Below are 55,522 nucleotides of genomic sequence, written 5' to 3' on the forward strand. Positions count from 1 at the left end.
CCGCAGGCGAGCGCGAGCCGCTGCAGCCGCGGCAACGTATCCCGGCAGCCAACGAACCCGAAGTTCAAGGTATCGCCGTAGCTCTCGCAGGTGATGTTCAGCGGCCCGCCGTGCATGAGGAAGGACACCGGATACACCGAGGCGAGCCGGTTGCCCCGGAAGTACAGGGGCTGCTTGGGGCCGGGAACATTGGAGATGACGACATTGAAGCTCGGCGGGACGCCCTTGCTGAGGCCGAACTGGGCGAGGCCGGTCTGGATCAGCAGGGGCGAGCCGACGTAGGTCGTGTACGCGATGATCGCGGCACGGGTCATGTTCTCCATCTGCTGCTTCGCCGCGCTGGTCGAGGCGACCACGGCCTTGAGGCGATCCTCGGCGCTGGCCTCGTCGGTGCCGAGCGAGGCCAGCATTCCGCCGACCATGTTGCCGCCGCCCGGATCATCCTTGGGGCGGATGTTGACGGGCACGAAGGCGATCAGGGGCTTCTCCGGCAGCGCGTCGATGCCCTGCAGGTAGGAGCGCAGTCCTCCGCCGCACACGGCGAGCACCACGTCATTGAGGGTGCAGCCGGCCGCGGAAGCGATCGTGCGGAGCCGGGCGATTTCGTACTGCTGGGTGGCGAAGCGCCGGTCGCGGCCGATCCGGCCGTTGAGGATGCCGCGGGGCGCCTGCAGCACGGTGACGATGTGATCGTCCTTGCGGAACCGTGACCGCGATAGCCTGCCCAGGCCCTTGCCGATATCGCGCACCGACATCATGTGGCCGGCGACGGCGCTGACGAACGAGCCCTGGTCGGCGGCGGAGTTGTCGGCCTCCCTCTTGCTCGAGGACTTGGGCCGCGGCCGCGGGGGCGGGATCTGGAAGAAGAATGGCTCCTCGGGCGCGTCGGGGGACTTGGAGAACGACCGCATGAGCATCTTCACCGCGGTGTAGCCATCCACGAGGGAGTGGTGGACCTTGGTGTAGAGGATCAGGTTGCCCGATTCGTGGCCCTCGATGATGTAGCACTCCCAGGGCGGGCGGCGGAAGTCCAGCGGCCGGCTGTGCAGCCGGGAGACGAGGACGCCCAGCTCGCGCTCGCCGCCGGGGCTGGGCAGCGCGGAGCGGCGCACGTGGTACATCGCATCGAACTCGGTGTCCACCACCCAGCGGTGCGCGGGGTTCTTGAGGAATCTCGGGGTGGCGAGCTTGCGGTTCCACGGTGGTTGCACCGTGGTCATCTCCTGCAGCTCGTCGCGGATCTGCCGGCTCATGTCGCCGGCCGTGCCGTTGGTGATCTCGATCTCGATAAGGCCACCGACATGCATCATCGAATCGGGGGATTCCATATAGAGGAACATCGAGTCGAGGGGAGAGAGCCACTTCGCCATTGCACCAACTTACCCTCTCGGGCGGGAGTTTTCGGCCCGAAGCCGCAGCACTCGCGTGGATTTCTCGCGCAACTGCAGCTGACGTCGCAGGCGCGCACCTTGACGAGCAGGTCATCGTGGATGAATGAGGGCCGCGAGGACGTCGTCTTCCGCAGCCCCATTGCCCACCGCCCCTACGAGGGCCGCGAGATGGTGGCGCTGATCCTGGGCGCCGTCACCCAGGTCTTCGAGGACTTCGAGTACGAGAAGGAGATCTCCGACGGCGATGATCACGCGCTGGTGTTCCGCGCCCGCGTCGGCGACCTCGAGCTGCAGGGATGCGACTTCCTCCACGCCAACGCCGACGGGCTCATCGACGAGTTCACCGTGATGCTGCGCCCGTTGAAGGCCACCACCGCGTTCGCCGAGAAGATGGGCGTCATGTTCGCTGCCGCCATGCAGGAGAAGGGGGCAGGGCAGTGAGCGACGTCGAGCTCGCATAGCGCACGTGGCGCGACTCCTCTGACCGCTGGCGTTCCACATCCTCCTGCCGCTGCTCGACCTCGTGTTCGGGGCCGACGGCTGTTCCTGCCCGTGCAGTACGTCGTCCTGGCGCCGACCCTGTACGGCCGCTTCTTCATCGAGCACAATCGCGGCCATCACGTGCGGGGGCCACGCCGGAGGAGCACGCGAGCTCACGGTTCATCGAAAGATGCTGGGGCTTCTGGCCGCACAGATAGCGGCACAGCACGAACCGCGCGCGAGCCAGGGGGACTGGCTCGCGCGCGGTGCGCGTCGAAGCGGACTAGGCGGCAACCTTCGCCGGGGTCCGGGTACCGAACTGGGCACTGATGACCTTCGCCGGGGCCGACTTGACCTTGCTACCGAAATCGTTCGGCAGGGACAGCCGGATGACCTTCTTCCACGCGGAGGCGACCTGCTTGGGCAGCGGCCCGCTGACGTAGTTGAGGTTGTAGCGGTCGAACACCTCGCGCACCTGCGGAGCGATCTCCTGGTAGCGGTTGCTCGGCAGGTCCGGGAACAGGTGGTGCTCGATCTGGAACGACAGGTTGCCGGTCATGAAGTGCGTGAGCTTGCCGCCGGAGATGTTCGCGGAGCCGAGCATCTGTCGCAGGTACCACTCTCCCTTGGTCTCGCCGTCGATGGAGGCCTTCTCGTAGGTCGCCACGCCCTCGGGGAAGTGCCCGCACATGATCACCGAGTGGGTCCACCAGTTGCGCATCAGGTTGGCGACGACGTTCGCGGCGAAGGTGGTGGGCGCCGAGGGGCCGGAGAGCAGCGGGTGCACCAGGTAGTCCTTGGTGGCCTGCTTGCGGATCTTGGCGAGCACGCCCTTCTTCTTGCGGTCGAACTCCTCCTTGGGGATCCGGCCCTTCATGTCCTTGCCGATCTCGAGGTCATAGGCAGCGATGCCGTACTCGAAGACGCATGCGTTGATGAAGTTCCACAGCGGCTGGGCGAGGTAGAACGGCATCCACTTCTGGCCCTCGTCGACGCGCATGGTGCCGTAGCCGAGGTCGTCGTCCTTGCCGATGACGTTGGTGTAGGTGTGGTGCAGCTCGTTGTGGGAGTGCTTCCACATCTCGGCCGGCGAGGCGTTGTCCCACTCCCAGGTGGTGGAGTGGATCTGGGGGTCGCGCATCCAGTCCCACTGGCCGTGCATGACGTTGTGGCCGATCTCCATGTTCTCGATGATCTTCGCGATGCCGAGGCCCGCGGTGCCGATCAGCCATGCCGGCGGGAACAGCGAGACCAGCAGCACCCCGCGGCTGCCGAGCTCGAGGTAGCGCTGGAACTTGATCACCGAGCGGATGTAGGCGGCGTCGCGCTCGCCGCGGGTATCGAGGACCTGCTGGCGGATCGCATCGAGCTCGCGGCCGATGTTCTCGATGTCGGCGGCGGTGAGGTGGGCGATCGCGTTGTTGGGCTTCTTCTGGATGACAGTCATGTCAGATAGTCCTTATACGTCGAGGGTGCAGGGGCCCGCGGCGGCGGACACGCAGGTCTGGATGAGGACGCCGTCGCCCTCGGAGGCCGAGGTGATCTCACCGTTGCGGAGGTCGCGGACCACACCGTTGCGCAGCGGGATGACGCAGCCGAAGCACACGCCCATCCGGCAGCCCGACGGCATGAGCACGCCCGCGGACTCCCCGGCATCGAGCAGGGACTCGGAGGCCTCCGCCTCGACGGTGGTGCCAGCCCGCTCGTAGGTGACGGTGCCGCCCTCGCCCACGACGATCGGGGTGATGCGGAACCGCTCGGTGTGCAGCTTGTCGGCGATGCCGAGCTCCGTCCAGTGCTGCTCGATGCCATCGAGGAGCCCGGCCGGGCCGCACGCCCATGCCTCGCGCTCAGCAAGGTCGGGAACGAGCGCGTTCAGCTCCTCGATGCCGAGGCGGCCTGCGGTGGTGGTGTGGCGCTCGATCAGCGTGATGCGACCCTGGCGGTGCAGGGAGCGAAGCTCCGGGCCGAAAATCGCGTCGTCGGCGGTGGGCGCGGAATGCACCACGACCACGTCCTCGAGGCGATCGACCGCATTGCGCAGCATGCCCATCACCGGGGTGATGCCGCTGCCCGCGGTGACGAACAGGGCCTTCGCGGGAAGCTCGGCGCCGAGGGTGAAGTCGCCGGCGGCGTGGTCGAGGTGGACGATCGTGCCCTCGGTCGCGCGGTGCACGAGGTGGTTGCTGACCGTGCCGCCCTCGATCGCCTTGACGGTGATGGAGATGCACCCATCAGCACGGTCGATCGAGGAGGTCAGCGAGTAGGTGCGCCACTGCCGGACGCCGTCGACGTCGATGCCGATGCGGGCGTACTGGCCAGGAGCGTGGGGCCGCCAGTCGCGGCCAGGCTTGATGACGACGGTCACTGCGTCGGCGGTCTCGCGGTGGATGGCGGTGATCCGTCCGCGCAGCGCCGAGCCGGACCGCAGCGGCGCGACCAGATCGAGGTAGTCCGAGGGCAGCAACGGCGTGGTTGCCAGCTCGGCCAGCCTGATCAGCCGGTCACGCAGGGTGCCGGGTGCGAGTGTTTTCGGAGCCCGTGTTGTCATGCCTCCCCTCTCGCGCATCTGGGGTATAAACTCTTGTCCATGAGACGTGCACTCGATCTAGCTTTTTATGCGCTGAGTACAAATAGTGCCTCGCAGCAGTGAGGGTCGCGACCCCGGACGCGTTACCGGGCTCGATCTCGACCCCCGCATCGTCGACGCGCTGCAAGCCAGCCTGCCCCGCTACGCCGAGCTGACCGTCAGCGCCGTCACCGTCGAGGTCCCGTCCTACACCCGCGCCTTCCGCGGGCGCATGGGCCGCAACATCGAGAACGCCGTCCGCATGGCCCTCGGCGCGCTCGTCCAGATCGCTGCCCGCCCCGCCGACTCCGACCAGAGCTCGCCCCTGCCCGCGGCCCTCGACGCCGCCTACGAGCTCGGCAGGGGAGAAGCCCGCAACGGACGCTCCATGGACGCCCTCCTCGCCGCCTACCGCGTCGGAGCCCGCGCCTCCTGGCGCGCCATCGCCAACACCGCCGTCGAGGGCGGACTGCCCGCCGCCACCGTCGCCCGCTTCGCCGAGCTCGCGTTCGCCTTCATCGACGAGCTCTCCGCCGCCAGCAGCGCCGGCCACGCCGACGAGCGCGCCACCACCGGCCGCGTCCGCGAGCACTACCTCGACCAGCTCGGCCGCCACCTGCTAGCCGGAAAGCCCGAGGAAGTGCTGCTCGCCAGCGCCGAGCGCGCGAACTGGCAACCCCCAGCCACCCTCACCGCCGTCCTGCTGCCCCTCGCGCAATCCCGCGGCCTCGCCTCCCGCTTCACCCAGTCCGCCCTCCAGCTGACCGACGACCTGCCGGGCATCGAGGCCCCCGGCTCGCACACCGTGCTGCTCGTGCCAGACATGGATGGTCGCAAGCGCGCCGACCTGCTCGCATTGCTCCACGACCGGCCCGCCATCATCGGCCCCGCCCGGCCCTGGGCCAGCGTCGCTGCCTCCTACCAGCGCGCCCTGCGCACCCTGGACCCCCTCCCCGCCACCCGCACCGGCCCCACCGACACCGAGGATCACCTCGTCGAGCTGATCCTCGCCGCCGACCCCGAGGCCACCGCCGACCTGCGCCGACGCGCCCTTGCCCCACTCGACGACCTGCGCGGCACCACCGCCGACCGGCTCGGCGAGACACTGCGCGCCTGGCTGCTGCGCCAGGGCCAGCGCGACACCGTCGCCGCCGACCTGTTCGTCCACCCCCAGACCGTGCGCTACCGCATGAACCAGATCCGCGAGATCTACGGCGACGCCCTCGCCGACCCCCGCGTTGTGCTTGAGCTCATCCTGGCGCTCTCGGCTCCTGGTGTTGGCGGTACTTCCGGCGTGCCGGGGGCGGAGTGACGGTTCACTCGCCCAGAGTGGAAACTTTCCCCGGCTGGAGCGGGAATAGTCTCCACTAGGGAGGGGCGCGGGGCCAGCTCGCCTCGTGGCCCGCGCCGACCGGCGCGCCGCAACCGGCCCCGCGATGAACCGGACCGTGCCGAACGGGCCACGAACTGATTGAATCGAGCCATGACCGATGACACGCAGGTAGTGCAGGCAAGCCGGATCATCAATGCGCCCGCGGCTCGGATCTTCGAGCTCATCGCGGATCCCGCGCAGCAGCCGAGCTGGGATGGCAACGACAATCTCGTCGAGGCGCCCGGCGGCCAGCGGGTGCGGGCGGTCGGGGACATGTTCACGATGACCACGACCAAGGGCAATGTGCGGGAGAACCACGTCGTCGAGTTCACCGAGGGCCGGCTGATCGCCTGGGCCCCGGCGGAGACGGGCAAGCCTCCCTTCGGCCACCTGTGGCGGTGGGAGGTGGAACCGCTGGGCGACAACGAGTCCCGCGTCACCCACACCTATGACTGGTCGCGGCTCACCGATGAGTCACGGTTCCCCCGCGCCCGAGCCACCACGAGCGCTAGCCTCGCAGCTTCACTGGATCGGCTCGCCGGGATAACCGAGACGCGATGACTGATCCCGAGTGGTTCCGCCGTGCTCTCGATGCTCCCGTGGATACGGGCACGGTGCGCGTCGAGGGCGTGGACATCGCCTATCGAGCGTGGGGGCGCGTGGGCGATCGCATGGTGGCGCTGGTGCATGGCGCAGCGGCGAACGCGCACTGGTGGGACCACATCGGGCCAGCGCTCGCGCAGGGCCACAGGGTCGTGGCACTGAGCTTGTCCGGTCATGGTGATAGCGGCCGTCGCTCGAGCTATAGCTACGCGCTGTGGGCACGCGAGGTCGCTGCTCTGCTGGAAGGCTGCGATCAGCCGATCGTCGTCGCCCACAGCATGGGGGGACGGGTGGCGTACCACCTCGCGGCGCAGCGGCCAGGCCTCGGCGGCATCGCGTTCATCGATACCGGCTTCGCGGGGATGCCCAATGCTGCTTCCCGGGCTGTCTTCGCTGACCTCGCCGCGCGGCCGAGCCGGTCCTACCGCACGAGGGAGGAGGCGGTCGCGGCGTTCCGCCCGTTCGGCTCGACCGCGCCGATCGCCGATCACTTGCAGCGCCACATCGGCGGGCATTCGGTGAGGCGCGTGCCGGAAGGGTGGTCGTGGAAGTTCGATCCGGCGGTCTTCCACGCCTTGACATTGCCGCACGCGGTGAGCGGCCCGGTGCTCGCGCCAGCGGCGTTGCTGCGGGCGGGGCACGGATCCGTCGTGATCAAGGAGGTCCTCGAGGCGACGCGGCTGGTGCTGCCGAGCGATTCCGTGTTCGAGACGATCCCCGGCTCGGGCCATCACGTGATGCTCGATGCGCCGCTGGAGCTCGTGGCGTGGTTGCGCGATCTGATCCGGGCCTGGTGACCCCTGCACCTGACCCCCTGCGAACCCGCGCGCCCGCCTGCTTGAATAGCACCCATGACCGCGCAGGACGTGATCACCAGCCTCGAGGCGCATCGGTCGGAGGCCGGGCTCGCCACCATCCGCAAGCGCCTCGCCCCCGCCGAGCCCGCGATCGGCCTGCGGATGGGTGACCTGTTCGCCATCGCGAAGGAGCACGCGGGCCTCCCGCTCGGGGAGGTGCAGCAATTGCTCAATCATCCCGCGTACGAGCCGCGCTTGGCCGGGTTCTGCATCCTCGACTTCAAGGCTCGCCGCAAGCTCGACGGCCCGCAGCGCGAGGAGCTCTACCGCTGCTACCTCGACAATCACCACCGCATCACCACCTGGGACATGGTGGACCGGGCAGCTCCCCGCGTGATCGGCGGCTTTCTCGCCGGAGGACCTCTTGAGCCATTGCGCCAGCTCGCGGTCTCGTCCGAGCCGCTGCGCCGCCGCACCGCGATCACCGCGCCCTTGTTCTTCGTGCGCTCCGGCTCCGACGAGGATCTCGCTGGATCGCTGCGCATTGCCGCGATGCTGGCCCAGGACCCGGAGCCCGTCGTGCACAACGCTGTCGGGCTCTTCCTCAAGCACGCCACGGGCCGGGTGCCCGCCGGCGTGCGCGCCCTGCTCGAGGAGCGTGCCGCATTGATGCCCCGTCCCGGACTGCGCCTTGCCGTCGAGAAGCTCGATCCGACTGAGCGCAAGTACTTTCTCGACGCCCACCGCCGTCTCCGCTAGCATGCGCGGCGCATAGGATCAGGCGGGCAGGTCCCGTTCGAACGAGGAGGTGCCGTGGCTGGCGCACCGAGCCAGCGTCCCCGCGCCGCTCATCTCGGCCCGGATCGGCGGCGCCCGCAGATCCTGGACGCGGCGCTGGGGATCGCGGTCTCCGACGGGGTGAGCGCAGTGACGATCAGGGCTGTGGCGGACCGCCTCGATGTGACCCGGCCCGTGGTGTACTCGTGCTTCGACGACCGGGTGGAGCTGATCGATGCGCTGCTTGATCGGGAGTCGCAGGTGCTGCTCGCCTCGACCCTCGACGCGCTCGCAGCTTCCGGACGGGCGGCGCAGGACCCGGAGGATGCGTTCGTGCGGGGCTACCAGGCGTTGTTGCGCGCGGGCGCCGCGCATGCTGATTCGTGGCGACTGACGTTCTCCCGCGCGCGGGAGCCGGAGGTTGCGGATCGCTTCGCTGCGGCGCGCGCCGAGGTGGCAGCGGCGGCCCGCGCCCAGCTCGCCCCGATGCTTCGGGCGCGGGCCACCCCGGACCTCGAGCGCAAGCTCCCCGTTCTCGTTGAGCTCTTCATCTCGTCCTGCGAGGCGGCGATGCGGTCCCTGCTTGATGAGCCCGCCACATGGTCTCCCGATGAGCTCGGGGAGCTGTATGGGCATGCGATGTGGCGGGCCTTCAGCAAGGTCTGATCCGCTAGGGGTTCATCTCGTAGGCCCCGGCGAGCGCACGCAAATCCGCGACAACACGGTCGAGCCGATCGCTGTCACCCACCGGCTGGCGCAGCAGGTCGAGCGCGCGCTTGCGCTGCGCGGGAGTGGCGGTGGCCTTGCAGTGCAGCGTAGTCGCGTGACGGGACATGTCGGTGACGAGGACCTCGAACAGCTGATCGAGCACGTCGGCACTGGTGCCCTCGATGCCGGCCTGCTCGAGGATCAGCTGCGCGTAGGGCAGCAGGGTGAACATCTCCCCGATGCAGAAGAGGAAATCGACATCCTTCTGCTGCTCATCGGTGGGGGCCGCGGCGGCGAGCAACGATTGCAGCGCGTCGGCCTGCTGGAGGAACACCGCCACGTTGGGGATCGTGGCATGCTCGCGGAGGATCGGCCGCCAGTCGGCGAACCGCACCTTGCCCAGGCCCCTGCTCGGGCCCTGGTTGAACAAGAACACATCGTCGGAGGAATCGCGACGGACGGGCACCTCCGGCAGCGGGGTGGCCTGCCCGGGCAGGGTTGCGGCCGCGATGCTGCTCACCCCGCGCGCGCCCTTGGAGAGGGCAGCCATCGCGGGGCGCGGCGCACGACCGATAGGCAGCTTGCTCAGCGCTGCCTGGCCGGCATCGGTGGGCCGGAACATGTAGTTCTGCAGGAACTTCAGCGACAGCGCCATGTTCACGTGGACGGTGCCCTCGAGCCGGGGCAGGCCCGTCACCCCGAGCAGTGCCATGTTGAAGTACATGTCGTTCTCGAACGCGCGCGCGGCAATGGTGTCCGACAGCAGGGTGACGATCTTCTCGCCCTCGCGGGTGACGTTCATCTTCTCGATCGCGTTGAACAGCAGGTAGCGCCGATCGCCGGGCGAGGCGGAGCGCATGTAGTCGATGGCGCGCTCGCTGTAGAGCTTCATGCCCACGAGGCGAACATAGGCCTCGGCGGTCATGCGCCGGATCTGGGGGAACTCGGTGACGCGCTGGCCGAACAGGATGCGGTTCTCCGCGTGGCCGATGGCCTCGTGCATGGCGTGCTCGCAGGCGCCCACCGCGCCGAACCCAAGGTTGAACTTGCCGATGTTGACGGTGTTGATCGCGGCGTGGAACGCGGACTTGCCCTCGTGGAGGACGTCCTCCTGCTGGACTGGATAGTCCTCGAGGTCGAGCGCTGCGACGTACATCTGCGCGTCGACGACGTTCTTGCGCAACTTGTAGGCCTTGTGCTGGCTGTCGGCGGCGAAGAACATGTAGCCCTCGAAATCCTCCTCGGGCCGGTATCGCTCGATGTCGGAGCTATCGATGATGGGCTTGTCGGACCGGCGGCCGAACACCGACACCATGCCCGCGAGGTTGCCGTTGCCGATGTAGTACTTGCTGCCGGTGGCGCGGTAGCCACCCTGGCCGTCGGGATCGAGCACCATGTCAGTGGAGTAGACGTCCGCGCCGTGCTCCTGCTCGGAAAGGCCGAAGGCAAAGATCTCGCCGGACTCGAGCAGTTGTGCTGCCTTGCGCCGCGCGGCGGTGTTGCTCGATTGCCAGATCGGTCCGAGGCCGAGAATAGTGACCTGCCACACGTACCAGTACTGCATGCCGTAGAAGCCGAGGATCTGGCTGTACATGGCGTTGCGCGCGGTGTCCCACCGCTTGTCCGGATCACCGTCGGCCTCGGTGGCGGGGGTGAGCAGGATCGCGAAGATCCGCTCGCGCTTGACGAGGTCGAGGAAGTCCGAGTACCAGACCCGATCACGGTCCTGCTGCTTGAGCCAGGCCTTGCCGCGGGACTCGAAGAAGTCGATCGTGACGTCGAACAGGCGGCGGGTAGTGGCGTCGAACGTGCTGAAGTCTGGCTCGCGCGGGTTCAGGGGCGCGGTGGAGTGGGTCATGGTTTCCTTTCGTGGCAGTTCAGGCGAGGTGGCCGAGGTAGGCCTGGGATTCGATGAGGCACTCATCGCTGGGTGGCTTGCCTTCTCCGAAGACGCGCTGCCATTGCTTGGCTCGCAGTTCGCGGTGCGCGTCAGCGGGACGGGCGTATCCGCATCGTTCGCGGGCCCGCGCCGGGGTCAGGACCGCGGGGGACAGCGGGGCGGACGGCGAGGTCGACGAGGTCGGGCTGGTCGAATCCGCTGAGCGCGCCCATCCAGCGCTGCAGGCCCAGGATGGGCGTGGCGGCGTGCCCCCAGGCCTTCCACGTGACCGATCGGGGGCCGAGGAAGCCGTAGTCGGCCACCGGCTGCACCACAGGCTGGGCTTCCCGCCGCTTACTGATCCGGGGGAACCTTGTTGACACGATGAACTGCTCCTTTGCAGGGGATGGTCGACGTGCGGCAGGCGCTGCGCCGCCAGCCCGGGTGGCACAGCGCCATATTTCTACACATGCGTAGGAATAATCTACATCGGCGAATATTCTGCTGTCCATTGACGACCATGGGCCCGCAGCGACACGTCCTGGCGGCCGGATCCGCCGCTGCACCGGGCCGCTCCGCGCCTCCTCGCGGCGGCGGTCCGCCCCACGCGACTACTGTGATGCAGAACGCACCGAGAAACCCGATCGGAGACAAGCCAGCCATGAAGACCCTGTCCATCGCGATCATCGGCGCCGGTCTCGGCGGTATCGCCGCCGCCATCGAGCTGAAGAAGGCCGGCCACGAGGACATCACCATCCTGGAGAAGGCCAGCGACGTCGGGGGAGTGTGGCGGGACAACACCTATCCCGGGGCCGCATGCGACGTGCCGTCGCCGTTCTACTCGTACTCCTTCGAGCCCAACCCGCGCTGGCCCCGGCGGTTCTCGCAGCAACCAGCGATCCTTGACTACATCAGCGACGTCGCCGACACCTATGACGTGCGCCGCCACATCCGCTTCGGCGTGGAAGTCACCGCCGCGACGTTCGACGAGGCACGCGGACACTGGACGCTCGACCTCAGCACCGGCGACACCCTCGTCGCTGACGTGCTCGTTCCCGCCGTCGGGCAGCTCTCCCGGCCCACGACGCCGCCCATCCCCGGGCGCGACACCTTCGCCGGGGAATCCTTCCACTCCGCGCGATGGGACCACGACGTCGAGCTCGACGGCAAGCGCATCGCCGTCATCGGCACCGGCGCCAGCGCCATCCAGTTCGTGCCCGAGATCCAGCCCCAGGCTGCGCACCTAGAGGTCTACCAGCGTTCCGCGCCCTACCTGCTGCCGCGCCCCGACCGCGAGTTCACCGAGCTGCATCACAAGATCTTCAAGCTGCTGCCCGCCACCCAGCTCGCCGAGCGCGGCACCTGGTATGGCCTCGTCGAGGCGCTCAGCGTCGCGTGGGTGTACTCCAAGCCGCTCGCCGCCCTGATCGGCCGACTGTCCCGCGCGCACATGAAGCGCCAGGCCAAGGCCAAGCCCGGCCTGTTCGAGAAGGTCTGGCCCGACTATCCCATCGGCTGCAAGCGCGTCCTGTTCTCCAGCGACTACATCCCCGCTCTCGCCCAGCCCAACACCGAACTGATCACCACCGGGATCCGCGAGATCACCCCCAACGGCATCATCACCACCGATCGCGTCGAGCATCCGACCGATGTCATCATCTGGGGCACCGGCTTCAAGGCCACCGAGTTCCTCGCCCCGATGAAGATCACCGGGCTCGGCGGCCGCGACCTGCACGAGCAGTGGGCCGACGGCGCGAGCGCCTACTACGGCATGACTGTCACCGGTTTTCCCAACATGCTCATCATGTATGGGCCCAACACCAATACCGGCGGCGGATCCATCATCTACTTCCTTGAGGTCCAGGCCGCCTACCTGCGTGAATTCGTTGACGCCGTCGCCGAGCGAGGAGCACCGCTGACCGTCAAGGCCATCGTCGAGCGCGCCTACGACCAGCGCATCCAGGACAAGCTCGCCAACAGCGTGTGGAGCCAATGCACGTCCTGGTACCGCACAGCGTCAGGCCGCGTCACCACCAACTGGCCGCTGCTGGGCATCGAGTACAAGCGCGAGGCGAAGTTCGACCCCGCGGATTACCAGCCCGTTCCGGCCAAGAAGCCCGTGTGAGGGAAAACCTGGTCGGCCGTGTCGATCCAGGACAGGCCCGCTCGACCTAGGGATGAAGCCCGGCGCACCAGCCCGGGCCCTCCAGCAAAGGAACACCCCCATGAAGTACATGCTGATCATGCGCACCACCGACGAGGCAGCCCAGTCGATGGCTGACTTCGACTTCACCGAGATGCTCGAGACCGTCGGGAAGTTCAACGACGAGCTGATCCGTGCCGGGGTCCTCGTCGCGGCGGAAGGCCTCGACGACGCCGGGGACAGCGTCATCGTGGACTACTCCAGCGAGCCCCCGGTCATCACCGACGGTCCCTACGGCGAGACCAAGGAGCTGTTCAACGGCTTCTACATCCTCAACGTCTCGTCCAAGCAGGAAGCGGTCGAGTGGGCCACGCGGATGCCCTCGTTTGGTGCTGGCTTCAAGACCGAGATCCGGCGCGTGCCCACCATCGACGAGTTCCCCCAGGACAACGAATGGATCCGGCGGGAGCTCGCCTGGCGCGAGGCCACCGGCCAGCTCTGAGGCGCTAGAGGTTCTCCCACCATTGGGCGAACTCGGCGAAATCGATCGCGCCATTGCTGTCGCTGTCGATCTCGCCGAACCCGATGGAGACCTGCTCCTCCGGCATCCCTGGATCCAGGATCGCGACGAGCTGCGCGAACTCGCCCCTGTCGATATGGCCGTTGTCGTCCTTGTCGAACTGGTCGAAGGCCTCGCGCAGCTCGCTCGTCGTTCCATCCTCGTTGCTCGCCATGCGAGCGACACTAGCAGCGCGCGACCCCGCTGCTGGCGCAATGCCGCGGTCAGTCCTCGCTGGGCTGCGCGCGGTGCGAGTAGGCCCAGGCGAGGAAGATCAGGAACGGCGCGATGAACGCGACGAGCGTGCCGATGAGCACCATGTCTGGGTGCTGCGCGAGCCAGATCGACCCTGCCGCGAACGCGAGCACCAGCACCACGGCGATGGCCTTCGCCCACAGCGGCCACCGTGGATCCTTGCCCCACCGGTCGGCGTGCGCGCGCGGGGAGCCAAACAGGTCCTGCGCGGGCTTTCCCGTGGCCGCGGCCTTGCCCTCCACCTCTGAGACGATCTCGTGGATCGTGGCGTGCGGTACCTTGCGCACCTGCAAAGCGATGACAAGCTCGTCGAGGTACTCATCGAGACCGGGCGCGGGCATGGGGCACGTCCTAGGCTTGGAACGGGAGCGGGAGACACGAGGATACTACCGGCGACCGGCGTGCCGTGGCACCTATTGCCTGCCCCCATCGGGAGACAATGGCCGAGAGGCTGCACGAGCGGCGGCCCACGGCGAGGAGGCACGCGGAATGGGCGAAGCGGTCGGGGACGCGGCGGTCGTGGGCAGGGCGAGCCGCGACGCGGTGGCGGCGGTGTGGCGGATCGAATCGGCACGGATCGTTGGCGCGCTCGCCCGCTACACCGGTGACTTCGCGCTCGCCGAGGACCTCGCGCAGGAAGCCCTCGCCGAGGCCCTGGTCACCTGGCCGCGCGACGGGGTACCGCGCAACCCCGCCGCGTGGCTGCTCACCGTGGGTCGCAGGCGCGCGATCGACGGCTTCCGCCGCCGCGCCGCCCGCGACGATCGCTACGCCCTCCTCGCCCACGAGATCTGGGAGGACGCGCGCAGCGGGCAGTCGGGGGAGATCCTGTGGGACCCCGACCAGATCGACGATGACATCCTCGCGCTGATGTTCATCTCCTGCCACCCGGCGCTCTCCCGCGAGGCCCGGATCGCGCTGACCCTGCGCGTAGTAGCGGGCCTGGCCAGCGACGAGATCGCCCGCGCCTGCCTCGTGCCCACCGCGACCGTGCAGGCCCGCATCACCCGCGCCAAGAAGGCCCTCGCCGAGGCCTCCGCGACCTTCGAAGTGCCCCCGGCCGGGGAGCGGGCGCAGCGCCTCGGCTCCGTGCTCAACGTCATCTACGTGATCTTCACCGAAGGCTCATCCGCGACCTCGGGCGCCTCGCTGATCCGCCTCGACATGGCAAGCGAGGCGCTGCGCCTCGCGCGCATGCTGGCCCGGCTGATGCCCGGCTCCGCGGAAGCACACGGATTGCTCGCCCTGCTCGAGCTCACCGCGGCACGCTTTCCCGCTCGCACCAGGCCCGACGGCCGTCCCGTGCTGCTCGACCAGCAGGACCGCAGGAGATGGGACCAGGGGGCGATCCGGCGGGGCAGGTCCGCCCTCGCGCACGCCCAGACGCTCGGCCGTGGCCTCGGCCCCTACGGGGTGCAGGCCGCCATCGCGCAATGCCATGCGGTCGCGAGCTCCATCGACGAGACCGACTGGCAGCGGATCGTGGAGCTCTACGAGACCCTCGCGCGGCTCGCCCCGTCACCGATCGTCGAGCTCAACCGCGCGGTCGCGGTGTCCATGGCCCGCGGGCCGGCAGCAGCATTGCCGATGGTCGAGGCGCTCGCCACCGATGCGGGGCTCGCGCGCTCGCACTTGCTGCCGAGCGTGCGCGGCGAGCTGCTCGCGCGCCTCGGCCGCGACGGGGAGGCCCGGGCGGAGCTGTCCCGGGCCATCGAGCTGTGCGGCAACGAGCAGGAGCGGGGCGGCCTCGAGGACAAGCTCGCCGCGCTGGGATAGTCGGCCTCGGGGGTTGTCGTCCTCGGGGGTTGTCGGCGAGTGTGCGAGAAACGACAGCTTTCCTGGCTGGGGCTGTCGCTTTTCGCACACTCGCGGGCTCCGTAGCACCCGGTCGGGCTCCGGAGCACCCGGGCGGGCCCGCCGACGCGACGATCCGAGCATAGCGAGCGCCCTTATTATCACTTAGCGTGCAAGTGAAGCTAGTGTTGAGCCATGGCATCAGAAGCCAGCTGGCCCAGCCTCGGATCGGAGACCCGCCCCTGGGTGCCCCGCATCCCGCCCGACCTTGTCGCTGCCGCGATCCGCCACCGCCACGCGGGCCCCTACCAAGCGGCTGTTGCCCCCTCCATCGCCCACCAGCAGCTCGTGCTCCCGGGCGACGTGCTCGCCCTCGCCGAGCAGGCCGCCACCGAGCTCGCCCGGTTTGACGCCGAGCTGGGAACCGACATCGCGCCCTTCGCCGCTGTGCTGCTGCGCTCGGAGTCCGCGTCCTCATCGATGATCGAGAACCTCACCTCCGGCGCCAAGGCGATCGTCCTCGCCGAGCTCGGCGAGACCGGAAAGCGCAACGCCACCTCGATCGTCGCCAACACACGCGCCATGCGCGCCGCCCTCGACCTCGCCGACCGGCTCTCCCCGGACGCGATCCTCGACATGCACAAGGCACTGATGGAGGGCGTCGACCCCAGGGCAGGCCAATGGCGGGAGGAACAAGTGTGGATCGGTGGCACCACCTACGGCCCGCACGACGCCGCCTTCATCCCGCCCCACCACGAGCACGTGCCCGCGCTGCTCGACGACCTCACGGCGTTCCTGCGACGGACTGACATGCCAGTCCTCATCCTCGCCGCGATCGCCCACGCGCAGTTCGAGACCATCCACCCCTTCACCGACGGCAACGGTCGCACGGGGCGCGCGCTCGTCCACTCCTTGCTGCGCGGCCGCGGCCTCGCCCGTAACGTCACCATTCCGATCTCCGCGGGCCTGCTCACCGACACCAGCCGCTACTTCGCCGCCCTCACCGCGTACCGCGACGGCGAGCCCGAGCGCATCGTCGCCACCTTCGCCGAAGCCGCGTTCGCCGCCACCTCCAATGGTCGCGCCCTGGTAGCGGACCTGCGGGGCATCCGCGCGAACTGGGACACCGCGATCGCCGCGCGCCGGGGCGCCTCGTCGTGGCGGCTCGCCGACCTCCTGCTCCGTCAGCCCATCGTCGACGCGGCAACGGTCGCGACCGAACTCGGCATCGCCCCGCAGAACGCGCTGCGCGCCATCGGCCCGCTCGTCGAAGCCGGCATCCTCACCGAGTTCACCGGTCAGCAGCGCAACCGCATGTGGCAGGCCCGCGCTGTGCTCGACGCTATCGACGCGTTCGCCGACCGGGCCCGTCGGCGCGCACCGTAATCGCCGCGACAACGCATAATGGATATATGGCAAGCACATCCACTCAATCCGCGCCGCGCGTCACCCACGGCATCATCCTGTTCGCAATCGCGGGCTGGATGTGCTGCGGGATGGTCGCGCTCGCCGTCGTGGTGAGCGTGCTATCCACCGGCCCGAGCGCGGGCCTGATCGCCATCGTGATGCCGACGGTGCTGTTCGGATGCATCGGCTACCTGTTCCTGCGGCACTTCTACCGAACCCGCCGGTTCCGCCTCGACGCGCTCGCCGCCGGCAGGACGGTCGAGGGCGAGGTTGCTGGGCATGGCCGGGCGTTCAACCTGTTCTCCAGCACCCGCCACCACACCCTGCGGGTGCGCTACCGCGATAGCACCGGCGCCGACCGGTTCGAGCAGGTCATCGTGCCAGGCGCTCGGCTCGCGGCGTGCCCGCCGGGGAGCCCGATCATTGGGTACATCCACCCCAGCGGGCGCAGCTACTTCCCGCAGGGCTGAGCCCGCTCTCAGCCCTCGCAGCCGAGCCGGACGAACTCGGGGAATCCCGCCGCCGCATCGGCAGCGCGCGACCGGCCCAGGTTCCAATCCAGCAGGCTGGCGCCCCCGACCGGGGCAGTGATGATGCATTCCGCGAGCTCTCGTGGCAGGCCCTCGATGATCGCCGGGGTGGCGTCGGGCCCGAGGGAGCGCAGGTACTCGAAGTCGATCTTGCCGATCTGCGCGTAGCGCTCGATGTTGTGCTCGGCAACCCACGCCTCGGGGTTGATCAGGCCGACGCCCAGGACCAGCAGAGCGCCGGAGGCGAGCGCCGCCCGCGGGATCCACCGTCCCGTGCGCATCGCGGTGGCGACGAGCACCAGGACGAGCAGGAGCCCCATCCACAACTCGAAGCCGACCACCAGGAGCCGCAGCACGGTGAAACCGTAGGCCTCCTGGTAGACGTGCACGCGATACAGCGCCGAGGCCACCACGGCTAGCGCCAGGATGCCCAGCACCCCCAGAGCGGTGGCGAGCAACCCCCGGTCGAGCGGCGTGGCGCGAGGCGCCTTGCGCGCCACGATGGCCACGGTGATCAGCGTCAGGAATGTCACGGCGACGAGCTGCCCGAAACCCTGGTGCACGTACTGCGCGTACGTCAGCCCCGTGGTGCGCTGCACGTAGTCGTGCCCGCCCCACATGGCGGTGGCCTGGGCGGCGACGAACGCCACGAAGATGGCGATGAGCATCGCGAGCGGGATGATCCACTCGAACCGTCGGCGCACCGGCGTGCCCGCCGGCAGATTCGCCTTCTCCACGGGTGGGGGATTGACCGCCACGTACGAGGCGGCGAGCACGACCCCACCGACGAAGAAGCCAACAAACGCCCGGTTGATGAACCCGTCGACCTGCATGTCCGGCACGATCCGGTCCGCCCAGGACCCGAAGATCGCATCACCGGAGGCGAACAGCCCCCCGAAGACCACCACTACGAGCAGCGTCACCGCCGCCGTGCGCACCACCGGCCACACGCCAGAGCGCCGCGCGAGCACATTCAGGGTGCGACCCAGCAGGGGCAATCCCCGGATGGCCGCGAGCACCCACGCCGCCATCGCGGCGAGCATCGCCCCGAACGACACCGCGCCGGTCAGGCCTGCCATCGCCAGCACCGCTCCCGCGAGAACCGCGAGCACCGCTAGCCATTCCGCCGCGCGCAGCACCAGCAACGACGCCAGGGCCAGGCTCGCCACCGTGAGCACGATCGTCCAGGGATCACCCCGGCGAACCGAGCCCGCCAGGATCACTCCTCCCGCCGCGAGCATCACCAGCAGGAGGCCAAGCCCCATGTTCGACTGGGCCGGCAGGATGATGGCCGCGAGCGCGCCTACCGCGACGCTGCCCAGCACGATGCCGGGGCGGGCGCGCTGCCCCTCCTCGGGCCACGCGCGGCCAAACAGCTGCGCCACCGTTGAATCGGCGACCGGTGGCGTCGTCGGCCGGATCGGCCCGCTCGCGGTCAACGTTGCCGCCCCAGCCGGTGCCGGATCGTCAGTCATGAGCCTCTCCTCCGTGTGATCCCCGTCGCTGCGCGGCCGGGGTGCCTTCGGCAGGACGGCGCGCACGCGCGCGCCCCGCCGTGAATCCTTGTCCGTGCCGCCGACAACGGCGATCGAGCCGCCATGCAGCTCGCACACCCAGCTCGCGATCGCCAGGCCCAGCCCGGTGCCACCACCGGCGTTGTCCCACGATCCGAACCGCGCGAACACCCGCTCCACCCGATCAGGAGGGATGCCCGGCCCCTCATCGCCGACCTCCAGCGACCACCGGTCGCCGTCGAGGCAGTCCGCGCGCACCGTGACCGTGCCGCGCTCGGGCGAGTGGCGCACCGCGTTGTCCAACAGGTTCGCCACTACCTGCGCGAGACGGCCCCCATCGGCCTGGACCTCTCGCGCGCCCTCGGCGATCGCGACCTCGATGCAGATACCGCGCTGCTCGCCACCCTGCGCCCGCGCCTCGGCAACGCCCTGCTCGATCACCGCTGCCACATCGACCAGGCCGATATCAAGGCTGGCGACGCCGCCATCGACCCTACTGAGATCCAGCAGGTCCGTCACCAGCCCGCTCAGCCGCTCGGCCTGCGCCAGCGCCGTTCGCAGGCTCTCGGAATCCGGCGACACCACGCCATCAACCAAGTTCTCCAGCAACGCCTGCTGCGCGGTGAGCGGGGTGCGCAGCTCGTGGGAGACCGTGGCAACAAGCTGCCGTCGCTGCTGGTCCGCCGCAGCGAGATCGCCTGCCATCAGATTGAACGCCCGCGCGAGCTCACCCACCTCATCGAGGGAGGTCGCGGTCACCCGGCGCGAATGATCACCCGTCGCCATCACCGCGGTCGCGGCGGTCATCTCCCGCAGCGGGGACGTCATCCCACGCGCCAGCCATTGCGTGAAGAGCAAGGCCACGACCACGGTCACGGGCATCGTCAGCCAGCCCGGCACGCCCGCGCGCGAGCCCGCTTGCGCGACCAGGACAGCGACGATGACGCTCGCGCCCACGAGGATGCCCAGCTTCGCCTTGATCGACCGGAAGCCATCGAGCGGCCGCGCCGTGCTCATGCCGCCACCACCATCGCGTAGCCGACGCCATGGACGGTGCGGACCCGGTGGGCCCCGATCTTCGCGCGCAGCGCCTTGACGTGGCTGGCCAGCGTCCGGGTGCCCGAAGCCTCCGACCAGCCCCACACCTCGCGCATCAGCTCGGCATGCGAGCGCACCACTCCCGGCTCGGTCGCCAGCGCCACGAGCAGGTCGAACTCCAGCGGGGTGAGGTGCACAGCCGATCCGTCCACGAGGACCTGCCGGGCGCGTGGCTCGATGCTCAGGCCACCGACTGTCACCGCGGACGTGACGACACCTTCCCGCGACCGCTCGACGCGCCGCAGCAGGGCCTGCACACGGGCGACGACCTCGCGCATCCGGAACGGCTTGGCGACGTAATCGTCCGCGCCCACGCCGAGCCCGATCAGCACATCCGTCTCCGAGTCCCGCGCGGTCACCATCAGCACCGGCACCGGGCGCGCACCCTGGATCCGTCGGCACACCTCGAGGCCGTCGAAGCCCGGCAGCATCACGTCGAGCACCACGACATCGGGCGCGTGCGCCTCGTGGGCGGCGACCGCCCCGGGGCCATCGAAGGCTCGCACGACGCGGAAGCCCTCGGCCGCCAGGCGATCGCTCAACGCCTGGTTGATGGCTGGATCATCCTCGACCACCAGCACAAGTGGTTCTGTCATGCCGCAAGCGTAAGCGCGCGCTCGCGCACCGATCGGGGGCAAAGCGTGGAGATAGTGTGAAGAAACATGCGGTGGAGCTTCGGCAGCGCGCAGCGCTCTCACGCCGCGACGCCACACGCGATAGAAGCTGCGTATAGACCAGGGCAGCTTCTATCGCGTGTGGTGGTTTCCGGTGCTTTTGCCAGTGGGAGCCGCCACGCGCCGCCAAGCGCCCGAAAACTCCCGGCCAGCTAGGCGCCCGTGCTGTCGCCGTCCTCGAGCTGCGCGGCCTGCCGGGCGCTCAGCGAGCGGCCGAGGGAACGGACCTCCTTCTCGAGATCCGGGATCAGCCGCCGCGACATGCCACGCGCGAACTTCACCGCGAGCGGGGCCTGGATCATCGCTCGCGACCAGTACACGGTGCCGACGGAGGCGGGGCTGAACACCCGCGATGATCGCTTCTCCATGCCGGAGACGATCGCTGCGGCACACTTCTCGACGGTGGTCGTGGAGTGCAGCGGCCAGGGCAGCATCGCGCGGATCTTGCGGAACGTCGGCAGGTCCGCCTCGGCATCGCGCACCATGTCAGTGTCGATCCAGCTCGGGTGCACCGAGCCGACGGTGACGCCAAGGTGAGCGACCTCCATGGCGAACGCGGAGGTCAACGATTCCGCCGCGGCCTTGCTCGCGGTGTAGGCGTGCAGGCCGCCAAGCGGGGCGAACGACGCGACGGAGCACACCGTCAGCACGTGGCCCCGCGTCTCGGTCACGTGCGGCAGCGTGGCATTGAGTGTGTTCCAGACACCGCCGACATTGATCGCCATCGAGAGGTCGAACGTCGGCTTGCCGATCGTGGCCACCGTCCCGTAGGGCGCGATTCCGGCATTGGCGAGCACCACATCGATGCGACCGAACCGCTCGACCGCCGCCGCGACGGCCGCGCGCACCGCGTCAAGATCCACCACATCGGTCTCGAGGGATGCTGCATTGGCGTCCCCGAGCTCCGCGCACAACGCCTGCATGAGCTCGGGCTCGAGGCCGGCGAGGAAGACTCGGGCACCCTTCGCGGCGCACCGGCGCGCGACCTCCGCACCGATGCCGCGGGATGCGCCGGTGATGAACACGACCTTCCCGTCGAGGTCGATGCGTTCGCTGCGGAGCCTGGCAAGTGGATTGTCCATGACCGTCAACCTACCGCCCGGCGGCCGCGCTGGCCCCGTCTCCTGTCGAGAAAGCAGAAGTGGCTCCGTCCCAGGAGAGAACCCGGCCACAATGGGCTGGAACGCACGCTAGGAGAATCGCATGGCCAAGTACCTGCTGCTCAAGCATTACCGGGGCGCGCCCGCGGCGGTCAACGACGTGCCGATGGAGAAGTGGACCCCCGGCGAGATCAGCGCGCATGTGCAGTACATGCAGGATTTCGCCGACCGCCTCCAGGGCACCGGCGAGTTCGTCGACAGCCAGGCCCTCGCCCCGGAGGGCACGTTTGTCCGCTTCGGCGGCGAGGGTCGCCCGCCGGTCACCGACGGGCCGTTCGCCGAGACCAAGGACCTGATCGCCGGCTGGATGGTGATCGACGTCGACTCCCACGAGCGGGCCCTCGAGCTCGCCGCGGAGCTTTCCGCCGCCCCGGGAGCGGGCGGCAAGCCGATCCACGAATGGCTCGAGCTGCGCCCGTTCCTCACCGCGCCGCCCACCATCACGGAGTGACCGGCAGTGGACGAGACACTGCTGCGCGCGCTCGTCCCCGCGGCCACAGGCATCCTCGTCCGACGCGGAGCTGGCTTCGCCGCGGCCGAGGATGCCGTGCAGGAAGCCCTCATCGAGGCGTTGCGCCGGTGGCCGGAGGAACCACCGCGGGATGCCAAGGGCTGGCTGGTCGCCGTGGCCTGGCGCAAGTTCCTCGACTCCACCCGCGCCGATGCGTCCCGGCGCCGCCGCGAAGCCCTTGTCGACGCCCAGCCCGCTCCCGGCCCGGCCACGGTGGCCGACGACACGCTCGCGCTGTACTTCCTGTGCGCGCACCCCGCCCTCGCCCCGGCCTCGGCCACCGCTCTCACCCTGCGCGCGGTCGGCGGCCTGACCACACGCGAGATCGCGCGGGCCTACCTCGTGCCCGAGGCCACCATGGCCCAGCGCATCAGCCGCGCCAAGCGCACCATCGCTGGAGCGCGCCTTGATCAGCCCGGGGATGTCGCGACCGTGCTGCGCGTGCTGTACCTGGTGTTCAACGAGGGCTACTCCGGGGACGTCGACCTTGCCGCCGAGGCAATCCGGCTGGCCCGCCAGCTCGCGAGCCTGACCAGCCACGAGGAGGCGGTCGGCCTGCTCGCGCTGATGCTGCTCCACCACGCCCGCCGTCCGGCGCGCACCGGCCCCGGCGGGATCCTCGTGCCTCTCGCCGAGCAGGACCGCGGCCTATGGGACACCCGCATGATCGCCGAGGGCGTCGACCTGATCCAGTCGGTCCTGGCCCGCGACCGGCTGGGGGAGTACCAGGCGCAGGCCGCCATCGCCGCCCTGCACGCCGATGCCCCCACCGCCGCGGAGACCGACTGGCCGCAGATCGTCGAATGGTACGACGAGCTCGTGCGAATCACCGGCAGCCCGGTGGCCCGCCTGAACCGGGCCGTCGCCCTCGGCGAGGCCGACGGCCCCCGGGCCGGGCTCGCGGCACTCGCCGCGCTCGATCCTGGATTGCCCCGCTACACCGCCGTCGCGGCCTACCTGCACGAGCGTGACGGCGATCCGGCCACCGCGGCACGGCTCTACGCCGCCGCTGCTCAAGCAGCCCCTAGCCTGCCCGAGCGCGATCACCTGATGCGGCAGGCCGCGCGGCTCAACGCAGGGCCGCGCTAGCTGGCGGTGCCAGCTGGCGGTGTCAGCTGGGGGTGCCAGCGCGGGCGGCATCAGCGCGCCGGTTGTGTGCGGTTTTGCACCCTCCGCGGGCCGCCCGAGGGTGCATTCGGTAACACGTCCGGGGGGTGAGATCGCTAAGCGCACACCGGCCGGGGATCGGGATAGGGTGGGGATGAGGAGACTCCAAGAAGGTGCCAGCATGACCACCAGCGACTCCCGGGACAGTACCGGCACGGTCGGCCAGATCGAGCGCGGCAGGATGCTTTTTCGCGAGCGCGCATGGGCCGATGCGTACTCCGTTCTCACCCGGGCAGCTGAGCGGGAACCTTTGTGCCCCAGCGATATCGAGCTGATCTCGACAGCGGCATATGTCATGGGCAAGGATGCCGAGAGCGATGCAGCGCTAGAACGTGCGTACCGGGGACATAACGAGCGGGGAAGCGCGCCCGGAGCAGCGCGGTGCGCGTTCTGGCTGGGGATCTCTCTGGTCATGCGCGGCGAACCAGCGCGCGGCGGCGGCTGGCTCGGGCGCGCGCATGACACGCTCGCCTATGAGCCGGACGATTGCGCCGAGAGCGGGCTGCTGCTGGTGCCTTCGGGCCTCCACGCGCTTAGCGAGCAAGACTCCGACTCGGCCCTCGCGGCATTCTCCCAGGCCGCCCGCATCGCCGAGCGGTGCGGTGATGCCGACCTCGCGGCGCTGAGCAGCCTGGGCCAGGGACAGGCACTGATCCAGCGTGGCGATATACGCCAGGGAGTGGAGCATCTTGACGCCGCGATGGTGGCAGTGACCGCTGGTGACGTCTCGATCATTGCGTCGGGGATCATCTACTGCGCTGTCCTGATCGAGTGCCGGCGGATTCTGGACCTGCGCCGCTCCCAGGAATGGACGGCCGCGATGTCACGCTGGTGCGGCACCCAGCCTGATCTCGTGCTCTACCGGGGCCAGTGCCTCGTGCACCGCTCGGAGATCCTGCAGTGGCATGGACAGTGGGCCGAGGCAATGGCCGAGGCGCGCAGGGCTGTCGAGCGGTTGGCGTGGCCGCGGCAGCCCGCGGCAGGGATGGCCTACTACCAGCTCGCCGAGCTGTATCGCCTGCGTGGCGAGCATGCCGCGGCCGAGCAGGCCTACCACGACGCTGTCGAGCACGGGCATTCGCCACAGCCCGGGCTTGCGCTGTTGCGGCTAGCCCAGGGCAACGCGGACGCAGCGACGGCATCCCTGCGTCGTGTTCTCGACGAGACCCATGACCAGCCAGCACGGGCACGGCTGCTGGCCGCGCTGGCCGAGACGCTGCTCGCCGCGGGCGAGGCCAGCAGCGCTCGCACCGCGGTAGTCGAGCTCGGCGAGATCGCCGAGAGCGTGGCAACGCCGCTGCTAGCGGGGCTTGCCGCCCAGTCGGCTGGCGCGGTACTGCTCGCCGAGGACAAGGCTGCGCAGGCATGTGCTGAACTGCAAGCCGCGCAGCGGGTTTGGCAGGAGCTCGAGGCGCCGTACGAGGCCGCGCACGCCCATGCGCTGCTCGCCCGCGCCTGCTTGGCGCTCGGCGACACAGACACCGCGCGACTCGAGCTCGAGGCAGCGCGCGGCACATACCGTCAGCTCGGAGCCGCGCGTGACCTGGCATCGCTGTCCGTCGCGGGCAACCCGGGTGATCTGAGCCCGCGCGAGCGCGAGGTGCTCGCGCTCGTTGCTGCGGGGAACACGAACAAGCGCATCGCGGCAACACTGGTCCTGAGCGAGAAGACCGTCGAGCGGCACGTCAGCAGCATCCTGTCGAAGCTGCGCGTACCCAACCGCGCGGCAGCGACCGCATACGCATACCAGCACGGGATCGTGCAGTAGGGGATTTCCCTCGCCGCCGGGGGAGGCCGATCGCGGGTCTTTCCCGATGCGGACGCTCGCCCGATATTTCTACGCTCGAAAGCATGACCCGTTCGATAGCCGAATCGGCCCAGATCCGCGAGGAGGAACGGGCGCGGCTCGGCGCTGAGATCCTGTCCGTGTCATCGGCGGTTCGCCCCGGTTCACGTTTCCTCGACGTGGGTGCAGGGCCACTCAGTGTCCCGGCCGCGCGCCTGGGTGCCCAGGTCACCGCCACATCGGCTGATCCCGCGGTGATCAAGCGGCTCACTAGCTGGGCGCAACGCGAAGGCCTGCACCTCGATGCCCGCGTCAGCGATGGCCCCGGCCTGCCGATGCCCGACCGCTGCTTCGATGTGACGGCATCGCTGAACGGCATCCCGCTGCTACCAGGCATGCGCCAGGGCGTGGAGGAGCTCGTGCGGGTCACCAGGCCCGCCGGAACTGTCCTTATCGCCGCGTGGGGCGCGCGGCGCGCATCCGAGGTTCTGACCTTTGTCGCGGCGGCGTTGCGGGCCGCGCTACCTGGGATCGCTCCCACTCTGATGGATCCGGGGCTGCCTGTCCAGGCGCGCGACCCACAGGCACTGGCCAGCCTGCTGCGCAGCGCCGGGCTGGAGGACGTCCGAGCCCAGGAAGTGAGCTGCTCCGTGCGATTCAGGTCGGGAGCCCACCTCTGGAAGGCATTCGCCGCCAGCAACGCGGACGTGTCCCTGCTCGTCTCGCGGCTTCCGCGATCCCAGTGCGAAACCGTGCAACGGGTGCTCGACGGGATGCTGCGGGAACGTTCGGGCGGATCTCGTGGCGCGGTCCTGCTCGCGCCCGTCAACGTCGCGACCGGCATCAGGCCGGGGCAGCGACACAGCGCTCAACACAAGGAGGTCCCCTCATGAACATGCACAAGACCGGAGCGGCAGCGACGGCAGTGACCCCGGTGGTGCTCGCCGGAGCCCTGCTCTGGCACCCGCCAATCCCAGGGCGCCTGCCCGACAGCGCGGCTGTTGCCGAGCACATAGCCGAGCACCCGACTGTCTGGGGCCTGTCGCACATCGCGCTCGCCGTGGCATCGGCTTTCCTCATCGTCGCGTTCGCCGCCATCCACAGCTATCTGCGTGATGCGGGGGACCGCTGGCTCAGTTCAGCCGGATTCGGTCTCATCGTCCTCGGCAGCCTGGGGTACGCGCTCCTGCCCGGCATGGAGTTCGGTCCCCTCGCGGCGCACGAGGCCGGCGCGGATGCCGAAGCAGTCCAGGACGCGCTGATGACGTGGTTCAAACCGGTGCTGCTTATCAGCGGCGTGGCGTTCCTGCTCGGCGTCGCTGGTTTCGCGGCCGCCATCAAGCGCACCGGGGCGCTAGGCCGGATCGAGGGCACGATCGCGGTGATCGCGCTGATCGTGTTCGCCGCGTCCCGGATCATCCCCATCGGCATCGCGCAGTTCTATGTGCAGCCCTTGGCCGCTGCTGTCGCGCTCTGGCTGCTTGCCACCGCGATGTGGGCAGCCACCGAGCACCGCCAGGAGCACCAGATGGCGGGGACGAGGCTATGACAACGGACAGGTGATCTCGCAGGCTCCAGCCGCGCGCTCGCCAGTGGACCACCCACCCCGAGCGCGCGCTGGGGATGCCCGGCTACCGCGTCCCGAAGATGCGGTCGCCAGCGTCGCCGAGGCCGGGCCGGATGTAGCCATGCTCGTCGAGCTCGCGGTCGATCGCGGCGGTGTAGATCGGCACGTCAGGGGGCGCCCGGTGCAGCCCCTCGATGCCCTCGGGGCAGGTCAGCAGGCACACGAACTTGATCGACCGGGGCGCGAGCTCCTTGATCCGCTCGATCGCCGCGCGGGCGGTATTGCCGGTGGCGAGCATCGGGTCGATCACCACGATGTCGCGCTCATGCAGCTCGTCGGGCATCTTGAAGTAGTACTCGACCGCCACCAGCGTCTTGGGCTGGCGATACAGCCCGATGTGGCCCACGCGTGCCCCCGGCACGACGCGAAGCATGCCTTCGAGGATGCCGGTGCCCGCCCGCAGGATCGGCACGAGCACGACCTTCTTGCCGTCGATGACATTGCCGGTGGTCGCTTCGAGAGGAGTCTCGATGTCGACCGGCTGGACGGGGAAGTCGCGCAGCACCTCGTAGGCCATGAGCATGGAGATCTCATCGAGCAGCTGCCGGAAGTTCTTCGTCGAAGTCTCCTTGCGCCGCATCAGCGTCAGCTTGTGCGCGATGAGCGGATGGTCGATCACATTGACAGTGCCCATGGTGTGCTCCTTGCTAGAAGACCGAGCCGTCGCTGGCGATCGATAGGGGTGGCAATCCGCCGCGCAAGCGCTGCGCCGAGGCACGTCCCGCCGCCCACGTGCCACCTTCGAGCACGCACGCCAGCGGAAGCTGCTCCGCGCCCAGGCCGAGGCGGGAGCGAACCCGCGGGGCGAGCTCGTCGAGCAAGGCAACCGTCAGCGCGCGCCACTCCACGATGAGCTCATCGCCGACGCTCCAGCTCCGTGCCGCGAGCGCAGGATCGCGCAGCCGCAGCACCCCAGTGTCGAGCAGCAAGCCACCGTTGCGGTACTCGGGCAGGCCCGTCAGCTCATCGAGGCCGGTCACCGCCACCCCGGCCTGCTCGAGCGGCTCGATCAGCGAGTAGGCGAGCCACTGCGACAGCTTGTGCAATGGCATCCAGCCGCGCGTCAGGCCCGCGCCGGCGATGGCTTCGTGGCGCCAGCAGTCACCGAGCGGCACGTCACCGATCGTGTTGCCGGACAGCCAGATGCCTGATAGCCCATCGAGCACACGGTCGAGCACATCGTGGGCGGATGCCGCGGCGATCCCCGCGAAGAGCTCGCTGGGGCGGCCGGCGAGGGACAGCGCATCGCCGAGCCGGTGCAGCAGCCGCACCCGTCCGTCAAGCCCGACGAGGGGGTTGGCGGGAGTGACCTGGAATGCCTCGGCCAGCCCCGCGCCGGTCAGGTCCCACAGGCCGACCACGTCTACCTGCCACGGGTTCGCCGGGTCGCTGGAGAACAGGCCATCGTTGAACGCATGCCAGCTCGCTACGGCCAGGCCCTCGGACCGGGCGAGGACCTGGCCACTCGATTGCTCGACGTACGTCCACTCGGGTCCCGCGCCGGCGTCGAGGAGGACGCTGACCACGACAAGGTCGATCATCGACGCGGCGCGCGCCCAGGGATCGAGTCCGGCGAGGCGCTCGTGCAGGCCAGCGATCCGGTCGACCCCGCCAGCCTCGAAGTGACGCCACCTGCTGTGATAGGGGATCTCCAGGCTGGGGTAGCGCTCTCGGGTGACCGCGGCAACGTCGGTGGTGGCATTCTCCAGCGCGTCGTCATCAACGTCGAACCAGCTCGAGCGACCATCCCGGGCCCGCTGCAGCAGGTGATGGGCACGCTCCCGGATGGCGCGCGTCGATCGCAGCGCCGCGGCCGCGCGCGCGGGGGTCTCAGTCATCGGCCCAGCCCCGGCCCTTGACCTGCTTCAACTGCTGCGCGTCCGGCACTGCGCCGGGGGTGAAGTAGCCCGCGGCCATCTTCGCGTCGATCTCCACGCGCGCGTCCAGCGGGATCAGCTCCTCGGGGATGTTCACGCGCTCGCCGACCTCGATGCCCGACCCGGTGATCGCGTCATACTTGAGGTTGCTCATCGACACCAGGCGGTGGATGCGCCGGATGCCCAGCCAATGCAGGACATCGGGCATCAGCTCCTGGAAGCGCATGTCCTGCACGCCCGCGACGCATTCGGTGCGGGCGAAGTAGCGGTCCGCGGTATCGCCGCCCTCCTGGCGCTTGCGCGCGTTGTAGACAAGGAACTTGGTGACCTCCCCGAGCGCGCGGCCCTCCTTGCGGGAGTACGCGACCACGCCCGCGCCTCCCCGCTGCGTGCCACGGATGCATTCCTCGATGGCATGGGTGAGGTACGGGCGGCACGTGCAGATATCGGAGCCGAACACGTCGGAGCCATTGCACTCGTCATGGACCCGCGCGGTCAGCTCTACCGTGGGCTCAGCGAGGTCGGCAGCCCTGCCGAAGATGTATACCGTCTGCCCACCGATCGGCGGCAGGAACACCTCCAGGTCAGGGCGGGTGACCAGCTCCGGGAACATCCCGCCCGTCTCCTCGAACAGCACCCGCCGCAGCTCGGTGTCCGTGCAACCGAACCGGTCGGCGATGCCGGGCAAGTACCAGACGGGCTCGATCGCCACCTTGGTGACCACCGCGGCGCCACTGGCCAGCAGGATCCGGCCGTCGGGAACGAGCCGGCCCTGGGCGATCGCGTCGGACACCTCGGGCACCGTCACATGCGCCTTGGTCACCGCGATCGTGGGTCGGATGTCCACGCCCGAGGTGATCTCGCTGGCGAATGCCTCGGCGATCATCGCGCCCCACGGATCCAGGCTCACGATCGCGCGCGGGTCGCTCCACTGCGGATGCGGGCCGATCGTCACCGTCGGTGCCGTGTTCGTCAGGTCCGCGCGATGGTCCCGCGATAATGCGCCCGCAGCCACCGCGAGCGCCCGGTACACGCTGTAGGAGCCGCTATGGGTGCCGATGACGTTGCGCTGGGCGCGCGAGGCCGTCGTGCCGACAATGGGGCCACGCTCGGCCGGGGTCGCTGCGCCCCACGTGACCGGCAGGGCCCCCGCGCTGCCCGCATGCGAGGTCAGCCGGATGTGCCCGGCCTGGCTAGCCCCGTTCGAAGGTGGGTTGTCCGCATCAGTGGACATGGTGCCCCCTGGTCATTGATCCCGGCCGCGCGGAGGATAGGACTCAACGATACTGGGTTGGCAGGGGCAATGCGCACGACGAGGCATTGCGGACACGGAAGGGAGCCATCGAGTGATTGTCCACCACGAATCGATCGTCGACGCACCGATCGAGCAGGTGTGGGCCCGTGTGGTGAGCCCCGAGGGCATCAACGACGAGATGCGGCCGTGGCTGACGATGAGCCTGCCGCTCGGTACCGAGCACAGGACGATCGACACGGTCACGGTCGGCGCACCGCTCGGCAAGGCGTGGCTGCGGCTGTTCGGCGTGGTGCCCTTCGACTTCGACGACCTGATGATCGCCGAGCTCGACCCGGGCCGGCGGTTCCACGAGAAGTCCACGATGCTGAGCATGAGGCGGTGGGAGCACGAACGAGTGCTCGCCCCCGCCGCTGGTGGACGCACCCTCGTGCGTGATCGGATCACCCTTGTTCCCAGGGTCGCGCTCCGTCCGGCCACTAGATTGATCGGATACGTCCTGAATGCCTTTTTCGCCCACCGGCATCGGCGGTTGCAGCAACACTTTGGCTAGCGCGCTCGCCTTCGATCAAGCTGCGCGGCGCAGAAGCGACCGCACCAGGCCTGGACCCTCGGGAATGATGGCCAGCCCCACCTGGCCAGCGTGTGGGCAACGGTCAAGCGCCTCGCCAGCGGCTACGCGTTCTCGGGCGCGAACTGGCTGGCACTAAAGACAGCTCCAGCGGGGTCACGCAGCACGGACATCCGGACCCACGGCGCATCGGTGGGTGGCAGCACGACCGCGCCACCAAGCTCGACAGCCCTCGCGGCGGTGGCATCAGCGTCCTCGACCGCGAAGGTGATGCCCCAGTGTGGCTGGGTGTCCGCATCGTCAGGATCAATGAGGTTCAGGCTCGCGACGACGTTCTCGAACCCCGCGGGGCCACCCATCTCGGCGATCATCTCGGCATGGCCGGGAGTGAGCAGGTCAAGGTGGTCGCCGTACCCGGGGAGGGTCCACATCTGGCCACCGGGCCCGAGATCGATGCTCTCCCAGCCAAAGACCGCGTTGTAGAACTGCTTGGCCGCCTCGAGATCCCGGCTGTACAGGTCGTTGAAGTTCACGGCGCCATGCTCGTTCACCACGGCAGCACCACGATGCGCGTGCGCCTCCCAGACCATGAAGCGCGCGCCCTCGCGGTCGGCGCATATTGCCATCCGCCCTGGCCGGGCACATCCGAGGGCCCGAACGCCACGGTGCCGCCCGCTTCGGTGACCCGGCCCGCGGTCACGTCGGCGCTCTCCACCCACACGTAGGTGTTCCACGTCGGAGAGCACGGTTCGTCCCCGGAACTCATGATCGCGGCGACGTCACCACCGGCGAGGCGGCCGATCAGGTACTTCGAGGGCGCGCCCGGCGGCATCGCATCCTCGCACTGCCAGCCGAAAAGCCCGCCGTAGAACTCGGCGGCGGCATCCGGATCTGGCTGGCTGGTGTCGGCCCAGCAGGGCACTCCCGGGATGTAGCGATCAAGCGCGGTCATGGCGCTTCCTTCCACGTCGTTGGATGACAGTATTCATTCTGTACCCGGGCTCCGACAAGAAAGCCGGGGACAATTCACCCGGCGGCCACGTAGCCTCGGGCGCAGGCAGTCACACTCGGGCCAAGGCAGTCACTAGTGACCACGAATCGGGGAGCCATGGACATCTCACGCACCGCCGCCACCGTCGGCGCAGCCCTCCTCGTGCCCCTCGCAACGGGCATCAGCACTGCAGCGGCAGATCCGATCGGCGCCCTCCAGTTGCCAGCCCACAGCCTCGTGGTGTCCGGCCTCGTCGTGCCCGGCATCCACGGCGCCGCGGTCACCGTCGCGAGCGTGGGTCCCGGCGTGGTCACCTTCGCGGCACCCACGCGGCCCGAGGCATGCGCCACGACCTACGGTGGCGCGCTCGTGCGCATCGACTACCTCAACGTCGCTACCGGCGCCGCGGGCACCACGACGGTGCGGCCGTGCACGAACTTCCTCGATCCCACCCCGGAGACCGCCACCGTGCATACCGGTCCGGGCCCGGTTCTGTTCACCATCGGCGTCACCGGCTCGGCCTACCGGCCCTCCGCCGGGCAGCCGTCGATACCCGGTGTAGGAACGTTCACCGCGCCCTAGCGGCGGAACGCGCTTGACCTTGACCCGATGGCAAGGTTTCTACTGTCCGGTAGAGGAGGTGGCCGCTATGACAACTGCCGACCACGAACTGGACGCCCGCCTGATCGACGCGCTTAGCGATGCTCGCTCGTCCACACGGCTCCGGGCCGCGCTGATGGCCGGTACGCATCCTGGCGCGAGGCTCGTCGCGCCACTAGTCGCGCGCTGCGCGATCGAACCGGACTTCTTCGTCCGCGACATGCTCACCTGGGCCCTCGTCCGGCAACCCGCCGAGACCACCGTGCCGAGACTCCTCGCCGAGCTCGGCTCGGCAACCGCGCAGGCCCGCGGCCAGGCCTTGCACACGCTGTCCAAGATCGGCGACCCCATCGTGTGGCCAGCGATTCCGCCACTGCTCGATGATGCTGATGACGAGGTCGCGCGCAGCGCCTGGCGCGCTGCCGTCGCGCTCGTGCCGCCCGGGCACGAAGCCGCCCTGGCCGCGCGACTCGCGGCACACCTCGGACGCGGGGACAACGAGACACGGCTCAGCCTGAGCCGAGCCCTGATCGTGCTCGGCGACACAGTGCCGTCGCTGCTCAGCGCCGCGACCGGCGACGCGGACCCAGCGGTGCGCGCCCACGCCATCGCCACCGAGCAACTGCTGCTCGATCCCGGCAGCGAGTTCGCCACCGCGGTCGAGCATGCCCAGCGCATCGCCCTCACGCAGAGCGCACCAGCGGGGGGGCCACGATGCTGATCGGCGAGGTCTCCCAGCACTCGGGGGTCAGCACGCGCATGCTGCGGCACTACGAGTCCCTGGGCCTGGTCACCCCAACAGGCCGCACCCCGGGCGGCTACCGCGAGTACTCCCGCGCGGACATCCAGCGGATCCTGCACGTGGAGAGCCTCCGGTCGCTCGGGCTCTCGCTGCGCGATGTCCAGCGCGCGCTCGACGATCCAGCGTTCGCGCCGTCCACGCTGTTCGCGGACCTGATCCGCCGGACGCGGCAGCGAATCGACCGCGAGCAGGAACTGCTCGCGCGGTTGCGCAAGGTCGAAGCTTCGGACCCGGCCCAATGGGGAGATGTGCTGAGCATCATCAAGCTGCTGCGCGCCCTCGGCTCGGAGCACCCAGCCCTGCGCCAGCAAGCCGTCCTCTCCGCGACCCACCGCGCTCGCTTCCCCGTCGAGGTGCTCGCCGAGTCCGCTCTCGCCGAGCCCGACCCGAATGTCGCGGGAGCCCTCATGTGGGCGCTCGCGAGAGCGGGCGTGGACGGACTGGCCGGCGTCGCGCCCGGCCTTGCCGCGCCCGATGCCGCGACACGGCGGCGCGCGGCAGAGGCCATTGCCGCCGTACCGGGCCCCGAAGCGATCGGCCTGCTCGAGGTCGCGCTCGCGGACACCGATGACAGGGTCCGCGCCCGCGCGGCGCTCGAGCTCGGGGCGCGCGGGCAACTGGCGGCGTTGCCCACGCTGATCGACATGGTGATCGAGGGGGTAAGCGATGTGGAGGCCGCGGAGAAGCTCGGAGCACTCGCGGTCAGCCCCAGCACCGCCGAGCAGATCGTGGGCACCCTCGTCGCCGCGCTCGGCAGCGACCCAGGCCCGCGCGAGCGCCTGCGCCTTGCCCAGGCGCTCGCCGAGATCCCCGGCGCTGCCCCCGCGCGCGAGCTGGTCCGGATGACGCAGGACGACGATCGCTCCGTCGCGCTCACCGCCATGGCGATCCTCGCCGACCGCGATCCCCCCGAGCGGGGCGCGCGATCTCCCGGCAAGTGACCCGCGCCCGCGGCTGGTGCGCTGGGCTCGCGGCACCAGGATCTTCGGGGTCATGCTGCGGCACATGACGCTCGCCGGTACCGTCCAGTAATATGACAAACTGTCACTTCGCCGGCGGGAGAGGAGTCGATGAGCCCGTCCTTCTCAACGCTGAGGCGCGGATCCAATAGCGGAGCGAGCCTCCTCATCGCCGCCTCGATCCTCCTGCTGGCGCCTATCGTGGCGTGCGCGGCACCAGCGCGAGGCAACGACTGCTCCGATGCGCCCCCTCATGCCCTCAACGACGACTGCCTGCGGTTCGGCATCAGCAACCCAGGAGGACCAGCGGCGCTCGACGAGCTCGAGCGCGCGCGGCAGTCCGCTGGCCAGCCACCAACACTCATTCTCTCGTTCTCCGATTTCACCGCCCCACCACCGATCCACGATCTCGACGCGGCCGTGTCGTTCGGGGCTGAACCGGTCGTGACATGGGAGCCCTGGCACTGGCTTGGCGAGGGCGAGCACGACAACGCGGCCTTCTCGCTGCGGTCCATCGCGGACGGGCTGCATGACGACTACCTGTACAGCTGGGCGGACCAGCTCGCTGCCTGGGGAAGCACTGTGTACCTGCGCTTCGCGCACGAGGCGAACGGCACATGGTATCCGTGGAGCGTCGAGCAGGGAACCAGCGCGCATACCTATGTGGCAGCGTGGCGCCATATCCACGATCTCTTCGCCTCGAAGGGGGCGAGCAACGTCAAATGGATCTGGTCGCCGAACGTCTCGTTCCCGGGCAGCTCACCGATCGCGGACCTGTACCCCGGCGATCGCTTCGTCGATGTCATTGGGCTTGATGGATACAACTGGGGCACCACCCATCCATGGACCCGCTGGATCGACCCCACGAGCCTGTTCGGCCCGACGCTCGATGAGCTGCGCGCGATCGCGCCCGGCAAGCCCATCGTGATAACCGAGGTGGGCAGCGCCGAAGCGGGCGGATCCAAGCCCGAGTGGATCCGCGAGCTCATTGCCCTGCTGGACGAGGAGGAATCCGTCGCGGCATTCATCTGGTTTGATCACGACAAGGAAGCAGATTGGCGATTCTCCAGCACCCCGGAAGCCGCAGCAGCATTCGCCGGCGCACTCCACGAAAGGCTCCGCTGACATGACCTCGTTCGCGACGGAGATACCCCAGGATGTCGATCGGCGACGCGTGCGAGCGGTCGAGCAGCTCAATCTGCTGGACACGCCACGGGAAGATCGCTTCGACCACATCACGAGGATCGCGCGACGCGTGTTCAACGTGCCGATGTCGACGGTTTCGCTCATCGACCGCGACCGCCAGTGGTTCAAGTCGGCCCAGGGGCTCGACCTCGTGGAAGTGCCTCGCGATATGACCATCTGCCAGACAACGATCGCGCGCAGCTACACCAGGCCCACCGACCCAGCGCTCATCGTGACCGATGCGAGCGAAGTCGCCCAGTTCGCTTCTCTGCCAGGCGTGGGCGGGGAGGACGGCATCCGGTTCTATGCGGGGTTCCCGCTCTACGGCCCCGGGGGCCACCCGGTCGGTGTCTTCTGCATCTACGACACCCGGCCACGCACCCTTGATGCCCAGGAACTCGACGCGTTCAAGGATGTTGCCGCCTGGGCGCAGCGCGAGCTCGAGCGCTCCGAGGACCTCGTGCGCGCGGCCGAGGTCCAGCGCGAGCTGCTGCCAGCCGGCAACCTCGCGGTCGATGGCTACGACATCGCTGGCGCGTGCGTCCCCGCATACGCGGTCGGTGGGGACTTCTACGATCACTACCGCACGCGGCGCGGCGTGATCGTCTCGGTGTGCGACTTGATGGGCAAGGGCATGGGTGCTGCGATCCTCGCCGCATCGGTACGCTCGGCCCTCCGGGGCGTCTCCCGCGCGCTGGACGCGGCAACGGCGGAGACCGACCTCGCGTGGGTGATGGGCGCGGCCGCCGCCCAGCTAGCTGACGACTTCGACCGGACAGCCCGCTTCGCCACCGTGTTCCACGCCCTGCTCGACCCCGCGACCGGCGTCGTCGAGTATGTCGACGCCGGGCATGGGCTGGCCGCGGTGCGGAAGGCCGACGGGACGGTACAGAGACTGGCTGCGGGCGGCCTGCCGCTGGGCGTGGCAGTCGATGGCGGCTGGCAGTCGCAGCGGGTCACGCTCGAACCGGGCGACATGCTCGTCGTATGCTCCGACGGGATCCTCGACCTGATCGACGAGTCAGGAACCAATGCGAGCGCCGTGCTGCCACTACTGGCGAGCCAGGCCGGCGGGCCAGGGCAGCTTGTTGCCTCGGCCCGGGGCCTGGCACGCTCCGCCGCGCCCATCGACGACGTCACGATTATCGCCGTCCGGCGAGCTGCCGACAGCGGGGGAGAACCGTGACTCAGCCGCTCACTCGCCAGATCATCGCGCTACGCGTCCTCATCCTGATCGCAGCGCTGCTCGGACTGAACTACATCATCTGGAGATGGATGTTCTCGGTCGCATGGCCGGCCTGGTACATCGCGGTTCCCCTCGTCATCGCCGAGACCTACAGCCTGATCGACTCGCTCCTGTTCGGCCTGACCATGTGGAAGCTGCGACGGAGGGGCGAGCCGCCCCCACCGCCCGCCGATGCGACGGTCGATGTCTTCATCACGACCTACAACGAGCCCCTCGACCTCGTGCTGCGGACCGCCGAGGCCGCCCAGCGCATCCGCTACCCGCACACGACCTGGATCCTCGACGACGGAGCCAGGCCGGACCTCGCCGCCGCCGCCGAGGCGCGCGGTATCCGGTACCTCGTGCGCGCGAGCGGCTGGACGAACAAGCCGCGCCACGCCAAGGCCGGCAATCTCAGCAATGCACTGATGCAGACCGATGGCGAGTTCATCCTCATCCTCGACGCCGACCAAGTACCCAAGCCCGAGATCCTCGACCGCACCCTCGGGTATTTCGAGGACGACCGCATGGCCCTGGTGCAAACGCCGCAGTACTTCGTCAACGTCCCCGAAGGCGACCCGCTGGGCAGCCAGGCCCCGCTCTTCTACGGTCCGATCCAGGAGGGCAAGGACGGATGGAACGCGGCGTACTTCTGCGGCTCGAACGCTGTCCTGCGCCGCGAAGCACTCATGCAGCTCGGCGTCACCGGCTACGTCAAGGCGGTGGAGACCGATATCCGCCGCGCGCTGCGCACGGCGGGCAAGGTCATCGACAAGGCGCGCGCTGACCTCGACGGCACCTCGCCGCAGTCACGTGCAGCGCTCGACACGGTGCGCGCCGCGGTCCGGACCGCCCAGGAGGACCTCCGCGAGGGGCGAGCCTTCGCGGAGATAACCTACGACTTCCAGCAGCGAGTCGACGCTGCCGCGCGGGAGGTCGTCGATGCGGACGTGCGGGCCATGCGGGCTGACCTGGATGCTATCGCCGAGCTTTCGGAACTGGCGGATGAGTCCGACCCCGGTGACGGGTTCATCCTGGACGAGTCCTCCCACAGCCTGCTCACCCAGCGCGAATGGTCGCCGCTCGGCGCGATCGAATCGGTGCGCGCGATCGTACGAGCAGTCGACGTCGGTCGCGACGCGGAAGCACAGCCGATGCTTCCCATCTCGACCATCTCCGTCACCGAGGACATGGCTACCTGCATGCGGATGCATGCCCAGGGCTGGCGTTCCGCGTTCCACAACGAGATCCTCGCTCACGGACTCGCGCCCGAGGACCTGAAGACCATGCTGACCCAGCGCCTGCGCTGGGCGCAGGGCACCGTGCAGGTCATGCTGCGGGAGAACCCCTTGATCCAGCGCGGCCTTTCCGCTGCGCAACGACTGATGTACTGGGCGACGATGTGGAGCTATCTCGCCGGTTTCGCCGCGATCGTCTATTTCGCGGCACCGGTGCTCTACCTGACCCTCGGCATCATGCCGGTGCAGGCGTGGAGCGTCGACTTCTTCATCCGGCTCATCCCGTTTCTGCTGGTAAACCAGCTGATGTTCTTCGTCGTCAGTCGTGGCACGCCGACGTGGCGCGGGCAGCAATACAACCTGACGCTCTTCCCCGTGTGGATCAAGGCCTGCTACACCGCCTTCCGGAACGTCTGCTTCGACAAGCCACTGGACTTCGCGGTCACACCGAAGACCCGGCAGCAATCCGTCGGCCGCCAATGGCACCTGGTGCGATACCAGCTGCTCGCCATGGCGATCCTGGTGGCCGCGGCGCTCATCGGCGCCGTCAATCTCGGGACAGGACTCATCTCGCCCCTCGGCTTCTGGGTCAACATCGTCTGGGTTGCCTTCGATCTCGCCATCCTCAGCGTGGTCATCAAGGCGCTTCGAATGAACAGGCAGCAAGAAGGAGCAGCATGATCGATTTCAGCACCCGCACGGCTGATGGCGGAATCGCCGTCATCGAGCCCAAGGGCCGGCTCAATATGGTCGCGGCACCGCGCCTGCGGGAACTCATCGAAGCCACCGTCGACGGTGGTGCCAGTCGGATCGTCATCGACCTCGGCGGCACCGACTTCATTGACTCCTCCGGCCTCGGCGCGCTCATCTCGGGCCTCAAGCGTGCCCGCCAGGCTGGCGGCGACCTACGCATCGCTCGGCCAAACACGCAGGTCGAAACGGTGCTCACGCTGACAAACCTGAACCGGGTCCTCAAGGCATACCCATCAGCGGAAGAGGCGTTCAATGCGCGATAGGGACTCGACCCTGACGTTGTCCGCGGCCGCGCACCCCGACGCGATCGATGCCGTGCACGATCTGCTCGCGCATCTGTGGGAGATCGCTCCGGGCGCGGACGACACCCATCGGATGCGATTCGAGACCGCCGTTGCCGAGATCGCGGGGAACATCGTCACCCATGGGCGCGACAGCGGCACGAGCTCCTTCTCCCTCGCCGTCGGCATCTCCGATGGCCTGCTCGAAGCCCATTTCCAGGACGACGGCACGCAGCACGACCTCGACGTCGCGTCGTTCGAGCTCCCTGGGGACCTCGCGGAATCGGGTCGTGGCCTCGCGATAGCCGGTGCCTTGCTCGACGAGCTGCACTACCGCCGCGCGCCCGGCGAGAACACCTGGTACCTAGCGATCCGCCTCTGAGAACGAAGCCACCGCGTCAGCCGAATGGCGTCCACATGAGGTTGTAGGTCCAGCCCAGGCTGACGAAAACAATCGCCGCGAGCGCGACCAGCGAATAGTGCGCACGCCCGAGCGTGCTCCACCACCCGTGCTTCCACGCGAGCACCGCCGCGACGGCACTGGCCGCCGCCGCCAGCGCGCCCACGGTGACGGGAACCAGCAGCCAGCCGGGACTCGTGAAGAGCCACTGCTCGAGCACGGAGCTGTTCGCGAGCCCGTAGGCAAGAAGCACGATGAGCGCCACGCTCGAGGTGGCAGCGACGGCAGCGATCAGCCGAGCGAGAAACGCGCCCCGCGTGCTGTCGCGGCGCGCGCGCCCCCGGACCCGCCGGATGGCCGCGGCGACAGGCCAGGCGAGCACACTCAGCAGCACCAACGCCGCTGCGGCCCAGCTCAGCAGGTGCAGGCGTGGCTGCTCGTACCAGGCAACCTTCTCATACGCCTGGGTGGGATTGATGTTCAGCGCCAGCGCGATCACACGGCCGTCCTCCTCGACGAACGCGGCCATGTCCTCCCCGTTCTCGGCGACGAACAGCCCGTCGCCCGCCGGGAGCCACGTCTCGTCGAGCGCGGACGGGCCCTTGATCGACAGCGTGCCGTCATCGTTCGCGCTGACGCTGAGGTTGTCGAGGAGAGCGCGAAGCTTGGTGAAGTCAGTGGCGCTGTTGCGAGTCGTGACGAACGCGCCCTCATAGCGCGAGAGATCAACGCTCGGGTCCGGCGCGGCGCCTGGCCACGCGGATTCGGGAGCGAAGGCCTCGAGGAACTCCTTGACCACGGAGAACCTCAGGTCCTCCAGGGGATTGACGGCCATGCTCTTGTCGCTGTCATCGCCGTTGACCGCGACGAAGATGCCCCGGTCGAGCTCCGGCACCACGACGTACTGGGTGTGGATGCCGGGCAGGTCACCGCCGTGGCCGAAGCCTGGCGGCGGACCAAGCTGGAACTGCCAGGTGCCATAGCCGGCACCCGCCACGCGCGGATCCATGCCCGCCTGCCGAGTGAGCATCTGCTGCGCCGATCGAGGGGACAGGACGCGCTGCCCATCGAGCTCGCCCCCGCCCAGCAGCGCTCGCATGAACCGGGACATGTCGTCGGCAGTGGTCACCGCCGTGCCCGCCGGGGTCCCCGCGAGGTGGATCGCCTCCGTTGGCGAACCATCCGCGTAGTAGGTGGTCGCGACGTCCTGCTTGGCTCGCGCCTCGCTCACGGGAAGGAACTCGGTCGACGCCATTGCCAGCGGGCCAAAGACGTTCTCCGCGGTGTAGTCCTCGAAAGACGTTCCTGCGAGCTCCTGGACGACAAGACCCGCAAGGCTCATTCCGTAGTTCGAGTAAGCAACGAACCGTCCCGGCGGCTGGACGCGCTTCATCGGTGTCCCCGCCACGTACTCCTCGAGCGATGGCACCTCCTCGGCACTGGGGGCGCCATCCGCGCCCAGCGCATCCTCGAAGCCCGCGGTATGGGTCAGCAGATGATGCATCGTGACTGGCTGTCCTGGGAAGGTGTCCGCGACCTCCAGGCCCTGCCCGAGGTAGGTGTTGATGTCCGCGCGCAGGTCGATGAGTCCACGGTCGACGAGCTGCAGCACCGCCATCGTGGTGAACGACTTCGCTATCGACGCGGTCTCGAACACTGTGGTCGAGGGCGAGATCCTCCGCTGCTGCTCGACGTTGGCAAACCCATATCCGGCGGCCGCGGCCTGCTCGCCGCCCGAGACGATCGCCGCCACGAGGCCGGGCGCGCCGTGCTCGTCGAGCAGCGCGGGAAGCCGCTCATCGAGGAAGTCCTGAGCGGCCTGCGGGGTCAGCTCGACCGCCGGGGGAGCAGGCTCCTGGGCGTCCGCGACCAGGCTCGACCCGAGCACCGCGACGAGGAGCGCTAGGGCGGTAGCGAGGGAAATGACCATGCTGCGGTGACGCCGGAGGGCAACCATCACGAGTCCTTCGATTGTTCGAGAGGTACCTAACATTACCGGTTCGGCTTCGTCGAACCCTCGACCTCCTGCCCGGCCCGCGCCCTACACTTGGTGCATCGCGACCCCGCGTGCGCACTGATCGGATTGAGGAGCGCGATGGCCTTCGGCGAAAGCGTAGCTGGGCGGATGCTCGGCACTGCGCGGGCGCTGGCCCAGGGCGCCACGGGAACGTTCACCCGGCCCCTCTCGGGCTTGATGCCGCGATTCCGTCCCGGCGACCTCGAGGACCGTGATCCGGACTCGATCCGTGAGCTGCTGCCCGGGCTGTGGCTGCTGATGAGCCTATGGTTCCGCCCGGACGTGCGGGGCCTGCACCACATCCCCGGGGAAGGCCCCGTGCTCATCGTCGGCAATCACACCGGCGGCCTGCAATCGCCCGAGGTGTTCATCTCGCAGCTAGCGATCTCCTCGTACCTCGGCACCGAGCGTCCGTTCTATCAACTCGCGCACAGGCTGGTGCTGAACTCGCCGTTCGCGTGGATCCTGCGCCGCTTCGGCACGGTCGAGGCCGACCCCGACAACGCCGACCTCGCCCTGGCCGGAGGAGCGGTGCTGCAGGTCTTCCCCGGCGGCGACTACGAGGTGTTCCGGCCGAGCTGGGAGTCAGCGAAAGTGGACTTCGGCGGGCGCAGAGGCTTCCTGCGCCTCGCCTACAAGCACAACGTGCCGATCGTGCCGCAAGTGACGATAGGCGGGCAGGAAACGGCGTTGTTCCTCTCCCGGGGGGAGGGGCTCGCGCGGCTGCTCCGGGTCGACCGCGTCCTGCGCCTCAAGACCATCCCCATCATGGTCTCGTTCCCCTATGGGCTCACCCCGCCTTTCGCGCCCTTCGTGCCCCTGCCCTCGAAGATCGTCATCCAGTACCTCGAGCCCATCGACATCCGCGCCGAGTACGGCGAGGACCCCGATTGGGACACCGTCTACGCGGATGTCCTGGCGCGGATGCAGGACGTGCTCACCGCCTTGCAGATCGAGCGGAAGCTGCCGGTGATCGGATGAAGTTCGAGCACAAGATCGAGATCGACGCCCCGCCGGAGGTCGTGTGGGAGGCCTGCGCCGACCCAGTGCGGGTCGCAGGCTTCGTCGGCCCCGACATGACCGTGACACCAGCGCAGGCCGGGCAGCAACCAGCGCTCGACGCGCGCTACCGCGTTCATTTGAAGCTGGGTGCCGCACTGGTGGGGGGCGATGTCATCATCGTCGACTACACGCCCGCGCGCGAGTTCGCGTGGAACGCCTTCACCGGCGTGGATCATCGCCTGCGCCTGCGTTTCCGGTCGCGAGGAAATGGCCGTACAGCTCTGACGCTGCGCTTCTCCTACGACGCCCCCGGCGTGCTGGGCGCGGTGGCGGACCTCGTCGCGTACCCGAGGGTGCACGCGATGTTCAGCCACGCGCTCGAAGCGGCCAAGATCAAGATCGAGCAGCAGGCGACACCGCCGCGCCCGCCGCCGTCCTTGCCGCGCCGCGCCGCGCAGGAGCTCGCGAACGCCAGCGTCCTCGCGCGCAGCGGGATCGTGCGACCGATGATGCCGACCACGCTCCTGCGTCTCGCGTGGGCCGCGCGCACATGGGGACTGAGCCTCGGCACCGCCGTCGCGGCAGGGGCGATCCGCAATGCCGACGCGCCCCTGGTCATCGACGAGTTCGGCACCAAGACCTACGCGGAGGTCGACGCGCGCAGCGACGCCATCGCCTGCGGCCTCGCGATGCACGGCGTGACCGAGAACGACACCGTCGCGGTGCTCGCCCGCAACCACGGCGGCCTCATCGAGGCCGTGGCGGCGGCAGCGAAGACCGGCGCGGACGTCCTGCTGCTCAACACCGGGTTCTCCGGGCCCCAGCTGCGGGAGGTCACGAGCCGGGAGGCCGTGCATGCACTCATCCACGACACGGAGTTCCACCACCTAGTGGCGGATGCTCCCGAGCACATGGCCCGCGTCCTCTGCGACGCCGAGCCCGATGACGGGGAACCCGGCAGCGGGGCGCTCAGCCTCGCGGCCCTCGCCGACCGGTACCGCGGCCGCCGCCCACCGGTGCCCGGGCGATCGGGAAAGATCACCATCCTGACCTCCGGGACAACCGGAACCCCGCGAGGCGCGGCTCGCGGTGCCATCGCCGCTGGCGGCACACCCTCCCTCGAGGCGCCCGCCGCGCTGCTTGGCCGCATCCCGCTTCGCTCGGGGATGCGCATCGGTCTGGCCGCGCCAGCATTCCACGCATGGGGCCTCGCGAACCTCGCCATGGCCCTAGGCCTGGGCGCATCGGTGGTGATGCGGCGCCGGTTCAACGCCGAGGAGTGGCTCGCCGAGATCGAGCGCTCGAAGTGCGAGGCGTTCATCGCGATCCCGGTGATGCTGCAACGCATCCTCGATCTTCCGCAGGACGTGCGCGACCGCTACGACACCTCGTCGCTCCAGGTCGTGGCGGTGTCGGGCTCCGCGCTCGCCGGCGACCTCGCCACACGATGGATGGATGCCTTCGGCGACACCCTCTACAACCTCTACGGATCCACCGAGGTCGCGTACGCCACCATCGCCACCCCGAGGGACCTGCGCGCGGCACCGAGGACCGCCGGGCGCCCGGCACGCGGCACGACCGTGCGGCTGCTCGACGAGTCCGGCCAGGTAGTCCGGCAGGGCGAGACGGGGCGCATCTACGTCGGCAACGCCTACCTGTTCGAGGGGTACACGCGCGGCGGCGACAAGGAACGGATCGGCGGCCTCATGGCGACCGGTGACCTCGGGCGTTTCGACGAGGCGGGCCGCCTGTTCGTCGTCGGGCGCGATGACGAGATGATCATCTCCGGAGGGGAGAACGTCTACCCGCGGGAGGTCGAGGATGTCATCGCCAGCCACGCCTCGGTCGCCGAGGCCGCGTGCATCGGGGTCGATGACGAGGAGTTCGGGCAGCGCCTGCGCGCCTTCGTCGTCGTGCGAAACGGTCGCGAGCTCACCGCCGACGCGGTCAAGGACCTCGTGCGCGGCCAGCTCGCGCGCTACAAGGTGCCCCGCGACGTGGAGTTCCTCGACGCGCTGCCGCGCAACACCACGGGCAAGATACTGAAGAACAAGCTCGCGGAGCCATAGCGGCCGCACGGGGACAGCGACGGCACGGGGACCAGGAGGAGCGATGTTCGACATACCGGATCCCATGTGGCCCACCGTGCTGCTCGCCGCCATCCTGCTGGGCGACGCTCTGATCTCCATCCGCCCACCACGGTTCGTCCGCGACTGCCTCGAAGGCGTCGGTTTCCCGCTCGACTGGGGATGGGCGCTGATATTCATCAAGCTGCTCGCCACGGCCGGGCTGCTCGTCGGACTAGCGCATCCAGGCATCGCCGCCGCTACGAACGCCGCGGTCATCGCCTACTTCCTCGCCGCGGCCTACTCCCACATCCGGGCGCGATACCTCGGCAGCGTGTTCTGGCTCAACTGCCTCGGGATGCTCGCGCTCTCCACAGCAGTATTCGTCGGCTCCTACCTCGTCTAGCCGGGCTGGGCGGATTGGCTGGGTGGCGGGTTGGCGGGGGGGCGGGTTGGCTATGGGCTGGCGGGTTGGCGGCGCCCCGGATTTGTGCGGTTTTGCACCCTGTTTCGGCCGCGAGGGGGTGCATTTGGTAACACTTCCGGGGCGCGGGGGCCGGGGCGCGGGGGCCGGGGAGCGGCGCCAGGCGAGGTCGCCGCACCCGCATCCCGCGCGATCGCGAGACCGGCGTCCCAGCCGGGCGCGCGGCCATGCCCCGGCGGCGCGAGGACGGAAGTGTCGTGCCCGGTCCTCGCGAGGAGCCAGGAGACCAGGGAGTTCGAGTTCCACATGTCGCCCGTGCGCATTTCATCCCGGCCCCACGTCAGCAGCGGCGCTGTGCTCACGAGATCGAGCATTCGTGCCGCGCGCGCATCATCGTCGCTCAGCCGTTGCGGGCTATCCACGGCCTCGGTGATGTCGGGAATGCGACCGTCCCGCCAGCAGCGGATCTCGTAGCGGAAGAGCCGGAAACGTCCCAGCCAGCGTGCTCCGACCGGACCGACCGCGACGACCCCCCGCAGCGGGGCCTTGATGTTCCACACGGGCCCCATCTCGATCGTGTGCATGTTGCCGCGGTGGGTGACGCTCAGCGCGGAGTGGTACAGATCCGCGGCCACCCGGTGGCTGAGCCGCGCGGCAAGCGCCTCGTATGCACGTCCGTTCCAGCGCACGACTCGACCGCCCGCCCCCAGTGGGAGCCAGTAGAGATCAACGCTCGATCGACCTGCCGGTGCGTCCATTGCTCGTCCAATCGTGGGCCTGCATACAGGGTGAGCCGAGCGCGCAACGGATGCCAGGGCGCGCGGGCACCAATGGAACTGGCTTTCGGCCCACAGCTAGGGGGCACTCGGTCCTTGCCCCAACCGCGCGCTGCGGCGAGGCTTGATGAATGAAGCGCCGTCGCCGCAGCAGGGACGACCCGGGTCGCCGCCTGGCTCGGTCGATCATCGAGACGTTCAGCGCCATCGCCCTCATCAAGATCCACGTGCTGCTGGGCCGACCGCTGCGGAAGTGGCGGACGACGTGGGGAACCACGGCGGCCGAGCGGCAACGAACCTATCCGGGCGATGAGCTTCTCACGGATCCGAAGTGGAGCTACAGCCACGCTGTGACGATCAATGCGGGGCCGAGCGAGGTGTGGCCGTGGATCGTGCAGCTCGGGCAGGGCCGGGGCGGCTTCTACAGCTATCAAGCGCTCGAGAACCTTGTCGGCTGCCGCATCACGAATGTGGGCGAGATCCTGCCTCGGTTCCAGCATCTCGAGGTGGGGGATGCGATCCGGCTGCACCCGAAGGCGCCGCCGATCCCTGTGGCGCTGGTCGAACCGGAACGTCACCTGGTGCTGTTCGCCTCGGATGCGGGCTCGGGCGAGGCGACGGTCTGGGGGTTCCACCTGCTTCCCCTCGAAGGTGGGCGCACGAGGCTCATCGAGCGCGGCGGCAGCACTCACGGCGACTCCGTTCGCAGCCGCCTGGCTTTCGGACGGATGCTGCTGGAGCCGATCAGTTTTGTGATGAGCCGGAAGATGCTGCTTACCATCAAGGACTCCGCTAGCGCGAGCCGCCACGATCGAGCTCGCTGACCTCGGCCACGATCTCCAGCGACCGCATCCACGCATCACGATCGGTGGCGGCCGACAGCACGATCAGCTCGTCAGCGTCGGCATGGCCGGTGAATTGATCGAGGTATTGCTTGACGTCCGACGCGGTACCGACCGCGGAATACCTACCCATCTGCCGGACTTGCTGGCCCGCGGGGGAGTCAAGGAGAAGGTCGGCTTCCTCGCGGGTGAAGGTTCTTCCCCGGCCGACGAGCCGGGTCACCCGGAAGCGCTGGGCATCCTCGAACAGGCGCATCGCGTCGCGCTTGGTGTCGCCAGCGATCACGTTCACCCCGGCGATGACGTAGGGGTGCTTGAGCTGGCGGGATGGCTGGAACTCGCGCCGGTACGCCGTGACTGCCGCCTCGAGGGCGTCGGGGGCGAAGTGCGAGGCGAAGGCATACGGCAGGCCGAGCGCCGCGGCGAGCCGGGCCCCGAACAGCGACGAGCCGAGGATGTAGAGGGGGACGTGGGTTCCCTTGCCAGGAATGGCGACCACGCCAGGGACCGTGGATTCGTCGGAGAGGTAGCCCTGAAGCTCAAGCACGTCGTGGGGAAAGCTGTCCGCGGAGGAGGCGTCCCGTCGCAGGGCACGCAAAGTCTTCTGGTCGGTGCCCGGAGCGCGGCCGAGCCCGAGATCGATGCGGCCCGGATGCAAGGTGGCAAGCGTCCCGAACTGCTCGGCGATCACCAGTGGCGAGTGGTTCGGCAGCATGATCCCGCCCGCCCCGAGGCGGATCGTCGAGGTGTGCGCCGCGATATGGCCGATGAGCACGCTGGTCGCCGACGATGCGATCGACTTCATGTTGTGGTGCTCGGCGTACCAGATCCGTTCGTAGCCCCACTTCTCGGCGTGCTGCGCCATCTCGACGCTGGCCGCGAAGCTGTCACGGGCGGTTTCGTTGTCGGAGATCGACGCGAGGTCAAGAATGGATATCGGCACCCTCAGTGCAACGATGCTGCTCGCCACAGTATTTCCGCACCCACTCGGCCGCGGCGGGGGGCTCTGCGCGACGGCGCCAGACATCGTTACCGAGACGCTGCTGCAAGGCATCTCGGCCCGAGCACCCCCGCAATAGCGTTGTCGGCATGTTCTCCCTCGCCCGCGCCACCACGCTCGGCACGGTGGTGCTCGCTGCCGCCGCCAGCCTCGCCATCGATGCCCAGCCGAGCGGGCCGTTGCCACCCACCGGCCCGGTGGTTGTCGTCAATTCCGCCACGGAGGCCGATGCCGCCACCTTGTACAACTCCGCGCAAGCCAGGTTCGCCGCGCACGACGCCACCGGTGGGCTCGCTGATCTCGAGCGGGTGCTCGCGATCACGCCGAACGATGCGGAAGCCCTCGCGCTGCAAGCGATCTGGGCCGAGCAAGCCAACGATCCCGACACCCGGGACGCAGCGCTCAACCATCTCGCGAACCTCGATCCCGCGGCCGCCCAGACGGCTCGCGATGTCATCAACGGCGTCGACGCCGCCGCCCGGATCGTGCCGTCCACCTCGCCCGCCGTGGTAGCAGCATCACCGATCGCGATCGTCATCCTCGGCCACGGCCTCCGCGAAGACGGCACCATGGCCCCTGAGCTCGTCAAGCGCCTCACCGCCGGCCTCGCGCAGGCCTACGCCAACCCCGGCGCCCCGATCTACGTCTCTGGCGGCGCCCCGAAGCGGGGGATCACCGAGGCCGCCGCGATGCAGCAATGGCTGCTCGACCACGGGGTTCCGGAATCGAGGATCACTTCCGAGGACCGCTCCACCTCGACGGTGGCCAACGCGCAGAACACCACCAGGCTGCTGCAGCAAGAGGGGATCGACGATGTCATCTTGGTCACCTCGCCGAGCCACGTCCGGAGGGCCGCGGCCAATTTCGCCGCCACAGGAACGCTCGTCGTGGGGACCACCACCACCGATACCGACCTCGCGGCGTTCCTGGCCCCCTATACCAAGGCCCAGCAGGCGGGCCTCCGGCTCGAGGCCACGCGTGCCGCTGGGATCCCCAAGAGCAAGCAGGTACCCGGCCCTCCCGCCACGGGCACTGGCTCCGACGGATTCCCGGAGGCGGACCTGCTTTCGACGTTCACCGGCGGCAGTGGCTCGCTCATGCCATCGGAGTAGCCGCCAGGCGCACACTGGGAACAGAACCGTCACCGGCGGCGGGAGGCCATCGTGATCCAGTTCCCCGAGGGAACCCCCCGATCGGTGATCGACCGTGCGGCGAGTGGTCCCCGCAAGCCCGCGACCGACCCGACGCTCGGCGTTCCTCTTCCCCCAGAGATGGCAGCTCAGCGAACCGGGACCCCGCCCCATCGCCTCGTTGTCATCGGCGATTCGTTATCGCAGGGATTCCAGAGCTTCGCCATCCACAACACGGACCTGTCGTACCCGGCGATCATCGCGCGCGAGCTCGGCTGGCAGCGCGCGTTCCGGTTCCCGCGCTACCGCAGCCACGGCGGATTGCCACTCAATCTCGAGTACCTGCTGCGCGCGCTCGAGGACCGGCATGGCGCGACGCTCGGCTGGTGGGACCTGCCGCTCGCGCCGTTCACCGTTCAATCGTGGATGTCGGAGGTGGAGGACTACTGGGAACGCGGCCCCGGCAGCGTGACACCGCCGGCCGCGCCGATCAACCACAACCTGTCGATGTTCGGCTGGGACCTGCGCGACAGCCTCGAATGGACGTTTGATCGATGCGCAGGAGTGCTCGCCGGCAACCCACCGAGCAACGATCTGCTGGACCAGCCGGTGGAGAATGCCGCGTTCCGGGCCGCGCTGCGGGTGTATCCGCGCGCGACGGCGGAGCAACGAGCGATGACCCTGTTCGATGCGGCCCGGGCGCTCGGGGAGCAGGGCGATGGCTCGTCGGAAAGTGGCATCGAGACGCTCATCGTCTTCCTCGGCGCCAACAATGCCCTGAAAGCGGCCACCAACCTTGAAGTGGCCTGGTCCGCTCCCGGCTTCGATCGGCTTGGCGCCAAGAGCCACTACACGGTGTGGACGCCGGAGCATTTCCGGCAGGAGTACGACGAGATGATCGAGCGCGTTCAACGGATCAGCGCGCGGCACGTCATCCTGTGCACGGTGCCGCACGTGACCATCGCCCCGATCACTAACGGCATCGGCGGCAAGCTCGGGCCCCGCTCGCGATACTTCGACCACTACGTGTATCCCTGGGTCACCGAATCCACCTTCAGCAGCCACACGGACAAGCACCTCAGCGGGGAGGATGCACGCGCGATCGACTATGCCATCGACGCCTACAACGATCACCTCGAAGCCGTCGTCCGCGAGGCCCGCGACAACGGCAAGGACTGGCTGCTCCTCGACACCGCCGCCCTGCTCGACAATCTCGCCTCGCGCCGCTTCTACGAGGACCCGTCCGCGCGCCCCGCATGGTGGACCGGATACGAGCTGCCCGGCGAGCTAGCGGCGCTCTCCCCGCCGCTGACCACCAGGTTCCTCGCCGCGGATGGGAACGGCGGGCGCTCCGAGGGAGGGCTGTTCTCCCTCGACGGCGTGCACCCCACCACCGTCGGCTATGGCATCCTCGCCCAGGAGTTCGTCACCACCATGCGCGCGGCGGGCGTGCCGTTTTACCATCCTGACGGCACACCCAGGAAGGATCCGATCAACGTCGACTTCGACCGGCTCATCCTGCGCGACACCCTAATCCGTCACCCACCCCAGAACATCGGCTCGACGAAGGACATCATCGGCTGGATCGATGAGATTCTCGACCTCACCGGCAGCTCCTTTGGTGGGGGCGTCCTCGGCACCCAGGAGTAGGCGCATCCGAGCCCGCTGTGCGGCAGCGGGGGAGCGGAGCGCGTGCTTGCTGCTCCTACGCGCCAGCCTGCCGCCGAACGATCTCGGAGATCCAGGTGGGCGCGAACGGCGACGTGCAGCCCGGGGGAGTCGGGTAGTCCTTGAGCACCTCGAGCCGCTCACCGATGTCGATGGCGCGGGCGCGATGCTCGGCGTGGTCGATCCCGACCTGGGCGAGGCAGTGGTTCATCGCCCATTGCAACCGGTCCGGGGCCTGCTGCATCTCCGCCTCGATGACGTCGAGCAGCCCCGGGAGGTCGAGGCCCTCAGGCTTCTTGGTGACTCGTTCGATGGTCAGGGCCCAGCCAGCGCTCGCGACCACGGGATCCGGATCGGCAAGCCATGCCTGGCGCAGTTCCTCGGCATGCGCGGTCTTCTTCACCACATAGTTCACGAGCCAATCGTGAACCTTCGGGGTCCGGGCCTCGCGAAGCATCGAGTCGAGGTCGTCGCGCTCGAACGCCTTCGGCCGACAGATCAGCAGCGCTAGCAATCGCGCTGCGGTGTCACCCATTGCCCACAGCTCGCGCGCGAGCTCCTGCTGGGACTTGATGCGCTTGGCGATACCCCGCAGCTTGGTGAGGTTCACGCCATGATCGTCGCCATGCTTCTCATTGACCTCACGAACCCTCGGATCCTCGAGGTCTGCTAGCTCGGCCATCACCTCGGCCATCACCTCGGCCACCGTCATGTCACCCACCTCAGCCTCCTGGCTCAGTCCCGTAGGCCGTCCGGCTCATGGGTCTCGCTCAAGGAATCGACAAAGCGAGCGATCTCGTCGAGGGCCCGTGAAGCCGTCTTCGATACCCGGTGGGCTACCTGGAAAACGTGGATCCGGCGATGATAGAGGCTCAGCTGGCCCTTTCCGCCCACCGAGTTCAGGCTCTCGACGTAGTGCTCGGCGTCACCGGTCAGCAACTCGGCGTCGCTCGCTTGGACCAGCACCGGCGGCATCACCGTCAGGTCGTCGTTGGTCAGCAACAGCTCCGGGTCTGCCGGTGCGACACCACGCCAGTGCGGCTCCATCAGTGCCCGCCCGGCATCGGTGTAATGCAGCGGAGCCTTAGGATGCTTGTTCTCGAGCCAGCGTCGGCTCATCGCCATCGTGGGATCGACCACGGGAGACAGCGCGACAACGCCCGCGGGGACCGGCAGCCCGGCCCGGTGCGCCCGCGGAGAGAGGCCCAGCGCGAGATGCCCGCCCGCGGAGTCTCCGCACACCACGATCTGCTCGGCGCTCATTCCAGAGGCGAGAAGCCATGCGTAGGCACGCAGCACGTCATCAACGGCAGCCGGGTACGGATGCTCGGGGGCCCTGCGGTAGTCCACCGAGAACACCGGTCGCTTCGTGCGGGCCGACAGCTCGCTGGTCAGTCCCCGGTGCGAGAACGGTGACCCCACCACGAACCCGCCGCCATGCACATACAGGAGGACAGCGGCATCCCGTGCACCAGCACCGGGGCGCTCCACCCACTCACCGCGTACCTGTCCACCTTCGAATCGTGCGCGGACGGTTTCGACTTTCGTGTCCGGGGGAGCGCGGAATTCAGGCCGGTTCATGTACCGGTCGAGCATGATCCGCATGGCGCGAACCTCGGCCAGCGTGATCGTGCCGCGCGAACCCATGCGGCGGGCGTACTGGCCAGCAGCGTGCCGCCCCCTCGCCTGCGCGGCCCGGCGCAGTTCATTCAGCCTCGTAGCAGTCACTGGGCGCATAGCTCGATAGTGCCATAGCGGAGCCCAGTCGCGCCGACCACGCAGACCACGCGGGCCGGGGAAGGATCCCGCTCCCTTGACGGCTTCGCGGGACAGGTGCATGGTCGAGGTATCGGGCCACGTGCTGCGGTAGTTCTTGGCGGGCGCCGGTTCACTGGGACAGCATCGGCGAAGCGAGATCCGCGCTAGGAGAAGCGATGAGCGATCTCTCGGTGGAATCGTGGGGAGCGGGCGATCCCGTGATCCTGGTCCACGGGGCTCTGGCGACAGGAGCCGAGGAGTGGCAGGCGCAGGAGCCGCTGGCCCGCGAGGGGTATCAACTGCTCGTGCCTGATCGCCGCGGTTACGGCAACAGCCCGGAGGCCAAGGGCGAGGACTTCCTGCGCGACGCCGACGACATCGCGGATCTCATCGGCGATGGCGCGCACCTCGTCGCGCACTCCTATGGCGGTCTTGGCGCCATGCTCGCAGCGGCGCGACGCCCCGGGTCAGTTCGCTCGCTCGCCCTGCTGGAGCCTCCTGCGTTCACCATGATCACCCACCCGGACGCCGCCCGGCTCGTTGAACGGGTACGCGGCATCTGGGACGAGGATCTCAGCGATAGGGAGTGGCTCAGGCGCTTCTTCGAGGCGGTAGGAACTGACCCAGCATCGCTGCCTCCCGAGGTCCTCGAGAACCTCGCACCGATGGTGCCTATCGCGCGCCGGAGCCGCCCCGCTTGGACCTTCGAGACTCCCATCAACGAACTGGCGGCGGCCCGGTTCCCCAAGCTCGTGGTCTCCGGGGCACACAGCCCGGGCTTCGACGCCATCTGTGACGAGCTGGCCGAGCAGATCCACGCGACCCGCGCCGAAGTCGCAGGCGCGGGCCACGAGATCCAGTTCACCGGGGACCCGATCAACCACCTCCTGCTCGACCTGTGGCACGGCGGAGCAGGCGCGCGGTGACTGCCACGAGATCAACGGGATCGACCGAGCCGTGGTTGGTCAGCACGACGATGGTGATGTCGCGATCAGGCAGGTAGGTCATGGTGGCGGCGAAACCCGGGTCCGCGCCCGAGTGCCCGATCGCGGTGTCATCGACGTAGGCCTGGCGGTGCAGGCCCAGGGGCTGCCCGTCGTCCTCGCCGAGCATCGTCGCCATCGACGTGGGCTGCAGAAGACGGCCGCGGAACAGGGCAGCTGCGAACCGTTGCAGGTCGGTGACGGTCGAGATGATGTTGCCGACCGCCTCGCCCTCGGACTCCAGCGCTGGCCAGGAACCTCCGCCGACATTGTCGAGCTGTCCGTCTGCGTCGATGTCGGCGTAGCCTGCGACCAGCTCGGGCGAGACACCCTCGACGCTGGGGATCGAGACGCTGGGGATCGAGGTGTCGTGCATTCCCAGGGGCTCGAGGATGCGTCGGCGCACCTCGGTCGCCCACGGGTTGCCGGAGACGGCCGCGATCACTTGGCCGAGCAGCGTGTAGTTGGTGTTCGAGTACGCGAACCGGCTCCCCGGCGCGTGCCCCAGGTCGCGGTCGGCAATGAGCCCGATGAGCTCGTCGGCGGTCCAGCGGCGGTCGCGGTCGGTGCGTTGCCCGTCCAGGAAGCCATGCACGCGTTGGTAGTCGGGGATGCCGCTGGTGTGAGCGAGGAGGTGGCGCACGGTGACGTCCTCGCCCCACGGGAAGCCGTCGAGGTGGCGGGCGACGGGATCGTCGAAGCCCACCTTGCCCTCCTCGGCCTGCTGCAACATCACGACGGCGGTGAACGTCTTGGTGACGCTGCCGATGCGGAACTGGTCGTCGGCGGCCAACGGTGCCTGGGCGTCGATGTCGGACAGCCCTGCGGCGCCGATCCACGTGGGCTGCCCGGGCGCGTCGACGGCCATGGCCACCCCGACCGCGCCCGCGCGGGCCTGCCAGGCGGCGAGCAGCTCCGGCAGGTCCTCCGCGGCGTTGACCGGGTCCGGGGCGCATCCGGACACCACTGCCACGAGGATGAGCATCACGCTGAGTCGGCGTCTCATGCCAGATCCCGTTCCAGCGTGACGCGTGTGGCGACCAGGGCGATCACGAGCGCGTAGGCGGACAGCAGCAGCCCACCCTGGAGCGGGGCGAGCAGGGGCAGTACCGGCGAAGGCGGAGCGATGCCGGCGACCGCGAGAGCGGCTCCGTTGACGGTCCAGCCGTAGAGCTGGGGCGCGAAGCCGGTGAGCAGCCCCGACTCGATGATCTGGAGCCAGACGATGACACCGACCAGGGCGGCTGCCTGGTTCGGGACCAGTGCGCCGACGCCCACCCCGATCATGGCGAGCAGCCCGGAGACGGCCACCAGTCCGACGGCCGACAGCAGGACGTCGGCCCGCCACAGGTCCAGGGGCACTCCCTTGGCCGCGTGCCACGCGGCAGCAGTGCCCAATGCCGCGACCGTGGCCACTACGCCGAACCCGAGCCCGGCGAGCCCGTGCGCCGCGAGCTTGGCCGCGACGACCCGCAGGCGGTTGGGGGTGGCGAGGAACGTCTGGGTGATGGTGCGGTGGCGGTATTCGCCGGAGACGGCCAGGACGCCGAGCAGCGCGGTGAAGTACATCGCGTAGCGCGGGGCGCCGATGATCGTCTCGAGGCTGTGCGGGGTGCCCAGTGAGGGATACGTGCCGATGCCGGCATTCGCGAGCGGCGGGTACAGCACCAGCCCGACCAGCCCGACGGCCCCGGCGAGGAGCGCCCACGTGGTCCGGGTGGTGCGCAGGCGGAACAGCTCAGCGTGGAGCAAGCGGGTCATCCCAGGTCTCCTGTCAATTGGAAGAACGTGCGTTCCAGGTTCTCGCCGGCCTCGATCGGCTTGTGGGCGACGAGACGGCCCTGGCGGATGATCACGACCTGGTCGACGGTCTGCGCCACCTCCGTCAGCACATGGCTGGAGATCAGCACGGTGCGACCGGAGTCGGCGAAGTCCCGGACGAAGGATCGGAGCCAGGCGATTCCCTCCGGGTCGAGCCCATTGGCCGGTTCGTCAAGGACCAGGATCTCGGGATCACCAAGCAGCGCCCCCGCCAGACCGAGGCGCTGGCGCATTCCCAGGGAGTACCCGCCGACGCGACGGCGCGCCGCATGCGACAGACCGACCTCGGCGAGCACGTCATCGACGCGGGCTGGAGCCACGCCGGTCGCGATCGCCAGGCCGCGCAGATGGTCGCGCGCGGTGCGGCCCGGATGGTGGCCAGCGGAGTCGAGGAGCGCACCGACGGTCCGGCTCGGCGCGGCGAGCTCGCGGTAAGGGGTGCCGTTGATGGCGGTCGTGCCCGAGGTCGGCGTGATGAGGCCGAGCAGGGCGCGAAGGGTCGTGGTCTTGCCGGCTCCGTTGGCACCGAGGAACCCGGCGACGGTACCGCGGCCGATCGAGAAGGTGAGGTCGTCGACGGCGACAACGTCCCCGAACCGTTTGGTCAGGCCCGTGACGGTGATGGTGTCGTTCATGGCTTCCACGATCCGGTCAACCGCCGCCGCCGTCGTCTGCCTTCAGACCGATCTTGCGAGTCCGCCTGCAGGCAGATGTGCGCGCCGCATCGTGGTCGTAACATGATCGCCGTGGAGTGGACCAGGCGCCTCAAGCGCGTGAACCCGTTGCTGGTCGACGGTGTTGTCGCGGTGCTCATCGGCGTCGTCGAGGTCCTCCCGCTGGCAGCGGCCGATCCTCCGCCCGCGGCGCTGGTGCTGGCGCTCCTCATCCCGCTGCCGCTGATCGTGCGACGGCGGGCGCCGCTGGTCGTGCTCGTCGCGGTCCTCGCTGGTGAAGTGCTGTACGCGGCGCTCGGCTACCCGTATCCCGGCCTGGGCATGGCGGTGGCCCTCGCGATGTATAGCGTGGGCGCGCACGCTGAACGAAGCCGCTCGCTACCCGCGCTGGTCGGAACATGGGCCGTGATGACTTCCCTGACGGCG

56 protein-coding genes and 1 pseudogene (1 of these 57 cut by a window edge) are annotated in these 55,522 nt (G+C 69.0%); 34 read left to right on the forward strand and 23 right to left on the reverse strand.

What is annotated here, in order from left to right; translation table 11 throughout:
• On the reverse strand, positions 1 to 1,370 hold a 1,370-nt coding region (locus HT102_RS09260), incomplete at its 3' end, for a WS/DGAT/MGAT family O-acyltransferase (protein ID WP_192039150.1).
• A 120-nt stretch (positions 1,371 to 1,490) separates the two neighbouring features.
• On the opposite strand from HT102_RS09260, the gene HT102_RS09265 reads away from it, so the two are divergent.
• Together HT102_RS09265 and HT102_RS16435 are read left to right on the forward strand one after the other, a co-directional pair.
• Positions 1,491 to 1,832, forward strand: coding sequence for a nuclear transport factor 2-like protein (locus HT102_RS09265; protein ID WP_225443472.1), 342 nt, complete (start codon positions 1,491 to 1,493; stop codon positions 1,830 to 1,832).
• 120 nt (positions 1,833 to 1,952) lie between these two features.
• Positions 1,953 to 2,080, forward strand: a pseudogene (locus tag HT102_RS16435) (alkane 1-monooxygenase); the annotation flags it as partial.
• A 74-nt stretch (positions 2,081 to 2,154) separates the two neighbouring features.
• Here the strand turns inward: HT102_RS16435 and HT102_RS09270 are convergent.
• Positions 2,155 to 3,318, reverse strand: coding sequence for a fatty acid desaturase family protein (locus HT102_RS09270; RefSeq protein WP_192039151.1), 1,164 nt, complete (start codon positions 3,316 to 3,318; stop codon positions 2,155 to 2,157).
• 12 nt (positions 3,319 to 3,330) lie between these two features.
• Complete coding sequence (locus HT102_RS09275; protein ID WP_192039152.1) at positions 3,331 to 4,422, reverse strand: ferredoxin reductase; 1,092 nt, start codon at positions 4,420 to 4,422, stop codon at positions 3,331 to 3,333.
• 85 nt (positions 4,423 to 4,507) lie between these two features.
• Between HT102_RS09275 and HT102_RS09280 the strand changes: the two genes are divergently transcribed.
• The 5 genes from HT102_RS09280 to HT102_RS09300 all read left to right on the forward strand — a co-directional run bounded on the left by HT102_RS09280 (position 4,508) and on the right by HT102_RS09300 (position 8,655).
• A complete protein-coding gene (locus HT102_RS09280) occupies positions 4,508 to 5,752 on the forward strand; it encodes a PucR family transcriptional regulator (protein WP_192039153.1) in 1,245 nt (414 codons plus the stop codon).
• Positions 5,753 to 5,923: 171 nt separating this feature from the next.
• The gene (locus HT102_RS09285) at positions 5,924 to 6,373 is read left to right on the forward strand and encodes an SRPBCC family protein (RefSeq protein ID WP_192039154.1); all 450 of its coding nucleotides are present in this window, start codon (positions 5,924 to 5,926) and stop codon (positions 6,371 to 6,373) included.
• On the forward strand, positions 6,370 to 7,212 hold the full coding sequence (locus HT102_RS09290; protein ID WP_192039155.1) for an alpha/beta fold hydrolase: 843 nt from the start codon (positions 6,370 to 6,372) through the stop codon (positions 7,210 to 7,212). Before HT102_RS09285 ends, HT102_RS09290 begins: the two co-directional genes overlap by 4 nt.
• Before the next feature lie 54 nt (positions 7,213 to 7,266).
• Entirely contained in the window at positions 7,267 to 7,971 is a 705-nt protein-coding gene (locus tag HT102_RS09295) for a DNA alkylation repair protein (RefSeq protein ID WP_192039156.1), read from the forward strand.
• A 54-nt stretch (positions 7,972 to 8,025) separates the two neighbouring features.
• Positions 8,026 to 8,655, forward strand: coding sequence for a TetR/AcrR family transcriptional regulator (locus tag HT102_RS09300; protein WP_333473365.1), 630 nt, complete (start codon positions 8,026 to 8,028; stop codon positions 8,653 to 8,655).
• 4 nt (positions 8,656 to 8,659) lie between these two features.
• Here HT102_RS09300 and HT102_RS09305 read toward each other — a convergent pair whose 3' ends face one another.
• Both HT102_RS09305 and HT102_RS09310 read right to left on the reverse strand, forming a co-directional pair.
• Positions 8,660 to 10,555, reverse strand: a complete 1,896-nt coding sequence (locus HT102_RS09305; RefSeq protein WP_192039157.1) for an acyl-CoA dehydrogenase — start codon at positions 10,553 to 10,555, stop codon at positions 8,660 to 8,662.
• Between the two features lie 131 nt (positions 10,556 to 10,686).
• Positions 10,687 to 10,959, reverse strand: coding sequence for a hypothetical protein (locus tag HT102_RS09310; protein WP_192039158.1), 273 nt, complete (start codon positions 10,957 to 10,959; stop codon positions 10,687 to 10,689).
• 278 nt (positions 10,960 to 11,237) lie between these two features.
• On the opposite strand from HT102_RS09310, the gene HT102_RS09315 reads away from it, so the two are divergent.
• Entirely contained in the window at positions 11,238 to 12,701 is a 1,464-nt protein-coding gene (locus tag HT102_RS09315) for a flavin-containing monooxygenase (RefSeq protein ID WP_192039159.1), read from the forward strand.
• A gap of 100 nt (positions 12,702 to 12,801) precedes the next feature.
• Entirely contained in the window at positions 12,802 to 13,221 is a 420-nt protein-coding gene (locus HT102_RS09320; protein WP_192039160.1) for a YciI family protein, read from the forward strand.
• A 4-nt stretch (positions 13,222 to 13,225) separates the two neighbouring features.
• Here the strand turns inward: HT102_RS09320 and HT102_RS09325 are convergent, their stop codons facing one another.
• A complete protein-coding gene (locus tag HT102_RS09325; RefSeq protein ID WP_192039161.1) occupies positions 13,226 to 13,453 on the reverse strand; it encodes an EF-hand domain-containing protein in 228 nt (75 codons plus the stop codon).
• Positions 13,454 to 13,502: 49 nt separating this feature from the next.
• Positions 13,503 to 13,874 carry a DUF1129 domain-containing protein gene (locus HT102_RS09330; RefSeq protein ID WP_192039162.1) on the reverse strand — a complete coding sequence of 124 codons (372 nt, stop codon included), beginning with the start codon at positions 13,872 to 13,874 and terminating at the stop codon, positions 13,503 to 13,505.
• Between the two features lie 148 nt (positions 13,875 to 14,022).
• Between HT102_RS09330 and HT102_RS09335 the strand changes: the two genes are divergently transcribed.
• The 3 genes from HT102_RS09335 (at position 14,023) to HT102_RS09345 (ending at position 17,204) form a co-directional block, all read left to right on the forward strand.
• Positions 14,023 to 15,309, forward strand: a complete 1,287-nt coding sequence (locus HT102_RS09335; RefSeq protein WP_192039163.1) for an RNA polymerase sigma factor — start codon at positions 14,023 to 14,025, stop codon at positions 15,307 to 15,309.
• A 213-nt stretch (positions 15,310 to 15,522) separates the two neighbouring features.
• Entirely contained in the window at positions 15,523 to 16,713 is a 1,191-nt protein-coding gene (locus HT102_RS09340) for a Fic family protein (protein ID WP_192039164.1), read from the forward strand.
• Between the two features lie 26 nt (positions 16,714 to 16,739).
• Positions 16,740 to 17,204 carry a hypothetical protein gene (locus HT102_RS09345; RefSeq protein WP_192039165.1) on the forward strand — a complete coding sequence of 155 codons (465 nt, stop codon included), beginning with the start codon at positions 16,740 to 16,742 and terminating at the stop codon, positions 17,202 to 17,204.
• Between the two features lie 8 nt (positions 17,205 to 17,212).
• Here the strand turns inward: HT102_RS09345 and HT102_RS09350 are convergent, their stop codons facing one another.
• The 3 genes from HT102_RS09350 to HT102_RS09360 form a co-directional block, all read right to left on the reverse strand.
• The gene (locus HT102_RS09350) at positions 17,213 to 19,795 is read right to left on the reverse strand and encodes a DUF4153 domain-containing protein (protein ID WP_192039166.1); all 2,583 of its coding nucleotides are present in this window, start codon (positions 19,793 to 19,795) and stop codon (positions 17,213 to 17,215) included.
• A complete protein-coding gene (locus tag HT102_RS09355; protein WP_192039167.1) occupies positions 19,792 to 20,472 on the reverse strand; it encodes a response regulator transcription factor in 681 nt (226 codons plus the stop codon). The genes HT102_RS09350 and HT102_RS09355 overlap by 4 nt, the downstream gene beginning before the upstream one ends.
• A gap of 230 nt (positions 20,473 to 20,702) precedes the next feature.
• Positions 20,703 to 21,632, reverse strand: a complete 930-nt coding sequence (locus HT102_RS09360; protein ID WP_192039168.1) for an SDR family oxidoreductase — start codon at positions 21,630 to 21,632, stop codon at positions 20,703 to 20,705.
• 121 nt (positions 21,633 to 21,753) lie between these two features.
• Between HT102_RS09360 and HT102_RS09365 the strand changes: the two genes are divergently transcribed.
• The 5 genes from HT102_RS09365 to HT102_RS09385 all read left to right on the forward strand — a co-directional run bounded on the left by HT102_RS09365 (position 21,754) and on the right by HT102_RS09385 (position 26,723).
• The gene (locus HT102_RS09365; RefSeq protein ID WP_192039169.1) at positions 21,754 to 22,161 is read left to right on the forward strand and encodes a YciI family protein; all 408 of its coding nucleotides are present in this window, start codon (positions 21,754 to 21,756) and stop codon (positions 22,159 to 22,161) included.
• 6 nt (positions 22,162 to 22,167) lie between these two features.
• Positions 22,168 to 23,310 carry an RNA polymerase sigma factor gene (locus tag HT102_RS09370; RefSeq protein ID WP_192039170.1) on the forward strand — a complete coding sequence of 381 codons (1,143 nt, stop codon included), beginning with the start codon at positions 22,168 to 22,170 and terminating at the stop codon, positions 23,308 to 23,310.
• A 199-nt stretch (positions 23,311 to 23,509) separates the two neighbouring features.
• Complete coding sequence (locus tag HT102_RS09375) at positions 23,510 to 25,156, forward strand: LuxR C-terminal-related transcriptional regulator (RefSeq protein ID WP_225443473.1); 1,647 nt, start codon at positions 23,510 to 23,512, stop codon at positions 25,154 to 25,156.
• 83 nt (positions 25,157 to 25,239) lie between these two features.
• Positions 25,240 to 26,067, forward strand: coding sequence for a class I SAM-dependent methyltransferase (locus tag HT102_RS09380; RefSeq protein WP_192039171.1), 828 nt, complete (start codon positions 25,240 to 25,242; stop codon positions 26,065 to 26,067).
• Positions 26,064 to 26,723, forward strand: coding sequence for a hypothetical protein (locus tag HT102_RS09385; protein WP_192039172.1), 660 nt, complete (start codon positions 26,064 to 26,066; stop codon positions 26,721 to 26,723). Before HT102_RS09380 ends, HT102_RS09385 begins: the two co-directional genes overlap by 4 nt.
• Positions 26,724 to 26,805: 82 nt before the next feature.
• On the opposite strand, the gene upp is transcribed toward HT102_RS09385, so the two are convergent.
• From upp to HT102_RS09400, 3 genes are read right to left on the reverse strand one after another with little or no spacing between them, the layout of a single operon-like run.
• Positions 26,806 to 27,435, reverse strand: coding sequence for a uracil phosphoribosyltransferase (upp, locus tag HT102_RS09390; RefSeq protein WP_192039173.1), 630 nt, complete (start codon positions 27,433 to 27,435; stop codon positions 26,806 to 26,808).
• Between the two features lie 13 nt (positions 27,436 to 27,448).
• Positions 27,449 to 28,639, reverse strand: coding sequence for a URC4/urg3 family protein (locus HT102_RS09395; RefSeq protein WP_192039174.1), 1,191 nt, complete (start codon positions 28,637 to 28,639; stop codon positions 27,449 to 27,451).
• Complete coding sequence (locus HT102_RS09400; protein ID WP_192039175.1) at positions 28,632 to 29,912, reverse strand: GTP cyclohydrolase II; 1,281 nt, start codon at positions 29,910 to 29,912, stop codon at positions 28,632 to 28,634. The genes HT102_RS09395 and HT102_RS09400 overlap by 8 nt, the downstream gene beginning before the upstream one ends.
• Before the next feature lie 112 nt (positions 29,913 to 30,024).
• Here HT102_RS09400 and HT102_RS09405 point away from each other — a divergent pair, with 112 nt between their 5' ends.
• Entirely contained in the window at positions 30,025 to 30,483 is a 459-nt protein-coding gene (locus tag HT102_RS09405) for a hypothetical protein (RefSeq protein WP_192039176.1), read from the forward strand.
• Between the two features lie 122 nt (positions 30,484 to 30,605).
• On the opposite strand, the gene HT102_RS15945 is transcribed toward HT102_RS09405, so the two are convergent.
• Positions 30,606 to 31,052, reverse strand: a complete 447-nt coding sequence (locus HT102_RS15945) for a VOC family protein (protein WP_333473366.1) — start codon at positions 31,050 to 31,052, stop codon at positions 30,606 to 30,608.
• Positions 31,049 to 31,453: a VOC family protein gene (locus HT102_RS15950; RefSeq protein WP_225443475.1), complete on the reverse strand. Its 405-nt coding sequence runs from the start codon at positions 31,451 to 31,453 to the stop codon at positions 31,049 to 31,051. The genes HT102_RS15945 and HT102_RS15950 overlap by 4 nt, the downstream gene beginning before the upstream one ends.
• Before the next feature lie 156 nt (positions 31,454 to 31,609).
• Here HT102_RS15950 and HT102_RS09415 point away from each other — a divergent pair, with 156 nt between their 5' ends.
• From HT102_RS09415 to HT102_RS09450, 8 genes are all read left to right on the forward strand, one after another.
• Entirely contained in the window at positions 31,610 to 32,074 is a 465-nt protein-coding gene (locus HT102_RS09415; protein WP_192039177.1) for a hypothetical protein, read from the forward strand.
• Between the two features lie 67 nt (positions 32,075 to 32,141).
• Complete coding sequence (locus tag HT102_RS09420; RefSeq protein ID WP_192039178.1) at positions 32,142 to 32,813, forward strand: HEAT repeat domain-containing protein; 672 nt, start codon at positions 32,142 to 32,144, stop codon at positions 32,811 to 32,813.
• Positions 32,807 to 33,835: a MerR family transcriptional regulator gene (locus HT102_RS09425; RefSeq protein ID WP_192039179.1), complete on the forward strand. Its 1,029-nt coding sequence runs from the start codon at positions 32,807 to 32,809 to the stop codon at positions 33,833 to 33,835. The genes HT102_RS09420 and HT102_RS09425 overlap by 7 nt, the downstream gene beginning before the upstream one ends.
• A gap of 129 nt (positions 33,836 to 33,964) precedes the next feature.
• Positions 33,965 to 34,978, forward strand: a complete 1,014-nt coding sequence (locus HT102_RS09430) for a glycoside hydrolase family 26 protein (RefSeq protein ID WP_192039180.1) — start codon at positions 33,965 to 33,967, stop codon at positions 34,976 to 34,978.
• Position 34,979: 1 nt separating this feature from the next.
• Complete coding sequence (locus HT102_RS09435; protein ID WP_192039181.1) at positions 34,980 to 36,224, forward strand: PP2C family protein-serine/threonine phosphatase; 1,245 nt, start codon at positions 34,980 to 34,982, stop codon at positions 36,222 to 36,224.
• Positions 36,221 to 38,182, forward strand: coding sequence for a glycosyltransferase family 2 protein (locus tag HT102_RS09440; RefSeq protein ID WP_192039182.1), 1,962 nt, complete (start codon positions 36,221 to 36,223; stop codon positions 38,180 to 38,182). Before HT102_RS09435 ends, HT102_RS09440 begins: the two co-directional genes overlap by 4 nt.
• Positions 38,179 to 38,517: an STAS domain-containing protein gene (locus HT102_RS09445; RefSeq protein WP_192039183.1), complete on the forward strand. Its 339-nt coding sequence runs from the start codon at positions 38,179 to 38,181 to the stop codon at positions 38,515 to 38,517. The genes HT102_RS09440 and HT102_RS09445 overlap by 4 nt, the downstream gene beginning before the upstream one ends.
• A complete protein-coding gene (locus tag HT102_RS09450) occupies positions 38,507 to 38,917 on the forward strand; it encodes an ATP-binding protein (protein ID WP_192039184.1) in 411 nt (136 codons plus the stop codon). The genes HT102_RS09445 and HT102_RS09450 overlap by 11 nt, the downstream gene beginning before the upstream one ends.
• Positions 38,918 to 38,933: 16 nt before the next feature.
• On the opposite strand, the gene HT102_RS09455 is transcribed toward HT102_RS09450, so the two are convergent.
• A complete protein-coding gene (locus HT102_RS09455; RefSeq protein WP_225443493.1) occupies positions 38,934 to 40,892 on the reverse strand; it encodes a serine hydrolase domain-containing protein in 1,959 nt (652 codons plus the stop codon).
• 138 nt (positions 40,893 to 41,030) lie between these two features.
• On the opposite strand from HT102_RS09455, the gene HT102_RS09460 reads away from it, so the two are divergent.
• The 3 genes from HT102_RS09460 to HT102_RS09470 are packed head-to-tail and all read left to right on the forward strand — an operon-like array spanning position 41,031 to position 44,426.
• Entirely contained in the window at positions 41,031 to 41,933 is a 903-nt protein-coding gene (locus HT102_RS09460) for a 1-acyl-sn-glycerol-3-phosphate acyltransferase (protein ID WP_192039186.1), read from the forward strand.
• Positions 41,930 to 44,023 carry an AMP-binding protein gene (locus HT102_RS09465; protein ID WP_192039187.1) on the forward strand — a complete coding sequence of 698 codons (2,094 nt, stop codon included), beginning with the start codon at positions 41,930 to 41,932 and terminating at the stop codon, positions 44,021 to 44,023. The genes HT102_RS09460 and HT102_RS09465 overlap by 4 nt, the downstream gene beginning before the upstream one ends.
• A 43-nt stretch (positions 44,024 to 44,066) precedes the next feature.
• Positions 44,067 to 44,426, forward strand: a complete 360-nt coding sequence (locus HT102_RS09470) for a DoxX family protein (protein WP_192039188.1) — start codon at positions 44,067 to 44,069, stop codon at positions 44,424 to 44,426.
• 50 nt (positions 44,427 to 44,476) lie between these two features.
• On the opposite strand, the gene HT102_RS09475 is transcribed toward HT102_RS09470, so the two are convergent.
• The gene (locus tag HT102_RS09475) at positions 44,477 to 45,202 is read right to left on the reverse strand and encodes a hypothetical protein (RefSeq protein WP_192039189.1); all 726 of its coding nucleotides are present in this window, start codon (positions 45,200 to 45,202) and stop codon (positions 44,477 to 44,479) included.
• 149 nt (positions 45,203 to 45,351) lie between these two features.
• On the opposite strand from HT102_RS09475, the gene HT102_RS09480 reads away from it, so the two are divergent.
• Positions 45,352 to 46,044, forward strand: coding sequence for a hypothetical protein (locus tag HT102_RS09480; protein WP_225443476.1), 693 nt, complete (start codon positions 45,352 to 45,354; stop codon positions 46,042 to 46,044).
• Here the strand turns inward: HT102_RS09480 and HT102_RS09485 are convergent.
• Positions 46,013 to 47,011 carry an LLM class flavin-dependent oxidoreductase gene (locus HT102_RS09485; protein ID WP_192039379.1) on the reverse strand — a complete coding sequence of 333 codons (999 nt, stop codon included), beginning with the start codon at positions 47,009 to 47,011 and terminating at the stop codon, positions 46,013 to 46,015. The two genes, HT102_RS09480 and HT102_RS09485, sit on opposite strands and share 32 nt — an antisense overlap.
• 140 nt (positions 47,012 to 47,151) lie before the next feature.
• Between HT102_RS09485 and HT102_RS09490 the strand changes: the two genes are divergently transcribed.
• The gene (locus HT102_RS09490; protein WP_192039190.1) at positions 47,152 to 48,174 is read left to right on the forward strand and encodes a YdcF family protein; all 1,023 of its coding nucleotides are present in this window, start codon (positions 47,152 to 47,154) and stop codon (positions 48,172 to 48,174) included.
• Positions 48,175 to 48,225: 51 nt separating this feature from the next.
• Positions 48,226 to 49,842, forward strand: a complete 1,617-nt coding sequence (locus HT102_RS09495) for a hypothetical protein (RefSeq protein WP_333473367.1) — start codon at positions 48,226 to 48,228, stop codon at positions 49,840 to 49,842.
• A gap of 55 nt (positions 49,843 to 49,897) precedes the next feature.
• On the opposite strand, the gene HT102_RS09500 is transcribed toward HT102_RS09495, so the two are convergent.
• Positions 49,898 to 50,572, reverse strand: coding sequence for a DNA alkylation repair protein (locus HT102_RS09500; protein WP_192039191.1), 675 nt, complete (start codon positions 50,570 to 50,572; stop codon positions 49,898 to 49,900).
• A 23-nt stretch (positions 50,573 to 50,595) separates the two neighbouring features.
• The gene (locus tag HT102_RS09505; protein ID WP_192039192.1) at positions 50,596 to 51,597 is read right to left on the reverse strand and encodes an alpha/beta hydrolase; all 1,002 of its coding nucleotides are present in this window, start codon (positions 51,595 to 51,597) and stop codon (positions 50,596 to 50,598) included.
• 197 nt (positions 51,598 to 51,794) lie between these two features.
• Between HT102_RS09505 and HT102_RS09510 the strand changes: the two genes are divergently transcribed.
• Positions 51,795 to 52,544: an alpha/beta fold hydrolase gene (locus HT102_RS09510; RefSeq protein ID WP_192039193.1), complete on the forward strand. Its 750-nt coding sequence runs from the start codon at positions 51,795 to 51,797 to the stop codon at positions 52,542 to 52,544.
• Here HT102_RS09510 and HT102_RS09515 read toward each other — a convergent pair.
• From HT102_RS09515 to HT102_RS09525, 3 genes are read right to left on the reverse strand one after another with little or no spacing between them, the layout of a single operon-like run.
• Complete coding sequence (locus HT102_RS09515; protein ID WP_192039194.1) at positions 52,495 to 53,607, reverse strand: serine hydrolase domain-containing protein; 1,113 nt, start codon at positions 53,605 to 53,607, stop codon at positions 52,495 to 52,497. The genes HT102_RS09510 and HT102_RS09515 overlap by 50 nt on opposite strands.
• Positions 53,604 to 54,362, reverse strand: a complete 759-nt coding sequence (locus tag HT102_RS09520; RefSeq protein WP_192039195.1) for an ABC transporter permease subunit — start codon at positions 54,360 to 54,362, stop codon at positions 53,604 to 53,606. The genes HT102_RS09515 and HT102_RS09520 overlap by 4 nt, the downstream gene beginning before the upstream one ends.
• Positions 54,359 to 55,057: an ABC transporter ATP-binding protein gene (locus HT102_RS09525; RefSeq protein WP_192039196.1), complete on the reverse strand. Its 699-nt coding sequence runs from the start codon at positions 55,055 to 55,057 to the stop codon at positions 54,359 to 54,361. Before HT102_RS09525 ends, HT102_RS09520 begins: the two co-directional genes overlap by 4 nt.
• Positions 55,058 to 55,168: 111 nt before the next feature.
• Here HT102_RS09525 and HT102_RS16300 point away from each other — a divergent pair, with 111 nt between their 5' ends.
• Positions 55,169 to 55,522, forward strand: partial view of a sensor histidine kinase gene (locus tag HT102_RS16300; protein ID WP_192039197.1) — the 5' portion only. It continues 780 nt past the right edge of the window; 354 of the gene's 1,134 nt are visible here — the first part of the coding sequence; its start codon is at positions 55,169 to 55,171; its stop codon lies off the right edge, out of view.

Source organism: Lolliginicoccus lacisalsi, assembly GCF_014841105.1.
In the GTDB taxonomy this organism is placed as follows: domain Bacteria; phylum Actinomycetota; class Actinomycetes; order Mycobacteriales; family Mycobacteriaceae; genus Lolliginicoccus; species Lolliginicoccus lacisalsi.

Excerpts from the sequence above, each read along its gene's own strand:
- HT102_RS09265 (WP_225443472.1), top strand. The coding sequence starts at position 1,491 with ATGAATGAGGGCCGCGAGGACGTCGTCTTCCGCAGCCCCATTGCCCAC.
- HT102_RS09270 (WP_192039151.1), bottom strand. The coding sequence starts at position 3,318 with ATGACTGTCATCCAGAAGAAGCCCAACAACGCGATCGCCCACCTCACC.
- HT102_RS09275 (WP_192039152.1), bottom strand. The coding sequence starts at position 4,422 with ATGACAACACGGGCTCCGAAAACACTCGCACCCGGCACCCTGCGTGAC.
- HT102_RS09285 (WP_192039154.1), top strand. The coding sequence starts at position 5,924 with ATGACCGATGACACGCAGGTAGTGCAGGCAAGCCGGATCATCAATGCG.
- HT102_RS09290 (WP_192039155.1), top strand. The coding sequence starts at position 6,370 with ATGACTGATCCCGAGTGGTTCCGCCGTGCTCTCGATGCTCCCGTGGAT.
- HT102_RS09295 (WP_192039156.1), top strand. The coding sequence starts at position 7,267 with ATGACCGCGCAGGACGTGATCACCAGCCTCGAGGCGCATCGGTCGGAG.
- HT102_RS09305 (WP_192039157.1), bottom strand. The coding sequence starts at position 10,555 with ATGACCCACTCCACCGCGCCCCTGAACCCGCGCGAGCCAGACTTCAGC.
- HT102_RS09315 (WP_192039159.1), top strand. The coding sequence starts at position 11,238 with ATGAAGACCCTGTCCATCGCGATCATCGGCGCCGGTCTCGGCGGTATC.
- HT102_RS09320 (WP_192039160.1), top strand. The coding sequence starts at position 12,802 with ATGAAGTACATGCTGATCATGCGCACCACCGACGAGGCAGCCCAGTCG.
- HT102_RS09325 (WP_192039161.1), bottom strand. The coding sequence starts at position 13,453 with ATGGCGAGCAACGAGGATGGAACGACGAGCGAGCTGCGCGAGGCCTTC.
- HT102_RS09330 (WP_192039162.1), bottom strand. The coding sequence starts at position 13,874 with ATGCCCGCGCCCGGTCTCGATGAGTACCTCGACGAGCTTGTCATCGCT.
- HT102_RS09335 (WP_192039163.1), top strand. The coding sequence starts at position 14,023 with ATGGGCGAAGCGGTCGGGGACGCGGCGGTCGTGGGCAGGGCGAGCCGC.
- HT102_RS09340 (WP_192039164.1), top strand. The coding sequence starts at position 15,523 with ATGGCATCAGAAGCCAGCTGGCCCAGCCTCGGATCGGAGACCCGCCCC.
- HT102_RS09345 (WP_192039165.1), top strand. The coding sequence starts at position 16,740 with ATGGCAAGCACATCCACTCAATCCGCGCCGCGCGTCACCCACGGCATC.
- HT102_RS09350 (WP_192039166.1), bottom strand. The coding sequence starts at position 19,795 with ATGAGCACGGCGCGGCCGCTCGATGGCTTCCGGTCGATCAAGGCGAAG.
- HT102_RS09355 (WP_192039167.1), bottom strand. The coding sequence starts at position 20,472 with ATGACAGAACCACTTGTGCTGGTGGTCGAGGATGATCCAGCCATCAAC.
- HT102_RS09360 (WP_192039168.1), bottom strand. The coding sequence starts at position 21,632 with ATGGACAATCCACTTGCCAGGCTCCGCAGCGAACGCATCGACCTCGAC.
- HT102_RS09365 (WP_192039169.1), top strand. The coding sequence starts at position 21,754 with ATGGCCAAGTACCTGCTGCTCAAGCATTACCGGGGCGCGCCCGCGGCG.
- HT102_RS09375 (WP_225443473.1), top strand. The coding sequence starts at position 23,510 with ATGACCACCAGCGACTCCCGGGACAGTACCGGCACGGTCGGCCAGATC.
- HT102_RS09380 (WP_192039171.1), top strand. The coding sequence starts at position 25,240 with ATGACCCGTTCGATAGCCGAATCGGCCCAGATCCGCGAGGAGGAACGG.
- HT102_RS09385 (WP_192039172.1), top strand. The coding sequence starts at position 26,064 with ATGAACATGCACAAGACCGGAGCGGCAGCGACGGCAGTGACCCCGGTG.
- upp (WP_192039173.1), bottom strand. The coding sequence starts at position 27,435 with ATGGGCACTGTCAATGTGATCGACCATCCGCTCATCGCGCACAAGCTG.
- HT102_RS09395 (WP_192039174.1), bottom strand. The coding sequence starts at position 28,639 with ATGACTGAGACCCCCGCGCGCGCGGCCGCGGCGCTGCGATCGACGCGC.
- HT102_RS09400 (WP_192039175.1), bottom strand. The coding sequence starts at position 29,912 with ATGTCCACTGATGCGGACAACCCACCTTCGAACGGGGCTAGCCAGGCC.
- HT102_RS15950 (WP_225443475.1), bottom strand. The coding sequence starts at position 31,453 with ATGACCGCGCTTGATCGCTACATCCCGGGAGTGCCCTGCTGGGCCGAC.
- HT102_RS09415 (WP_192039177.1), top strand. The coding sequence starts at position 31,610 with ATGGACATCTCACGCACCGCCGCCACCGTCGGCGCAGCCCTCCTCGTG.
- HT102_RS09420 (WP_192039178.1), top strand. The coding sequence starts at position 32,142 with ATGACAACTGCCGACCACGAACTGGACGCCCGCCTGATCGACGCGCTT.
- HT102_RS09425 (WP_192039179.1), top strand. The coding sequence starts at position 32,807 with ATGCTGATCGGCGAGGTCTCCCAGCACTCGGGGGTCAGCACGCGCATG.
- HT102_RS09430 (WP_192039180.1), top strand. The coding sequence starts at position 33,965 with ATGAGCCCGTCCTTCTCAACGCTGAGGCGCGGATCCAATAGCGGAGCG.
- HT102_RS09435 (WP_192039181.1), top strand. The coding sequence starts at position 34,980 with ATGACCTCGTTCGCGACGGAGATACCCCAGGATGTCGATCGGCGACGC.
- HT102_RS09445 (WP_192039183.1), top strand. The coding sequence starts at position 38,179 with ATGATCGATTTCAGCACCCGCACGGCTGATGGCGGAATCGCCGTCATC.
- HT102_RS09450 (WP_192039184.1), top strand. The coding sequence starts at position 38,507 with ATGCGCGATAGGGACTCGACCCTGACGTTGTCCGCGGCCGCGCACCCC.
- HT102_RS09455 (WP_225443493.1), bottom strand. The coding sequence starts at position 40,892 with ATGGTTGCCCTCCGGCGTCACCGCAGCATGGTCATTTCCCTCGCTACC.
- HT102_RS09460 (WP_192039186.1), top strand. The coding sequence starts at position 41,031 with ATGGCCTTCGGCGAAAGCGTAGCTGGGCGGATGCTCGGCACTGCGCGG.
- HT102_RS09465 (WP_192039187.1), top strand. The coding sequence starts at position 41,930 with ATGAAGTTCGAGCACAAGATCGAGATCGACGCCCCGCCGGAGGTCGTG.
- HT102_RS09470 (WP_192039188.1), top strand. The coding sequence starts at position 44,067 with ATGTTCGACATACCGGATCCCATGTGGCCCACCGTGCTGCTCGCCGCC.
- HT102_RS09475 (WP_192039189.1), bottom strand. The coding sequence starts at position 45,202 with ATGGACGCACCGGCAGGTCGATCGAGCGTTGATCTCTACTGGCTCCCA.
- HT102_RS09480 (WP_225443476.1), top strand. The coding sequence starts at position 45,352 with ATGAAGCGCCGTCGCCGCAGCAGGGACGACCCGGGTCGCCGCCTGGCT.
- HT102_RS09490 (WP_192039190.1), top strand. The coding sequence starts at position 47,152 with ATGTTCTCCCTCGCCCGCGCCACCACGCTCGGCACGGTGGTGCTCGCT.
- HT102_RS09500 (WP_192039191.1), bottom strand. The coding sequence starts at position 50,572 with ATGACGGTGGCCGAGGTGATGGCCGAGGTGATGGCCGAGCTAGCAGAC.
- HT102_RS09505 (WP_192039192.1), bottom strand. The coding sequence starts at position 51,597 with ATGCGCCCAGTGACTGCTACGAGGCTGAATGAACTGCGCCGGGCCGCG.
- HT102_RS09510 (WP_192039193.1), top strand. The coding sequence starts at position 51,795 with ATGAGCGATCTCTCGGTGGAATCGTGGGGAGCGGGCGATCCCGTGATC.
- HT102_RS09515 (WP_192039194.1), bottom strand. The coding sequence starts at position 53,607 with ATGAGACGCCGACTCAGCGTGATGCTCATCCTCGTGGCAGTGGTGTCC.
- HT102_RS09520 (WP_192039195.1), bottom strand. The coding sequence starts at position 54,362 with ATGACCCGCTTGCTCCACGCTGAGCTGTTCCGCCTGCGCACCACCCGG.
- HT102_RS09525 (WP_192039196.1), bottom strand. The coding sequence starts at position 55,057 with ATGAACGACACCATCACCGTCACGGGCCTGACCAAACGGTTCGGGGAC.